Source organism: Paenibacillus sp. J22P143 (genome assembly GCF_059692035.1).
The window spans coordinates 115,343-168,366 of record NZ_JCAUAQ010000009.1; the positions used below are offsets into that span (position 1 = coordinate 115,343).

A 53,024-nucleotide genomic window follows, 5' to 3' on the forward strand; every position below is an offset into this window, starting at 1 on the left:
CAGGTATATCGATGGCGACGGCGATTGCCTCTGCCATACATAAAATACCTGTAGACAACAAACTCGCAATGACTGGTGAAATGAGCATACATGGGAAAGTGAAGCCTGTTGGCGGGGTTGTGGCTAAGGTAGAAGCGGCTTTCCAAGCTGGTGCAACCCGAGTGATTATTCCCAAGGAGAATTGGCAAGCGCTGTTTGTAGATTTACCAGGTGTTGAAGTTGTCGCGGCAGATACGATTGAGGAAGTGCTTGCAGCAGCACTAGGCATTGAGCTTCATGATAATGTGATACCATTACCTTTCTCTATGGAAAGAACCATTCCGGCTACTACTTTACCCATTCTACATGCGAATTCACAGCATACAATTGACTCTTAAAGGGAGACTTTTTGTTAGCTAACATTTCACGTTAGCTCTCAATTGGTGTTTTGTTTAGAGTTTTGTTAAAATGTAAAGGGCAACGCAGGGAGAAAATCCCACATAGATAAAATAAACGGCTACGACGTCCTCTACGGACGATCGCGTTTATCAAAAAATATAGCCAATGTAATATGTGAAACAAATGCTTTCTACTATTTCAAGGAGACACTTTGAACGCTAGTTCAAGTATCCCTATTATTTGGAGGTGCAGAGGATGGGGCCTGGAAAAATGAAGGTGCGCAGATTGCCGTTATTGCCTCTTAGGGGACTGCTGGTCTATCCGAGCATGGTTCTACACCTGGATGTAGGGCGAGAAAAATCGGTGAAAGCACTCGAGCGGGCAATGGTGGATGACAGCATGATTCTCCTCTGCTCTCAATCAGAGATCAATATAGAAGAACCAACGAAAGAGGATATTTATCGCATCGGAACCATTGCTAAAGTGCGGCAAATGCTCAAGTTACCGAATGGTACGATTCGCGTTCTAGTAGAAGGCGTATTACGTGCAGAAATCGTTGAATATTTGACGAATGACGAGTATTACGAAGTTACGGTAAAGGAATTACCGGAGCAAGAAATTTCGGATCCCGAGATCGATGCTTTGATGAGAAGCGTACTAAGTCAATTCGAGCATTATATCAATTTATCCAAAAAAGTAACGCCAGAAACGCTAGCCGCGGTATCTGATATCGATGAGCCTGGTCGCTTGGCTGATGTGATTTGTAGTCATTTATCGCTTAAAATCAAAGATAAACAAGATATTCTTGAGACCGTTGATGTACGAGAACGGCTCGAGAAAATGCTGAATATTTTGAACAATGAGCGAGAAGTACTAGAACTCGAACGCAAGATTAGTCAGCGTGTGAAGAAGCAAATGGAGAAAACGCAGAAGGAATATTATCTCCGTGAGCAGATGAAGGCGATTCAGAAGGAACTTGGGGATAAAGAAGGCCGTGCTGGGGAGGTTGATGAATTACGTAATCAGCTGACCGAAGCAGAGCTTCCAGATAAAGTGCGCGAGAAGGTTGAGAAAGAGATTGATCGACTGGAGAAAATGCCTGCAACCTCCGCAGAGGGGGGCATTATCCGCAATTACATCGATTGGTTGTTGGGGCTGCCTTGGCACAAGCAGACGGATGACGATTTGGACCTAGATAAAGCAGAAGAAATTCTAAATGAGGACCATTTTGGTCTCGAGAAGCCGAAAGAACGGGTGCTGGAGTACTTAGCTGTTCAGAAGCTAGTTAAGAAGCTTAAGGGCCCAATCTTATGTCTAGTAGGTCCTCCTGGGGTAGGTAAAACCTCGATTGCACGTTCCATAGCTAGATCTATGGGAAGACAATTCATACGTATCTCGCTTGGCGGCGTTAGAGATGAAGCTGAAATTCGCGGTCATCGTCGTACTTACGTCGGCGCTATGCCTGGTAGAATCATTCAAGGAATGAAGAATGCAGGTGCGAATAATCCCGTGTTCTTGTTAGACGAAATTGACAAGATGGCGATGGATTTCCGCGGAGATCCTGCCTCAGCCTTGCTTGAAGTTCTGGATCCCGAACAAAATAGCACTTTTAGTGATCATTTCATTGAAGTACCTTTTGATTTATCCAATGTGATGTTTGTGACCACGGCAAATGCTGTGCATAATATTCCTCGTCCTCTGTTAGATCGGATGGAGGTTCTATATATTCCAGGTTATACGGAGATTGAGAAGCTCCAAATTGCCAAGAAATATTTACTTCCTAAACAGAAACGTGACCATGGTCTTGAAGAAGAGCAGCTCATCGTTGATGAGGCCGCATTGATGAAGATCGTGCGCGAATATACGCGAGAAGCAGGCGTGCGTAATCTAGAACAGCAAGTTGCAGGTATGAATCGTAAAGCAGCTAAAAAGATCGTATCTGACCCTGAAACGCCTGTTCATGTAACAGAAGAAAACTTGACCGACTATTTAGGTCCCGTCAAGTATAAATATAATGTTGCTGAAGAGAAGGATCAGATTGGTGCAGTTACTGGTCTTGCTTGGACAGAAGTAGGTGGAGATACACTTGTCATCGAGGTATCTGTCTTGCCTGGCACTGGCAAGTTAACCTTAACGGGTAAGCTAGGGGATGTCATGAAGGAATCCGCTCAAGCGGCTTTCAGCTATACACGTTCGCGAGCAGATGTCCTTGGCATAGCTTCTGATTTCCACGAGAAAAATGATGTTCATATTCACATTCCTGAAGGAGCAATTCCGAAGGATGGTCCCTCAGCCGGTATTACGATGGCAACGGCGTTAATTTCCGCTTTGACCAACATTCCAGTCTCTCGCTTAGTCGCGATGACGGGAGAGATAACGCTCCGCGGCCGTGTCCTTCCAATCGGGGGCTTGAAGGAAAAGGCATTAGCCGCGCATCGTGCTGGTATTCGTACGATCCTTCTTCCTCAGGACAATGAGAAAGACATTATCGAAATTCCAGAAAGTGTCCGCACGGAGATGACCTTCATCCCCGTCAGCCATATGGATCAGGTGCTGGAACATGCGCTTATTAAAAATAAGCCGACGGCTAACGTCGGATCGACTTAGAAAGTAGTTGAACATTCATGAAAGTCAATCAAGCTGAGTTTATCATCAGTGCGGTTGGACCTAGCCAATATCCAGAGGATGCCTTGCCAGAGATAGCGCTGGCAGGGCGTTCTAATGTCGGGAAATCGTCACTCATTAACTGTTTGATTTCTCGTAAAAACTTAGCTAGAACCAGTTCACAACCGGGCAAAACGCAAACTCTTAACTATTATAAAATTAATCAGGACTTATATTTCGTTGATCTTCCCGGATATGGCTACGCAAAGGTATCCAAAACCAAGCGTGAGCAGTGGGGCAAATTCATTGAAAGCTATTTATTGAATCGTGAGCCTCTGCGCCTTGTGATGCAGTTAGTCGATCTTCGACATCCGCCATCCAAAGATGATCAAGCGATGTACGAATGGCTTCGCCATATGGATGTACCTGTTCTTGTCGTTGCAACAAAAGCGGACAAGATCCCCAAAAGCAGATGGCCAAAACACTTGAAAATTGTGCGTGAAACATTAGGGATGGATAAAGGGGTTCAGCCACTTATGTTCTCATCTGAGCTAGGACTTGGCAAAGATGAACTGTGGGGAATTCTAGAGCAAGCGATAGCTTACGGCGCGCCGGTACCTGAAACCAACGAAGAACTTACAACTGCTGTAACCGATCCTGAACCGTCCTAATCATAGGGCGGTTTTTCTGCGTAAATGAGCGAATAGCTTTCAAAGATAGAGGAAATCAAAAAGAAGCATACAGGAAAGTGAGGTAATCTGGGGGAAATTTGATGGCATTCCAGATTATCAAGCTTTTTTCAGAATATTTGGCTGATTATCATGAATTGCGGGCAGGAATATTCGCGGGTCATGTAGTATAATAATAAACAAGGTAATAGTTAATGGCTTGAAAACAAAGAATCGAGGGATTTTTATGGCACAAAGGTTAGCGACTGAATATGTCAAAACCTGCCTCCAGTTAACAGAAGCCGATATGTTGAAGTTTTTTCAAATGTTTGTGGATCATCAAGTGACCCTGCAAGTCAAAGTTTTGGAAAACGGGAATCAAGAGGTTGTTTTTCAAGATGGAGAAGGTCAAGAAATCGTCCTTTCATTTGAAAAGAAATCGGGCCTATATGAATGCACAGGATCCTGCAGATTAAGTAATACCTTATTAGCTAACATTATGCGTAAAGCAGTATCGGAATTCAAAGGCAGTGCAAAAGTCAACCGAATTTATCGCAGCTACACCATGGTTTATTATTATGAGCGCGGAACGGTTGTGAAGATCGAGGAAATCAAAGGTCAATTGGTAACGATTATTTATGAACATAAAGATACCATTGGACTCTTGCAAGTGATGTTCCAGAAGAGAGAAGTTGAACAAGAAATTGAAATGATCCATGATCAAATCAATCATCTTCTTGATATGCGCAACATGCTGCAGACAAAGAATGAACACGAAGAAATTGACATTCGCCTCAATGAGCTTACACATCGTTTGTTCGTTTTGGAGGCATAATCACTCATACATGAAATAATTTTGGAGACCCATTTTTGGGTCTCTTTTTGTTTTGACGCACACGCAATGGCTTAACGACATAATTTAGATATGGCGTCCGTGTGACAGATGACGTTGCAGCAAAAAAAAGTATTGCATTTATCGTCGATAGATGTTATTTTTATTCTCGTTGAAACAATATAGGAACCAGGATTCACTCAGGACATTGAATGTTGCGAGAGATTATACCCTCGGGAAGTGAATGACGTAGGTCCTAGCGGATGAAATTTTTTTCACACATTTTATTCCTAGGAAGGGGGAACCGAAAGATGGAAACAGAATACTCAACTTTCGGAAGACACGTTGCTGTTGATACTTGGGGGGTAGATTTTGAACTTCTGAACAATGCAGAATGGCTGCAAGCTCAGATGGTTGAAGCTGCCGAAGTATGTGGCGCAACTGTTTTATCTGTACAATCCAAGCAATTCGAACCACAAGGAGCAACAGTACTTGTTATGTTGTCCGAGAGTCATCTCTCCATTCATACTTATCCTGAGAGAGGTTTTGCCGCACTTGATTGTTATACATGTGGCGAGACAGTCGACCCTCAATTAGCAATCGACTTTATGGTATCCGTACTAAAACCGGAAACGTTCTATGCGAAGAAACTTGTTCGCGGAATGGGTGAATTACAAGTAGAAACTCCTGAAATAAAGCAAGCAGAGCTTGTTAAATAAAATTCTGCACCTTACCATAACGATAACCACGGAGAAATCCGTGGTTATTTGTTTGTTCAGATACCCATACAATGATATTGGTGATACATGTCCAATTCATTTGGAGTGGGGGAAGAGAGCTTGAAGCAAAAATTAATAAGAAAAATGATTGTGTATGGTGTTGTATTCTTTCTGATCATTTGGCCTATTTATCAACTTAGCCAAATGTTAGGTCATCATAAGGAAGATCATGATGCCACACATTTATTATTCCAAGTATCCTTATTTCAAATGGAAATTTTGAATAGCAGCTTAGAAGAAGCATCTCAGAGTAAAAATACGAATGAGCTGAATCCGGTGAAGCAAGCGCTGTATTCAGCAGAATACACGCATGAGCGTCTGATTTTAGCGGCAGGAGGAAGTGAGGAGTTGACTTCCCTAAGCTTCATGACGCAATTAAGCCAATACATACAGAGGTTGCAGCTTGGGGGAGCCAGAGCCTTGAAGGCTGACGAGACCCAAACGCTGAAGGAAACCCAGAAGCAATTTGGCAACATGTATGAGGCCTATGAGAAAATGATGGCGTCTAACGGAGATATTATTTCATCTCAGAATGCGGAGTTATCGAAACTAGATCGCGATCTGACGACCTTTTTAAGAAAAAAAGGGCTTCAATAGGGTATTCTGGCTGGCTTTAGGTATAGAGAAACACAGAGCTGTTAAAACTAACGAACAGAACCAAAGCATTCATAATTTATTCAAAAATTTTGTCGGATTGTATGTTTTGCTGTGCTATAATGGTTCATAAATAGAAGGAAAGGCAGGTGGTAACGGTGCATATTATCGCAGTTGGCTTGAATTATCGGACAGCCCCGGTGGAAATTCGTGAGAAGTTTGCGTTTACAGATCAAGATTTACCGATGGCAATCGCTGAATTGAAAGAGACGAAGAGTATTTTAGAATGTGTCATTGTTGCCACCTGCAATCGCACCGAAATTTATGCCGTCGTGGATCGGCCTCAGCTGTGCAGTCATTACTTGACTCATTTTATTGAGCGTTGGTTTCAAGTGACGAAGGATCAGTTCCAGAAGCATTTATATACGTATGAAAATGAAAAAGCTATTGAGCATTTGTTCCGTGTAACAACCGGGCTTGACTCGATGGTCATTGGTGAAACTCAGATCCTTGGCCAAGTGCGGGATGCTTTTTTAGCGTCCCAACAATTGAAAGCTACAGGATCTTATTTCAACACATTGTTTAAACAGGCGATTACACTTGCTAAGAAAGCACACTCAGAGACGGGCATCAGCAATAATCCAGTCTCGATTAGCTATGCAGCCGTAGAACTCGGAAAGCGGATTTTCGGAAGTTATGTGAACAAGACCATCATGATTATTGGTGCTGGTAAGATGAGTGAGTTAACCGTGAAGCATTTGTATGCGAATGGCGCGAACAAAGTTATCGTTGTGAATCGCACGTTGGAAAGGGCCTTGGACTTGGCATGTAAATTCAACGGTGTGGCTTGTACACTAGAGGAAATGCCTAAGTATTTACCTGAGGTGGACATCATCATCAGCTCGACGGGTGCGCCAGGGTATGTTCTGACTAAGAACGATATTCAGTCCTATGTGCAAAAAAGAAAATCACGTCCGCTCTTCATGATGGATATCGCCGTACCGCGCGATCTTGATCCGGGGATTAGCGGATTGCCTAATGTTTTCCTCTACGATATTGATGATTTGGAACATATCGTCGATAAGCATTTGCAGGAGAGAAAGAAAGAAGCGACTAAGATTGAGATCATGATCATTTCAGAAATCGGCATCTTTGAACAATGGACGAAGACACTTGGCGTTAGCCCACTGATTAGTGCTCTGCAAACGAAAGCGAATCAGATTCACGAAGAAACCATGGAAAACATGCTGAATAAGCTGACTGATCTAGAGGATCGTGAAATTAAGATCATTCGCAAATTAACGAAAAGCATTGTGAATCAAGTGTTGCGTGATCCGATCCTACGGATCAAAGAAATGGCGGGAGAGCGTCATGGCGATGATGCCCTTGAAATTTTTACGAAGCTTTTCGCATTAGAAGATACGCTTAAACAACAAGAACAGGCAGATCAAATAGCACAAGAGCTAGAGTCTGGCTTTAACAAAGTGGAAAGTAAACAATCGTTGGATGAGAAGTTGTCCGTTCGTGGTTTACAAAACGCGGATATTCTAGCCCCATCTTGATAAAAAGGCGCTAACCGCCTAGGAGAGGTGCCATGGTAACACGTAGCTGGTTGTTTGATGCGATGATTTATATGTATGCCCTGAGCCTACTGTTTTACTTTTCGGATTTCGCGAATGCGAGCCGAAGCGCGAAACGGATGGGGACGGGGCTGCTTTTGTTTGTATGGGTTTTGCAAACCGCTTACTTGGCTATCAGTATGTATGGTCATTTGACGGAGTGGGCTTTCGGTAGATCGGATGTTCTGTTCATGTTTTCGTGGCTAATTGTAACGATTTCGTTGATTATTAACCGCTTTTTCCGAATTGAATTGTTTGTGTTCTTTGTGAATGTACTCGGCTTTGCAATTCTCGCACTCAATATATTTGGAAACCCAAATGTCATGCCGATCAAATCTGATTGGGACATCAATGATGAGCTATTATTCATTCATATTTCATTAGCGATTGGCAGCTATGCTGCATTTTCGATTGCCGCTATCTTTTCAGGTATGTACGTTTTTTTACATAAAAGGCTAAAGACCAAAAATTTCTCTCAAGCTGTTATGAGACTCCCGTCCCTTGAGAAAATCGAGCATTATACATATTTGTCGGTCATTATCGGGGGGCCTCTACTTCTAATGGCCTTAAGTCTTGGCGTGGTTTGGGTTGTTCTTGAAGGCAATCGAAATCTACTTTATGATGCCAAAGTAATTAATTCCTTCTTTGTATTAGCAGCCTACGCGTTTTATTTATTTCAACATAAATCCATGCGGATTTCGGGCAATAAGCTAGCGATGTGGAACTTAGCGGCCTTCTGTATTGTTGTGTTGAATTTCGTTGTTTCGAACCTTGTTTCTGATTTTCATGGTTGGATATGGAGCTAAAGAGTTGGCAGTATCCGTATCCGATTATGATGAATTTAGCTGGACGCCGGTGCCTCGTTGTTGGCGGGGGGCCGATTGCGGAACGGAAGTTACGCTCGTTGCTTCAGGCAGGTGCAGAAGTGACGCTAGTCAGTCCAGAATTCACGACTGGCATCCTGGAGATGGAGCATCACGCTGAAGTGATCCTTAAGAGACAGCCCTATGACTCAGCTATATGGAAGGCTCAAGGCGAGGCACGCTATGCGTTGGTCATCGCGGCAACGAATGCAGCTCAAGTAAATAGGCAGATTGCACAGGATGCAAATGGTTATGATACGCTCGTCAATATTGTCGATAGACCCGAGATGAGCTCGTTTATTTTACCTTCCGTTGTTCGACGGGGTAAGCTGGTGATTACAGTCTCGACAGGGGGCGCTAGTCCATCAGCAGCACGGAAAATTGCCAAAGAGATCAACAAGACTTATGGCGATGAGTATGAAATCTATTTGGATTTTCTCAGCGAAACTCGCTTGTTGATTCAGAACCATGTGAAGGATAAAGAAGATAGGCAGGGCCTATTCAAAGAAATGCTGGCATGGGATCTCATACCTCTGATCCGTGAGGGTACGTTTGAAGACTGGAAACAGAAGTTTAACATCGCATTACAGAGCGCCGCTTGGATGCAAACGCAAGAGCAGGTAGAGAATGAACTGCCTTCTTGGTCTTTCATCAATGAGATTGGGCAGCACGTTTAGGAGGCGGAGACGAATGAAAACGATTATTGTTGGGACAAGACAGAGTGCCTTGGCACTGACTCAAACGGGACAAGCCGTGGAACTTTTGAAGCAACTTGCGAAAGAGCATGGCATTGAATGTCAATTTGAAATTAAGAAAATTGTAACGAAAGGCGATCGTATTCTGGACGTCACGTTATCCAAAGTCGGAGGCAAGGGCCTGTTCGTTAAGGAAATCGAACAGGCGTTGACAGACGGCGAGATTGATATCGCCGTGCATAGCATGAAGGACATGCCCTTCGAGCTACCCGAAGGTCTCGTTGTAGGCGCGATTCCCAAGCGCGAGGATGCGCGCGATGCGCTGATCACGCGCGGCTACAGTTCGCTGGACGAGTTGCCGCAGGGTGCGCTCGTCGGCACAAGCTCGCTGCGCCGTGCTAGCCAGCTGCAGCATCACCGCCCGGACCTCCGGATCGAGTCGATCCGGGGCAACATTGATTCGAGGCTGCGCAAGCTCGAAGAAGAGAACTTCGATGCGATTATGCTTGCCGCCGCCGGTCTCCACCGGATCGGCTGGCAAGATCGCATCAGCGCGTACTTGCCGCCCGAGCTATGCCTCCCTGCCGTAGGGCAGGGAGCGCTGTGCATCGAGTGCCGCGGCAACGACAAGTTCGTGCTGGACTTGCTGGGCAAGTTCCAGCATGAGCCAACGGCGCTCGCGGTGCGAGCGGAGCGGGCTTTCCTCGGCAGACTCAACGGAGGCTGCCAGGTGCCGCTCGGGGCATACGCGAGCCTGAACGATACGAACAGCGGGGACGCCTCGCTGCTGACCCTCACAGGCATGGTAGGAACGCCGGATGGCGTGACCATGCTCAAGGAAACAGCTTCCGGTAACGATCCGGAAGCATTAGGTGAACTTGTCGCTTCGTTGCTCATCGCACAAGGAGCTGAAAAGATTCTAGCCGAGGTGAGGGAGTGATGGCTGTGAACAAAGGAAGAGTTTTTCTTGTTGGAGCGGGTCCTGGAGATCCTAAGCTCATCTCGGTTCGTGGCATGGAAGCGATCCAGAAAGCCGACGTTATCGTCTATGATCGTCTCGCCAATCCACGCTTATTGAAGCATCGTAGACCAGAAGCAGAACTCATCTTTGTTGGTAAGCTCCCAGATAAACATGTACTAAAACAAGAAGAAATTAATCAATTACTCGTAGATTTGGCTTTACAAGGGAAAATCGTAACAAGACTTAAAGGCGGAGATCCTAGTGTGTTCGGACGTGTTGGGGAAGAAGCTGAGCTTCTAGTTGATAACGGCATTACCTACGATATTATCCCGGGAATCACTTCGTCGATCGCTGTTCCAGCTTATGCGGGAATTCCTGTGACCCATCGCGACTTCACTTCGTCTGTTGCGATTGTTACGGGTCATGAATACCCGAATAAAACGTACTCATCCCTGAACTGGGAGCACCTAGCCAAAGCGATTGGCACGATGGTATTCCTCATGGGTGTTGCCAATCTAGAGCAAATATGCCGTGAATTGATTCGATGCGGTAAGCCGCCAGAAATGCCGGTTGCGCTAGTCAGATGGGGAACTTGGGCTGATCAAGCGACCATTACGGGAACACTTGCAGATATAACAGAAAAAGTGCGGGAAGCGAACTTCAAATCCCCAGCTGTTATTATTGTTGGTGAGGTTGTAAAGCTCCGTGAAAAGCTCGCTTGGATGGAGAAGAAACCGCTGTTTGGCAAGCGAGTGCTCGTTACGAGAGCTCGAAGTCAAGCAAGTGAACTAGTGGATCTGATCGATGATCTCGGTGGAGAGCCCGTTGAGTTCCCGGTGATTCGCTTGCAACCGCCGAGTCGCCCCGAAGCACAACTTGCACTAGACCAAGCACTAGATCATCTGCAGGAATTTGACTGGATTCTATTTACGAGTGCGAATGGCGTTGAATTCTTCTTCCGCAGATTGCGTGAGAAAGGCATCGATGTTCGTAGAATGGGGAACGCGCGTATTGCCGCTGTAGGTCCTAAGACAGCAGAAGCACTTGCAGAGCGAGGCATTATTGCCGACGTACTTCCAGCTAAATTTACGGGTGAAGGCATCTTAGATGCCATTCAAGGGGATTTGAACGCTGGTCAGAAGGTGTTGTTACCAACGGCCGATCTTGCACGCGATTACTTGCCTTCTAAACTGAAGGAGCTAGGGCTCGAAGTTACGGAAGTGGATGTGTACGAGAATGTGCTGACCACCGATGACGGAGACGAGATCATTCACCTTTTACAAAATAAAAGCATTCATATCATCACTTTTACAAGCTCATCTACCGTTACGAATTTACTCGAAGCTTTGAAGCAACTCGGTATGGAAGATCCATTATCGTTGCTGCAAGGCGTGGAGATCGCAGTTATTGGTCCCAAAACGGCAGAAACTGTTGTTGGGGCAGGTCTGTCGATGACATATATGGCTGAAGAAGCAACAGTCGCTTCTTTGGTACAAAGCATGATTCAAGGAGGCGGAAATCCATCATGAGTTTTCCAATCGTTCGTAACCGCCGCTTGCGCGGAAATGCAGCCATTCGTAATCTTGTACGTGAAAATCAAGTGACGGTTAACGATGTTGTTCAACCGATATTCGTTACTCACGGCACTAATGTAAAGTCAGAAATTGCCTCGATGCCTGGTGTGTATCATTTCTCGCTAGACCGCTTGAAAGAGGAGATTGATGAAATCACGCAGTTAGGCATTCAAGCGATTCTCTTGTTCGGTGTACCCGATTTTAAAGATGCTACAGGAACTTCCGCATTTATGGATGACGGTATCGTGCAGCAAGCTACACGTTTTATTAAAGAGCTTAACCCGAACTTGCTAATTATCGCAGATACGTGCTTATGTCAATTTACCGATACGGGTCATTGCGGCGTCATTCATCACCACCCGCTTACAGGGCAAGCGGATGTAGCGAACGATCCTTCTTTGGAACTTCTCGTTCGTACAGCCGTTTCACAAGCCAAAGCAGGTGCTGATATTATTGCTCCTTCCAATATGATGGATGGCTACGTGCAAGCGATTCGCTCTGGACTTGATGAGGCTGGATACGAGAATACGCCGATCATGGCCTATTCCGTCAAATATGCATCAGCCTACTACGGTCCTTTCCGTGATGCTGCGCATTCCACACCGCAGTTCGGCGATCGTAAAACGTATCAAATGGATCCGGCTAACAGCCGTGAAGCCCTTCGTGAAGCAGCAAGCGACGTCGTCGAGGGAGCTGATTTCCTCATGGTGAAGCCAGCGCTCGCTTACATGGATATTATCCGCATGCTGAAGGATAACTTTGACTTGCCTGTTGTCGCTTACAATGTGAGCGCAGAATACGCTATGGTGAAGGCTGCGGCGCAGCAAGGTTGGGTGAATGAAGAAGCGATTGTGATGGAGACAATGACGAGCTTCAAACGTGCGGGAGCCGATATTATCCTAACGTATTTTGCCAAAGATATCGCAAGATACCTACAAAAATAAGCTGGAACGAGAACCATTTGTCCTCTGTGATCTAATACAGAGTTCGGTGGTTCTTTTTGTCATACTTTTGTCGCAATAGGTAAGCTTACCTTGGTTGTGAGAGGGGTATAATTAGGGCATAATGGATGAGAATAGATGGAAACAAGAGGAAGGTGCCTCATGAGTTATAACGATAATTTTATTAAAGCATGCCGGAAAGAACAGGTAGACACGCTGCCCGTGTGGTATATGCGTCAAGCAGGTCGCTACGACCCAGACTACCGTAAGATTAAGGAAAAGTACTCCTTGCTCGAAATTTGTCAGCAACCAGAGCTTGCAGCTGAAGTGACGATGATGCCGATCAAAAAGCTTGGCGTAGATGCCGCGATTTTGTACTCGGATATCATGAATCCCGTGGCTTCGCTTGGTGTTGATTTTGATATTGTCAAAGATATCGGTCCTGTTATACATACGCCGGTTCGTACGGCTCAAGATGTGGAACGTCTTCGTCCTATAGATGTGGAGAAAGACTTGTCCCACATTCTACAAACGATTCGTATTTTAGACAAGGAATTGGAAGTTCCGTTGATTTCGTTCGCGGGTGCTCCTTTTACAATTGCCAGCTATTTGATTGAAGGAAGACCTTCGAAGAGCTATATTCGTACGAAGCAAATGATGTATTCGGAGCCAGCAGTCTGGTTCGCGCTTATGGATAAGCTCGGGGATATGGTGATCACGTATCTACGTGCACACATCGCCAATGGGGCGAAAGCCGTTCAAGTATTCGATAGCTGGGTGGGAGCACTCTCTCCGGCCGATTTCGACGTCTATGTGCGGCCTACGATGATGAGAATTTTCAAAGAACTGTCCGACTTGAAAGAACCGAAAATTTATTTCCCAGGCGTTAGCTCGGGTGAATTGCTTCCCTATCTGACGACGATTCAAGCGGATGTCATTGGTCTGGATTGGCGGGTACCAATTTCCGTTGGTCGCGAAAGATTGCAGAACCGCTATGCGGTGCAAGGGAACCTGGATCCTTATATTTTGACAGCGCCGATGAGCGTGATCGAAGCGCAAGCGAAAGCGATCATGGATGATGGGATGAAGCAGCCAGGGTTTATTTTCAACCTAGGACATGGTCTATTCCCAGAGGCATCGCTGGATAAATTGAAAGAATTAACAACCTTCGTTCATACGTATTCTCATTCGGTTTTAACCCAGCAAGCAGGAAAGAGTGGTGTTTAATATGAGCCAAAAGCGCATTGGTGTCTTAGTCATGTCGTACGGTACGCCGGAAAGCTTGGATCAAGTTGAAGCGTATTACACACATATTAGACGGGGCCATCCTCCTACACCTGAACAGTTGCATGAATTAACGACGCGCTATGAAGCCATTGTTGGCGGCTTCTTCCCGCTGCGTGAAAATACGAATAAGCAAGTTAAAGGGCTTGAGGCTACTTTGCGTGCTGAGCACCCTGAGCTTGAATTCGTCTGCTACCAAGGTCTTAAGCACGCTCAGCCTTATGTAGAAGACGGTGTTGAGCAGATGGTTAAGGATGGCATCACAGAGGCTGTAGGGATCGTTCTAGCGCCTCACTACTCGACGATGAGTGTCGGTGGCTATGTGAAGAGAGCCAAGGATAAAGCAGACTCGCTAGGTCTTAACATGACTTTCGTTCTGGATTATCATCTGCATGCGAAGCTGTTGGATGCCTTGCAAACTCGTGTAGAGAATGCTTTGGGGAAATTTGCGGAAGCGAATCGTGATAACGTGCGAGTTATCTTTACCGCACACAGCTTGCCAGAGAAAATTCTGGAGATGAAGGATCCGTACCCGGATCAATTGCTGGCTACGTCCAAAGCACTTGCTGAACGCGTGGGTCTTACGAATTGGCAGTTTGGTTGGCAGAGTGCGGGACAGACGGCTATGCCTTGGTTAGGCCCGGACATTCTGGACGTCATTCGTACGATTAAGCAAGAAGAAGGCGTGGATCAGATTCTACTATGTCCAATCGGTTTCGTTTCCGATCATTTAGAGGTTCTTTATGATATAGATATCGAAGCGCAAGCGTTGGCGAAAGAGCTAGGCGTACATTTGGAACGGACAGAGTCGCTCAATACCGATCCCCTTTACATGGAAACCTTAAGTGATGTTGTCTACAAGAAATGGCAAGAGACAGCGAGTTCAAGATGAGTACTGGGGTGCCTCATTATATGATTATTGGCGGAGGTATTACTGGGCTAAGCGCTGCTTTTTATTTGAAAAAACGGATGACGGAGACGGATGGCAGTGCCCCCTTCCGCATTTCTGTCGTGGAGAAATCACCTTCGTTTGGCGGGAAAATTCATACGGTTGTGCGTGATGGTTTTGTCATCGAAAAGGGGCCAGATTCTTTCCTTGCCCGCAAACGCCCGATTATTGATTTGGCGTATGATCTTGGCATGGAAAACGAGCTGACGGGTACGAATCCGAAAGCCAAGAAAACCTTCATTGTTCGCGGGAGAAAGCTGCACCGCATGCCTCCTGGTTTGGTCCTAGGGATTCCGACACAAATGACACCTTTTATGAAGACAGGCCTTATTTCACCAGTGGGCAAGCTGCGAGCTGCTTTGGATCTGATCTTGCCGAAGCGAGATATCGCTGAAGATGAGTCGCTTGGACATTTTCTTGAGCGTCGACTCGGTAAGGAAGTGCTCGAGCGCATTGTTGAGCCGCTGCTTGCAGGGATTTACGCGGGAGATACATATAAGCTGAGCTTGAAAGCCACATTCCCACAGTTTCGCGCTATGGAACAGAAGAATCGCAGCTTAATTCTGGGGATGATGGCGAGCCGCAAGAATGTGACCGAGGAAAGCGCGCATTTGCCTGCGGCTGTTCGCAATTCGGTGTTTGTGACGTTTAAGCGAGGGCTTGGGTCGTTAGTGACAGGATTAGTTGACGCTTTGAGTACGGTGGATTTACGTGCGGGTGTTGGTATTGTCTCCGTGCGTAAAATAGGGGACGGACAAACAGAGGTTACATTTGATGACGGTCATCGTGAGATCGCCCACGGGATCATTGTGACGACGCCTACGTATCAAGCAGCTAAGCTGCTTGCGGAGCTTCCGGCAGCAAGCAAGCTTGCGAAGATTGACTATATATCAGTAGCCAATGTGATCATGACTTTCGAACGTAAAGATATCCCGTTTGAACTGGATGCCTCCGGTTTCCTTGTACCTAAGCATGAAGGATATACCATTACGGCCTGTACCTTAACCTCAGCCAAGTGGCTGCATACTGCGCCTGAAGGCAAGGTACTGCTGCGCTGTTACATAGGTCGTTCTGGCGAGCAAGATTGGCCGGCATGGTCCGATGAACAATTAATAAGTAAAGCACGACATGATATTAAGGATTTACTTGGAATTACGGCTGAACCAGGATTCGCTGAAGTGACGAGGTTGATGCATTCGATGCCGCAATACCCTGTAGGTCATTTAGAGGAGATTGCTCATTTCAAAAAAGAACTTACTGCAGCAATGCCGCGAGTTCTCGTCACAGGTGCAGGATTTCATGGCGTAGGACTGCCCGATTGTATAAGGCAAGGAAAAGAGGCTGCGGATCAGCTAGCGGAGCTCGCCTTTGCACAGAAGTTACAGGATGTAATAGTAAGCTGATTACCGCAGCTTAGTCAGATCCAGCGTGAATTCAGAAGAAGATATCTTCAGAATTTGCTTCTCTTCTAGATCACGAATGACCTGCATGAGCGTTGATTTCTGAACACCAGCTAGCTGTGAAATTTCATCATAGCTCAGTACAAGCTTAATGATAATCGAGGTTCCTTTTCGTAATCCGTGTGAATTGGCCATCTTGATCAAGCTCTTGATGACGCGTGTTCTAGCATCTAAGAAGGTCAAATCATGGACTTGTTGATTCGTATCGCGCAGACGATTGCTAAGTTCTTGCATGATACCTAAGCTAATGTCAAAATGAGTACGGAGCAAGTCAAGGAAGCTCTGGCCCGTTATCGTTAGCAGTATGCATTCTTCTAAGGTTTGAGCAGAAGCAGAACGAGGCTTGCCATCAATGAGGGAAAGCTCGCCGAAGCTCTCGCTGGATTTGCAGATCGACAGTATTTTCTCCTCACCTGCGTTGCTTGTCGTGTAGATCTTAACGGAGCCGCTAATCACCATGTAGAAAACAGAACCTATTTCTTTCTCTGAAAATAGGATGGTTCCCGGTTTATAAGTACGTCTTGTACATATTTGAACAACGGCGTTCAATTGATGCTCGTTTAATTGGGCGAATAAAGGGACTTTTTTGATAAGCTCTAGCATAGGTTGTACCGCCTTTGTAGGTAGTTATTGGTTAAGGTATGACTCATTTTATCACAAGATCACGTTATTGGGGGCTAAATAATGGGAAATTCGAGCAGAATCGACAAACGATCAGCGGCTGCTTTTCAAGAATCAAGAATGCTGATTCCTGGCGGTGTGAACAGTCCAGTTCGCGCCTTTAAATCGGTTGGCTTAACACCTTTATTCATGGAGAGTGGATCTGGCTCTCGGGTAACGGATATTGATGGGAATACCTTTATTGACTATGTAGGTTCATGGGGCCCACTTATCGTGGGTCATGCACATCCGACTGTTTTGGAAGCGATTCAGGCTACAGCTATCAAAGGGACAAGTTTTGGAGCTCCGACGCTGTTGGAAACAGAGATGGCGAAGCTTGTTATTGAGCGTGTACCATCCATCGATATGGTTCGGATGGTCAATTCGGGTACAGAAGCGACAATGAGTGCATTGCGATTGGCTCGTGGATTTACGAAGCGCGACAAAATTATGAAATTCGAAGGAAGCTATCACGGGCATGCAGACGCCTTGCTGATCAAGGCTGGATCGGGCGTTGCGACGCTTGGATTACCGGACAGTCCTGGTGTTCCGAGCAGTGTGGCTGCGAATACGATAACGGTTCCTTATAATGATTTGGAATCCGTGAAGCTGGCTTTTGAAAAGTTTGGTGAAGAAATCGCCGCGCTTATCGTAGAACCTATTGCAGGGAATATGGGGGTTGTTCCTCCCGCGGCAGGCTTCTTGCAAGGTCTTCGTGACATTACGAAGCAATACGGCTCTTTGCTAATTTTCGATGAGGTTATGACTGGTTTCCGTGTACATAAGAACTGTGCACAGGGTTTATACGGTGTAACGCCTGATTTAACATGTCTAGGGAAAGTTATCGGCGGTGGACTTCCTGTGGGTGCTTATGGCGGTCGCTTGGACATCATGGAACAGATTGCTCCAGCGGGTCCTATTTATCAAGCAGGTACGTTATCTGGTAACCCGCTTGCTATGGCGGCGGGCTTTGCAACATTGTCCTTGCTAGGTGAGCCGAATGTCTATGAGGAGCTGGAACGCAAGTCGGCAAGATTGGAAGCGGGCTTCGCCGCGAATGCTGCTGAGTTCGGTATTGCTAGCACGATCAATCGCGTAGGTTCGATGGTTTGTCCATTTTTCACGGAGACGGCTGTGACGAACTACGACACGGCCAAAACATCCGATCTAGGCCGATTTAATGCTTATTTCGGTCACTTGTTAGATTTAGGTGTTTCTGTTGCACCTTCACAGTTTGAAGGGATGTTTGTTTCGACCGTTCATTCCAATGAGGATATTGAAACGACGATTGACGCGCATCGCGAAGCGTTGAAACGTCTATAAGAATGAGAAAAGGGCTGCCCTCCGTAGAATATCTACGTGAGAGCAGCCCTAATTATTTTAATTTGGTTTAACTGTTGGAGCTGGAGAAACCGTAGGTACTGATGTCCCTGTTCCTGTTCCTGTTCCATTGGTTGTTGGCTTCGGTGTGGCACTCGGTACTGATGACGACGGTGTTGTTGACGGCTTCGTGCTCTCCGTTGTGTTACCATTACCTGACGTTGGTGTAGGTGTGGGTGTTGGTGTAGGGCTTGTCGAATTCGTTGGTGACCCAGTTGACGGTTTGTCGGTCGAATTCGGTTTCGAAGAATCCGTACTCGATGGTGATGAAGATCCGCCAGCTTTGCCTGCTTCGGTCGTATTTTCTGGCTTTGCAGATGGTGTAGGCGTTGCTTTCGGTGCTGGCGTAGGTAATTTCCCTGCTGCTTTTAGTTCTGCTTGTTCTTTCAAGAATTCAGGGTGAGTAGAAGCACCGCCTGCATCAATCGAAGTCAAACCAGCCCACACGTTCTTCACTTCGACTTTCTCAGGATGATCGAACACTAAGAAAGCTGAAGGTAATCGACGCTCACCATAACGGCTAGATGGTTTGGTAATGAGTGCATTATTATAAACCATCTCGGAAGATGCTCCGCCATCAAGGAATCCAGCGTTGATGACATCGTCTTCTAAGAATAGATCCTGAACTTCTTTCAGCGTAGCGCCAACACTTGAAGTTTGACGGCCATCAATGACGATAAAGATAACCGTACCATCTGCTTTTTGGCCAACCGCGGTACGCGGTGCGCGTCCCCATCCGCCATCACCGCTTGTAATAAGCGGTTTACCGTTCGCGATGACACGCGGGTAGAAGGAAACGGCTTCGGATACGCCGAGTTTCAGTAATTCGTTAATCGTATACTTACCGATAATGAGTGTTCCTTCCTTCGTGAAACCGACGATTTGTTGCGGGTTGCTTCCTTCTTGGTCGGTATAAAGAATTTCACCACCGGACATAATAGCACCGATTGGGGCAAATCCGTTTCCAAGGCCGTCAGGATCATTGAATCCTCCGCCATTCACGCCGGCAACGGCTCCCGTTCTCTGAACCATGGCTGTAATTCGTTCTCCCTCACCTTGTTTAGCGGGAACGACAACACGAATGGAACGTGGGTCATATACATACATCCGTTTACCCTTCCATAGGGTGCCTGAAATGTCTTCTACCTTAACTAGGCTCTCGATAGGGCGATTTGTATTAAATTGTACAGCCTCAAGATCTTGTTTTTCGATGGAGTTGACTTCGGTTAAATTCTGCATTTCAAGAACCATTTGATCTCGTCGTCCAGCACCTACAAAGATCCATGCCCAGTCACGATGCTGTGTGGTAATGACTGTTTTAGCCAAATACTCACGGATGTACGTTCCTGGCGGGGTTAGAAATAAAAAGCTAGAACTTAAGAATGTACATACTGCTATAACAAGTAAAGTCCGCTTCAGCCAACTATAATTTCGAAAATGATTTGCAATTGAACTACCCAATGTAAACCTCTCCTGCTCTATTAATAAATTGATAGAAAATGTCGAAAAAAATCAATACAAGACTAATAGTATCATATTTTTGCATGCAAATGGTAATGGTAATTGTTAAAATAAAGTGTACATAATCCCTCTTAAATTAAGGAGTCCGTTCTTTTATGAAACGTTATTACTTTTTTGATTTTCCGATCGACCTCATGGCGATTGTTTTTGTATTTCTACTTGTTCTGCTAGCAATCTTCCTATCTTTTCGCAAAGGCAGAGAATCATGATCAATTGGTCACGTAATGGTGAATGGTTGGTGCTGCCCCTTCCAAATGAACATTGGAAACCGCTTAAGCCGGGTGCTGTCGAAGAAATATCGGCGTTCTTGCCTGTACCTCGTAAATTTTTTCTGCGCTTAGCTTCACAGGGGCTAATTCGTGTAGAAGGTGATACGATTCGGCTAAAGGTGTTTCCTCAGGAAAAGGCGGCGTTTAATCCTGAGTCCTATAATTTAGACGTTCTATTCGAGGATGAGTTCACTTTAGTCGTTAACAAACCAGCTGGAAAGTCTGTCCATCCGGCAGAAGTCGGCCAAGGTGGCACGCTTGCTAACGCAGTAGCTTACTATTATGAAGAGACTGGACAAGCCTGTGGAATTCGCCATATTCATCGCTTAGATCAAGATACGACAGGCGTTATTCTTTATGCCAAAAATGAGTGGGCGCAGGTCCTATTGGATGAAGCCATGCGAGAGAAGCAAATTGATCGACGCTATGTAGCGCTGGCTCAAGGTATTTTTAAAGAGAAGGAAGGATGGATCGATGAACCGATCGGCAAGGATCGCCATCAGTCAGGTAAGCGAAGAGTGGCACCCAATGGGGATCAGGCGCTTACACACTATCGTGTTCTTCAACAAATGAAAGCGGGAGCACTCGTGGAAGTAGAGTTGGAGACGGGCAGAACGCATCAGATCCGGGTCCATCTGAGTCATTTAGGGCATCCATTAGTAGGAGATACCTTATATGGAGGTTCTTCACGTTTGTTTCATCGACAAGCCCTTCATGGTGAACGACTTCTATTTAAACATCCAATTACGCAAGATGAGGTTGTTGTTCATGCGCCTTATCCATTAGATTTCAAGGAATTACTGGAACAGCTGTCGGAGAAATAATAAAAATGTAGTCATGCCTGGCCTCCTCCACCCATATACTTTTAGAGACAATCAAGTATATCACCCAACAATTCGGAGCAGATTGACGTTTCGAATTTACGGAAGGGAGGAAACATTTCGGTGTCTGAACAACAACCAGGGTTACGATTTGATATTTATGAACGTGTTCATTTGCAGGAGAATTTGGCGGCGATACAAGAGTTGAATGAAGTAGAATTGCTTCCGCATATTCAAGTACTAACGCTGGATGATCAAGCGATCTTAAAGGGGAATTTACTACTTACGGGTAACTACTTTAGTGAAGAAGGCGGCAGCCCTCGCACACTTGAGCATTTGATTCCTGTCGAAATCACGCTGCCGTTGAATCGCATTCATCGTGTAGAGGATATTCAGGTGGAAATCGAGAACTTTGATATCGACCTCTTATCGGCTCGCAGCTTGAATGTAACGGGGGTTCTTTCCCTGCAAGGTGTAGAAATGGTTTCTGCGCCGCAAGAAAGCTGGCGGGAGGAAGAAGAGGTTACTTTTGTACATCAGGTTGAGTATCCACGCTCCGAGCCTGTCATTCCGTATGCACAGGCACCAGTACAGTTTGAACCAGCAGTTCAAGAGCCTCAGGTGCAACAGGTGATCCAACCACCGCCGGCACCAGTTCTTCCTACGCCGCTTCCTACACCATCTCCAACCCTGATTGCAGCTGTACCTGAACCAGCGGTTATCGCGGCTCAACCAGTCTCTCATGGCGATGACTCGTTCGGTATAGAAGTGGAACAGATCGAGCTGAAGGTAACCCCGCATGCCGATAGCACCGTTGTTACCGAGGAGAAAAAGGAGCTTAAAGTTGCCTTTGGCAAGAAGGCAGCGGACGCCGTGGAGGTTAGCCCGTATGGTATCAAATCGTTATTATCAAAGGCAGGCTCGTATCTTTCCGACAAGCGGATTGCGGAAGCAGAGGCGAAAGCGGCTCTTGAGGCGGAATCGCGGATAGATGCGGTAGAGTGGAGACGATTATTTCTCCAGAGCAGATCGGAGTCGCAAGAGTTCAAGAAGCTCAAGTTATGTATCGTTCAGAAGGAAGACACCTTAGAATCCATTGCTAAGCGCTATCAACTGACAATTCGTGAGCTTCAACTGATGAATCGTCTAGGCGATCAAGATATTGTAGTGGGTCAAGTTATTTATTTGCCCAAATAAATACCGATACATAGGCAAGAGCCTCTGGCTGCTATCGCGGCTGGGGGCTCTTTATGTTTTGGGGCAAGGAACTGTTCCATTTATGGGAATTGTTTAGTACGATGGAACTTAAATAATGGAATATTTTATATTTTTAATGATTATATAGAAATGGGGAGGAGTTTTGTGAAAATATTATATGTTTTAACTAATATTGCGTTTGGTGTATTGGCGATAATCCCATTAATGTATATATTGGGTATTTATTGGGAAGGAAAATTTATTTTCGGGAACATAATTCCATTATTTGTATTTTTAATAGTATGGTATTTGATAAATTTAATTTTGATAAATAAAATAACTCGGAATACAGCTATCTATTTTATATATAGTTTTTTGATTGTATTATCTGTAGGCTCGGTACTGTGTTTAATTATTTATACTTTAAGTTTTCTTACTTTCTCTCCTTAAGAAAGCCATTTATTCAAGAATTGATTTTATTAGTTTAAGAACTTAGAAAGGGGATGTTATCGTCATAAAAATAAATTGGTTAATTGTCACAGGAAGAATATTAATTATTATTTCAATTGTTCCTATTTATTTAGTGTTTCAAGAACTCCTATTTGAGGTTTTTATTAATTCTAAATATGAAATTAAGAGTTTGAGCACGATCAAATATAATGAAGATTTTGAACTGAATGGTAAACAGATCCGTATAGCTGATGACTATATGGGACTAATTCAAGAAAAAAAACCAACCAAGTATGAAGACGTGAGAAAAGAAGGTATTATTCAAATTAGTATCAATAATCATAATTATACTTTCAATTCATTAGCAATGATTCGCCCATATCAGAGTGATGAAAATCGCTATTGGTCTTGGTTAAATATCGTTCGAGTTACACATAAGAGCAGCGGGCTTGATGAATTTGCGATCATCCAGCGAATTTCAAAAAATACGGCAGGTCTATATCAATTACATGATTATAGGTCCTACAAATGGAGAATCTTGCATATCTATTCGGATGGAAAATTGCAAGAAGAAGTGTTTACATATAACACGAGAACATTTCCACTGTTAAGAACGAAATTAATAATGGCAGGATATGTTTCAAGTGTACCGATCGGTTATCTTTTTAATATAATGGAATATGTGTGGAGTTTCTATTTTCCAATATTATCTCCAATAGCAAGTGGAATAATTGGTTTTATTTTACTTAAAATTGGTGCGAAACGAAAAGAAATTTATTACTGATATCGTTTGATAATTATTTCATATTAGTGAGTATTTGGAACAGTAATTTGACATTTACTAAAAAATAAACATGTACAATAGGTTTAAATTATTGACTATATGTCGATAATTCGATATCATATAGTGTAAATCATTTTCAAATCAACATATGGAATTGCAAGGATAGGGAGTAGTAGTCGGAACGCCCTTCAGAGAGTGGAACTGCAGCGCTGAGAGGTTCCTCAGGATACATCCGATCGAAGTCGCCCTGGAGCAGTAAATGTGAGTGCAATTGTCGAGATTTCATCTCGCATGCAGTAGCATTTTCCGGTCGCAGCCGTTATCTGTTTTAAGTGTCATGTTATTTGCCATTGGGGCAAGTCGCATGAAATGAAGGTGGTACCACGGAAGCTATACCTTTCGTCCTTTTTTGGGCGAAAGGTTTTTTTGTGTTTATAACAACTAGCCAGATATGGAGGTACTCTCATGACCGAAACCAAATTACAAACAGAAATGCCTACCACGTATGACCCGAAAGAAGCGGAGCGTAAATGGTACGACTACTGGATCAAGAATGAATTTTTCAAAGCAGGCAACCGTCCTGACGCGGAAACTTACACGATCGTGATACCGCCTCCGAACGTAACGGGTATGCTACACATCGGGCATGCACTTGATTTTACATTGCAAGATATTCTGATTCGTACGAAGCGTATGCAAGGCTTTGACACCCTGTGGCTGCCTGGTTCTGACCATGCGGGTATTGCAACACAAACGCGTGTAGAGCAGAAGCTTCGCGAACAAGGACAAACACGTTATGATCTAGGACGCGAAAAGTTCTTGGAGAAGGTCTGGGAGTGGAAAGAATTATATGCGGATACCATTCGCGAGCAATGGGCCAAAATGGGCTTCTCACTCGATTATTCGCGTGAACGATTCACACTGGATGAAGGACTATCGCAAGCGGTTCGTGAAGTTTTCGTAAGCTTGTATGAAAAAGGCCTGATTTATCGCGGCAACTATATTATTAACTGGGATCCGGCAGCACGCACGGCTCTTTCGGATATTGAAGTGGAGTACAAAGAAGTACAAGGTGCGCTTTATCATTTGAAATATGAGACGACTGACGGATCAGGTTCGATCGTAGTTGCTACGACGCGTCCTGAAACGATGCTAGGCGATACGGCGGTTGCTGTTCATCCGAAGGATGAGCGTTACAAGCACCTCATCGGAAAGAGCTTGCTGCTGCCGATTGTAAACCGTGAGATTCCGATTATTGCCGACGATTATGTTGAAAAAGAGTTTGGCAGCGGCGCGGTCAAAATCACGCCGGCGCATGATCCGAACGATTTTGAAGTAGGAAAACGTCACAACCTGCCGCAAATTCTTGTTATGGACGAAACCGGAACGATGAACGCGAATGCGGGCCCATATCAGGGGCAAGATCGTTTCGATTGCCGTAAGCAAATCGTTGCTGATTTGAAAGATCAAGGTGTTCTGATCAAAATCGAAGAGCACGTTCACCAAGTTGGACATAGCGAGCGTAGCGGTGCTGTGATTGAGCCTTACTTGTCCACGCAATGGTTCGTCAAAATGCAGCCGCTTGCTGATCAAGCGATTAAAGCGCAACAATCAGGCACTGGTGTTAATTTTGTACCAGATCGCTTTGAGAAAACATATTTGAATTGGATTGAAAATGTACGTGACTGGTGTATTTCCCGTCAGCTATGGTGGGGACACCGAATCCCAGCATGGCATTGTGCGGATTGCAGTCAAATCACTGTTACCCGTGAAGATGCTTCAGCTTGTTCGCATTGCCAAAGTACGAATCTTAAACAAGATAATGATGTACTTGATACATGGTTCAGCTCAGCGCTATGGCCTTTCTCCACATTAGGGTGGCCGAATGATTCCGAGGATATGAAGCGTTTCTATCCTACAAGTGTACTCGTTACTGGCTACGATATCATTTATTTCTGGGTAGCTCGGATGATTTTCCAAGGACTTGAATTTACGGGACAAATTCCGTTCAAAGATGTGCTCATGCACGGTCTTGTTCGCGATTCCGAAGGCCGCAAAATGTCCAAATCGCTCGGTAACGGGGTTGATCCGTTGGAAGTTATCGAGAAATACGGTGCAGATGCCATGCGCTATATGATTTCGACAAGCAGCACACCTGGGCAAGACTTACGCTTCCGTTGGGAGCGGGTTGAGCAAGCTCGTAATTTTGCCAATAAGATTTGGAACGCATCCCGATTCGCTCTGATGAATTTGGAAGGCGTAAACGCTGCTGATATTGATTTGACAGGTTCGCTGGGAACGGCTGATCGTTGGATTTTACATCGTTTGAATGAAACCGTTCGTGACGTGACTCGTCTAATTGATAGCTATGAGTTCGGCGAAACAGGCCGTCTTCTCTACAATTTCATTTGGGATGATCTTTGCGATTGGTATATTGAGTTCAGTAAATTGAGCTTGTATGGTACCGATGCAGCGGCCAAAAAGCAGACACAATCGGTTCTAGCTTATGTACTAGATCAAACACAGCGTTTGATTCATCCGTTCATGCCGTTCATTTCGGAGGAGATCTGGCAGCATTTGCCGCATGTGGGAGATACGATTACACTGGCGGCTTGGCCGACAGAGAACGCAGCCTTCGAAGCGCCTGATGCGATTCGTGAGATGGAGCTTTTGATGGAAGCGATTCGTTCCGTTCGTAATATCCGAGCAGAAGTGAATGTGCCGATGAGTAAGAAAGTGGAGCTCCTTATTAAACCGGCTAGTGCAGAGACACAGGACATTCTCCGCAAAAATGAGGAATACCTGAAGCGCTTCTGCAACACGTCCATGCTTGAAATCGACCTTACAATGGCGGCACCGGACAAAGCGATGACGGCAATTATCACAGGAGCTGAGCTGTACCTACCGTTAGCAGGCCTGATCGATATTACGCAAGAGCTTGCACGTTTGGACAAAGAACTGCAATCCTTACATGGTGAGGTTGAGCGTATTGAGAAGAAGCTGGGCAATGAAGGCTTTGTGGCTAAAGCACCTGCTAAAGTTATCGAAGAAGAGAAAGCCAAGCTTGCCGATTATGCGGATAAACGGGATAAAGTTATCGCTCGATTAGCGGAGTTAAAGGCATAAGGATTGCAAATTATACGATCGCCTAGGTTCGTCTACAAGGTGATTCATATAGTAAAAGAGGATGAGAACAATGGATGAAATCAAGAATACTGTCGGTGAATTTCAAACCGCACAGGAAGCCATTGATTGGATCGTAGGACGGATGGAGAAGCTCGGTATGAAGCCGGGCCTCCAACGTATGCAGCTATTGATGGAAAAGCTGGGACACCCTGAACGCAGGCTGAAGTTCATTCATGTGGCCGGTACGAATGGAAAGGGCTCAACATGCGCTTATCTAGCTTCTGTGCTTCAGGCGTGCGGCTATGATGTAGGCACGTTTACGTCGCCGTATTTGGTGAGGTACACCAACCGTATCCAAGTGAATGGTGCTGACATTGCGGATGACGTATTGCTGCGTTTAGTGAATGATATGAAGCCGATTGTCGATGAGATTGCAGCAACTGAGGTTGGCCCGCCAACGATGTTTGAAATTTCGACTGCACTGGCGATTCTTTACTTTGGTAAAGTGGCGTATCCCGATTATGTGGTATGGGAAACAGGACTCGGGGGAAGGCTGGATAGCACGAATATCGTGAATCCAATCGTTACCGTGATTACGAATGTCGGCCATGATCACATGGATATCCTGGGTGATACGCTCGAGCTCGTAGCAGCTGAAAAAGCAGGTATTATTAAAGCAGGAGTTCCTGTCATAACTGCAGTTGAGCCTGCGGCAATTTGGAGCGTTATCGAACAAACGGCGAAGGCGAAGAAAGCCACGCTTTACTCACTTGGCGATCAATTCACGTTGACTGAAGTGAACAGCGAACTAGATCGTCAAAGCTTCCAGTTTAACGGACCTTTTCGACCTATTCCGGATCTGTCCATCACGTTGAACGGTGAGCATCAATTGAAGAATGCGGCCGTAGCGGTCATGACACTTGAGGTGATCCGTCAATATTACGCCACGATTGTGGAGGACATTGATTTGCAGAAAGGGCTTGAGGGAACCAAATGGGCAGGTAGGCTGGAAATGGTTTCACAAGAGCCGCGGATCCTTCTCGATGGGGCTCATAACCCAGAAGGGGCTGCCACACTGGCTGCTGCACTTCAAAACGTCTATAGCTATAAGAAGCTTCATATGATGATTGGAATGCTAGCGACGAAGAATCATACAGGCTACTTAAGGCATATACTACCATTGGTGGATACGCTCATTATTACGGAAGCCAATTTTCATAAAAAAGGGGATGCTTCCCTGCTCGCTGAAATCGCAAGTGGTCTTCTTCGAGAGATGAATCGTGAGGTTGACATTGTTGTAGAACGCGATTGGAAGCAAGCTTTAACCTTATTAACAAATAGAACTGAGCAGGATGATCTGGCGGTCGTATCCGGCACGCTGTATTTAATCTCTGATGTTCGTTCTTGGATAACCTATCAAACCGATTCTGAAAAAGGATGGTGAGAACAGCGTGAGTCAAGCAGAACACGTACATTTTATAGGAATCGGCGGATACGGCATGAGTGCCATTGCCAAAGTCATGCTCGAGATGGGATACCGTATTTCGGGATCAGACCTAGCACAGCAAGAGCTTACAGATAAACTGAAAGCTAAAGGTGCCAGGGTGTTTATTGGCCATGAGGCGAATAACGTATCAGGAGCCGATTTGGTTGTATATTCAACGGCGTTATCCAAAGACAATGTGGAAATGCAAGCTGCAGAGCAATTGAACATTCCCATTATTCATCGTTCGCAAATGTTGGGAAGGCTGATGAACGAACGCAAAGGGATTGCCGTTGCAGGTGCCCACGGTAAGACAACAACTTCCTCCATGATTGCTTTGGTGATGGAGATTTGCGGCATAGATCCAACGTATATTATCGGTGGAGAAATCATGAATGTAGGCAGCAATGCCAAAGCTGGCAAAGGTGAGTACGTTGTTGCGGAAGCGGATGAGAGCGATGGAACGTTCCTGCAATATCACCCAACCCTCGCGTTAGTCAACAATATCGAAGCCGACCATTTGGAAAATTATAATGGCGATTTCGAAAATTTGAAAAAAGCATACAAACAATTTTTAAGCCAAGTAAGACCTGGTGGAAAAGCGATTGTCTGTCAGGATGATGAATTCCTGCGGGAAATGATTCCGGAAATTCAAAGCCAAGTGATTACGTATGGTATTGAGACGGAAGCGGATTATATTGCACGTGACATTTCACTTGGTGACCGCAAGGTTACCTTTACGGTAGAGTTCAAGGGCACTTCCTTAGGGAAAGTTAGTTTATCTGTACCAGGTAAACATAATGTTTACAACGCGCTTGCGACATTGATAACTTGCTTGGAGGCAGGTTTATCTTTCGAGAAAATAGCGGAAGCGATTCAAGAGTTTCGAGGGGCAAAGCGTAGATTTCAAGTGCTTGGTGAAGTTGAAAACATCTTGGTTATCGATGACTATGCGCATCACCCTACGGAAATTCAAGCAACGATTTCCGCAGCGAAAGCAACGAGAAAGCGCATCATCGCTGTGTTTCAGCCGCAACGGTATACGCGAACTTATTACTTGTTTGAGCAGTTTAGCCGTTCCTTCCTTGAAGCGGATGAAGTGATCATTACCGATATTTATTCACCGGCAGGTGAACAACGAATTGAAGGTGTTGACTCTGTAAAGCTAGTCGAGCTGATACGCAGCAACAGCAACCCGAATGTTCAGCATATTGCCACCCGTGAAGAGGTACTAACCTATTTGGTTGACCGCGTTCAGCCTGGTGACCTCGTCCTTACGATGGGCGCAGGTGACATCTGGAAGGCAGCCGATGGATTAGCTAAATCGCTGCGCAAGAAATACGAATCACATACGTAGAGAAAAGATCGCTGGAGCCAATGGGCTGGAGGCGGTCTTTTTTTCTAGAAACAATCATATTAAGGTTCTCTCTCTCATACTCTAGTAACAGAAGATTGGGACAAGATGATACGGCATTGTGCCTGTTTCCAACATACATGGGATGAGGAGTGTGGGAAGAGAATGAAAAAAGCTAGAATCACTTATCGATTCGACCCCAAGGAAGGGGCAGAATCAAATCGCAGAGCAGCACGGGTCCATGATCAAGAGGAGAACGTAATCCCACTCTATCAAGAAGAGTATAAAGTTATAGACGCGAAGCTAGACCGTAATTCGAAAGAAGTGACGCCGTATGAGCAAGCTGAAAGAGAGCAAGTGGAGTCCTTATTTGAATCACATTCGCTGAATACGTTTACCACTGATTTTGGAAACTGGCATAGTCAGATTGAATCAGAGGGTGAGCGTGTAGAACGCATTATTCGTGAAACGCAGATATCCCGAGAGCAGCAGAATTCCCCACAACCATCTCCAGTCCGAAAGGAAGTGGAGCCTGTGGATACTCGGGATGAATGGTCCAACTGGACACCCAAAGAGCCTTACAGAGATCCATACAGGGAGCCTGGGACGGGAGCTCGATATGCGAAATCGTCTGGTACCCCTTGGATTCGAATTGCAACATCGGTGGCTGGTGCAGTAGTAACGGGCATCGCGTTCGGTTTCTTCGTGCTCTCCATGTTCTCTTCGGATCGAGATCCGAGTGTTGCGACTGCGACCTCGAATCCTACTAAAATAACGGTGCCGTCCCCGAATACACAGGCTGCTGCAGCAACCTCCAAAACACAAACTGGCGTAGGGGATGTTGCGCTACCTGCGACATCGGTAGCTGTCACACCTGTGCAAATCCCTGCGAAATCGTATACCTTCTTGCAAAATGGCGTGTTTAGCTCCTTACAGGGAGCTCAGGCCGTACAGGATTCGCTTAGTAAGAAGGGGCTTGCATCAGCGATCGACAACTCCGACAAGCTTACTGTGTTTGTTGGCTTTGCTAAGACGAAGGACGAAGCGATTGCCCTGAGACAAGGTGTACAGGCAACGGATAAAACCATAGAGGTCTTTATGAAAAGTGTGGATTTCCCAGCGGTATCCGGGATTCGTTGGTCTGGCGCAAGGCCAGCGTCCGTGGCGAATTACATTGCTGATGGCGATAAGCTCGTGAATACGATAAGTGGATTAACACTTATCCATTTAGCAGAGACGAAGCCAACCGCGCTCACGGATGCATCCTTACAGACGATTCGTACTTCACATCAGGCACTCATTACACTAGGAACAGGACTTGCCGACGGAGCGGGTGAAGATGTAAAGCAGTCGCTGCTTAAGATGACAACAGCGATCAATCGTGCTGTCCAATCCATGGAAGAGTACAAAAAAGCGCCATCTCAAGCCCTGATGTGGCAAGCACAATCCTCTTTGATGCAGTACATTATTGCTCAGAAGGAGCTTCTCAAATTGATTAGTGTTGCTTAAATGAAAAGCCGTGTACCTGAACTCTTTATCGGAGTTGAGATACACGGCTTTCCTGTTACTTGGTGATGTATCGATCGAGCAGAGAGGCGATTTCTGCCCTTGTCATCGTTTGATCTGGCTTGAAGGTAGTGTCCGATATGCCATTGATGAAGCCTTTTTCTTTCAGCGTGTTAATGGCGGAAGCACTCCAAAGAGATTTGGGTACATCATCGAATGCTGATTGATCCGTTGATTGTTTGGTTGGCGAAGTCATTTGCAGAAGCTGATTGAATAAATAAGCAACTTCCCCGCGTGTAATGGCCTGATTAGGACGAATGGTTCCGTCCGCGTAGCCTTGAAGAAGGTTTAACTTCCCTGCTTTGGCAAAAACGGCATTGGCCCAATGTGAAGCAGGTAAATCAGAGTAGCTTTTAGCAGCAGGTCCAGTCCCGCATCCATAAACATTGGAAGTTACACTTCCGTTAGTGCTGCAGACAGAAGGCAGTTTGCTGAATGAGAATACACGATCCATCAGGGTGAGGAACTCTGCTCTAGTTAGCGCTCGGTCTGGTTCGTAATTGTTGGCAATGCCTTCGACAATGCCTTTATTCTTCATGCGTAGAACGGCAGATCTAGACCAATGTACAAGCACATCGGTAAAAAGAGGCGGTTCATAGCTAGTAATTCCATTGGCGATTCCGATCGCCATTTTGGAACGCATGGCATCGCTAGCTAGCAATGCTGCATCGCTTTTATTCGTGAGAAAGGCTGTTTCTACAAGAATGCTTGGTATTGTTCCCATTCGGGCCACATAAACTGCGCTTGGGGTTAGTCCTAAGTCTTTGGTTCCTGATTGAGCAAGTAAAGCGTCCTGAACACGCTGAGCTAGATCTTTACTGTAAGGCGTTAATTGGGTCATTGCGCTGCTCGCTGGATAATCTTCTTGCGGGTATGCGTTGTCATAGTAGAGCACCATGGTCCCATTGGCATTGCTACTCGAATGCGCATTGGCGTGAATGGATACGAATAAGTCAGCTTGCTGTTCGTTCGTGAATTCAACCCGCTGAGCGAGTGACAAGAAAGTGTCATTGGTGCGTGTTAAAATGACCTCATAACCTCGATCAAGCAAGGCTTGTCGTACCTTTAGGGTGATGTCCAAGTTGACATCGGTTTCACGGAGACCGTGGGCGCCTATTGCGCCAGGATCACTTCCGCCGTGCCCGGGATCAAGCACAACCTTGAAAGCGAATGCATGATAAGGAAACGCAATTGTGAGTAGTAATGTGAAAAAAATAAGTCTTTTAAGTAGAGTCATAGTTGAATTTACCTCCGGTAACTATAATACTAGGATTGCTCTATGCTGTAAGCAGGTAAGAATCACCATTGATTCATTGGGCGGCGCAGCCGACTATTTTGCATGGAAAAAAGAGGTGTTTCCTCGTATAATAGGCTTGTACATACATAGAGAGGATGACAGGTATGAAAAAAAACACGTTTACATTGATCATTTTTCTAATCGTCGGATTAATTACTGGGATTATTATCGGCCAGCTGCTGGCGCCCGTTCCTGCTCTCGCCTTTCTAACCAAATCAGTTGAAATTACATGGGAGCCTAAAGCAGATTTGCAAGTTGTGAAATATGAATTTGACCTTTTGGTGAAGCTAAACCTATGTAGTATTATAGGATTAGTAGGAGCCTATCTTCTATATCGGAAACTCTAGTGAGCAGTTGAACATGTAAATTGATTGATTATAATTTAGGAGTTGTTAATTTTGCGTACACCAGACCATGTAAGACTTATTCTTGCTTCTTCGTCGCCGCGGAGGCAGGAGCTTATTCAATCGTTCGGACTACCTTATATGATTCGGGTGAGTGACGCGGATGAGTCCGTCGAACAAAAAATAACGCCATCTGAGCTCGTTGAGTTGCTTTCTTTGCGTAAAGCTTCCACAGTCAGAGAAATGCTGGAAGAGCAAGATAAACGCGGCATTATCATAGGATCGGATACGGTTGTTGTGCATAACGATGAAGTTCTTGGCAAACCAGTTGATGAACAAGATGCCTTCCGCATGCTGAAAGGATTACAAGGGAATATACATCAGGTATATAGTGGTGTTGCCTGCGTGGATGCTGCTACAGGTCAACAAGTTGTCTCGCATAGCATGACCAACGTACGAATGAAGCCGATGTCTGACGAACAAATTTTGCGCTATATTGCAACGGGGGAACCCAAGGATAAAGCTGGCGCTTACGCGATTCAAGGGATTGGGGCAACGATCATCAGCGGAATAGAGGGGGATTATTTCACGGTTGTAGGGCTCCCGCTTTCCTTGTTAAGTGATCTACTTCTGACGTTCGATATTCAAGTGTTGTAACACGATTTTCAAGCTTATCTATTCTAGTCACAAATAGGGGGATTGGATTGACTGACTAATCTGTAAAGGTTACAATGACAGTAAGCGACATGACTTCGCATTTTTCTGGGAGGTACGGCCATGAACAGCGAATTTACAATTGCCGTCCACAGTCTGGTTCTGTTAGCTCACTTGCCTGATCATATGGCAACTAGCGAAGAAATTGCAGTTAATGTGTCTACCCATTCTGCACGAATTCGTAAAGTCATGGGTTTTCTGCGAAAAGCAGGCTATGTGTCAACGAAGGAAGGCATCGGTGGCGGTTTTATTTTAAGTTGTAAGCCTGAGGAAGTCACACTCGGGGAGATTTACCGATTAACATGCCAAGGTTCATTGAAGCCAAGTTGGTGCTCTGGTGATGAGTCTAAGCCTTGTATGATTTCATCCAAAATGGATCGATTGATGGGTAAGGTTTTCACCGATGCTGAAAAGCAGATGGAAAATTACTTTGATGGTCATACAATCGGCAGCATGCTTGAACAAATAAGGACATTTGAATGTCCGCAATCGAATACTGAATCTCCATCCTAGAAGCCCTCGGATCTTACAATCCGGGGGTTTTATGTTGTTTTTAGGGGTCAATACCTGCATGCATGGGATAGCAATAAGTAACACAACCTACATTACGGAAGAGGGGAAAACATGGAAAGCTCAAGCTTAATGCTGCGAGAAGTTCCGATCGAAGAAAGACCGCGGGAGCGAATGCTCCAATTGGGGGCGGGGGCGTTAAGCCATGCTGAGCTGCTTGCCATCCTATTAAGGACTGGGACCGTAGCGGAATCAGCTATTCATTTGGCGAGCCGGATTCTAAGTGAAAGTGGTGGACTTCGCAGTCTTGTTGATATGAGCAAGGACCAGCTCACACAAATTAAGGGCATTGGAGATGCGAAGGCTCTTCAAATTATGGCAGGAATTGAACTAGGTCGCAGGCTGGCCAAAAGCTCGTACGAGGAGCGGGTTACGATTCGCTCCCCCAAAGATATTGCAAATTTAATGAGCGAGGATTTACGGTATTTACAAAAGGAGCATTTCGTCTGTTTGTTTCTGAATACCAAAAATCATGTCCTTGCGCAAGAAACCTTATCGATGGGCAGCTTGAACGCTTCCATTGTTCACCCTAGAGAAGTGTTCCGAGCAGCTATTAAACGAAGTAGTGCTTCGATCATCTGTGTACATAACCATCCAAGTGGAGACCCAACCCCAAGTCCGGAAGATATTAGTCTGACGGGGCGATTAGTAGAAGCTGGAGCCATAATTGGTATTGAAGTGTTAGATCATGTTATCATTGGAGATCAGAGATTTATAAGTTTGAAGGAACAAGGCTTTATGTAATATAATAGAAAACGCAACAGGAAAGGAGCCGTTTGTATGTTTGGTGGTTTTACGAAAGATCTTGGCATTGATTTGGGTACCGCGAATACGTTGGTGTATGTGAAAGGCAGAGGAATTATCGTTAGGGAGCCTTCGGTGGTTGCCCTTCGTACTGATACGAAAACAATTGAAGCAGTGGGTGAATCGGCCAAGAAGATGATTGGGCGTACCCCAGGGAATATCCGTGCAGTTCGTCCGATGAAAGATGGCGTCATTGCCGATTTCGACACAACAGCAACCATGATTCGTTACTTTATTCGACAAGCGCAGAAGCAACGTTGGTTGTTCCCTCGTCATCCGAATGTCATGGTATGTGTACCGTCGGGGATTACAGCTGTGGAAAAGCGTGCTGTTGAAGATGCAACGAAGCAAGCAGGAGCAAGAGAAGCCTATACGATCGAGGAGCCGTTCGCTGCAGCGATTGGTGCAGATCTTCCTGTATGGGAGCCGACAGGGAGCATGGTCGTTGATATTGGCGGAGGGACGACGGAAGTTGCGGTCATCTCGCTTGGCGGTATTGTAACCAGCCGCTCCATTCGTATCGCTGGCGATGAAATGGATGAAGCTATTATTCAATACATTAAACGTACGTACAATCTCATGATCGGGGAACGTACAGCAGAAACGTTGAAGATCGAGATCGGTTCGGCTCTAAATACAGATAAGGCGGAATCGCTTGAAATTCGTGGTCGTGACCTTGTTAGCGGTTTACCGAAAACAATCAGTGTAACATCGGTTGAGATTACAGAATCGTTGTCTGACACGGTAAGTGCCATCGTGGATGCCGTGAAGGTCACACTTGAGAAATGTCCACCAGAGCTATCTGCGGATATTATGGATCGCGGTATTGTGTTGACAGGTGGAGGCGGATTACTGCGTAATCTGGATAAGCTTCTAGCAAGAGAAACGGGGATGCCCGTTATGGTCGCTGAAAATCCGTTGGATTGTGTTGCAATTGGAACGGGGCGAGCATTAGAAAATATTCACTTATTTAAAAACAAATCAGGAACGGGTTCGAGGTATAAGGGTTAATTTTCGTTAGAAGGTGCTAATTTGTTTAAATTGATGGGAAATAAACGACTCATTTTTCTTATGTCCGGATTAGTCTGTTTCTTTATTTTAATGGGACTAACACTTGGAAATCGAGGGCCAATGACATGGCCTGAGAAATTTGTCAAAGACTCCGTTTCATGGACGCAAGGACTCTTATACAAGCCCGCTGCGCAGGTAGCGGGTTTCTTCGAAGATATCAGGCACTTGCGAGTCATTTATGAAGAAAACAAAACATTGAAGCTGACACTCACACAGTATGCGCGAGATACACAGCGATTGAATGATCTTGAATCGCAAAATAAGCGTCTGTTGGATGAGCTTGGCTTTACAGAACGTCAACGCCAAGCTAACAATTACACATATCGTATTGCAGAGGTCGTCACCATTGATCCAGACCCGTACAATAGCACCGTAACGATTAATTTGGGTGATAAGGATGGGATTAAGGAGAACATGGCGGTCATGACGGTCGATGGCTTAGTAGGTAGAGTGAGTAAAGTATTTGGGTTTCACTCCAATGTACAACTTTTAACGGAGACCAATGATACGGATAACAACTCGAAAGCAATTGCCGTTACAGTCAAAGGTTATGATTCTCAGCCATTTGGGATGATCGAATCGTATGATCCTAAAGTAGGTGAGTTGGTGATGAATAAAGTCGAACATGCGGACGACATGAAGGTTGGCGATACGATTATTACATCTGGCTTGGGGCAGGTTTTTCCAAAGGGGATAGAAGTAGGTACGATCTCATCCATTGGGCCTGGGGAATTCGGCATAACCTACAAGGTCATGGTGAAGCCAAAAGCCTCCTTTAATCGGATCCGTGAAGTGTTCGTCGTTGAAGTTCCGGAAGTGAAATGAGGTGAGCCGACAAGTGAATAGACAGGTTTTATGGCTCATCCTGTTTGGATTGTTTATCCTTCAAGGCAGTTTAGTGGTTTGGCTGTTGCCAGCCTCATGGCAATCGATCGTCTTTGTAACACCGCATTTAACCTTGGTATTCATCATGTTTATTGGACTTTTTCATCATCGTCATGCGGCTTTATTGTATGGACTTCTGTTTGGATTACTACATGATTTCACCTACTACGGTGCTATGCTTGGCGTATATTCCTTTAGCATGGGGCTCGTTGGTTACTTGGCAGGACTAGCGCAGCGTAAGCAACCTAATTTAATTTTTTACAACTTGCTTATCACGAGCTTAGGCTTGCTCATATTTGAGTTTCTCAACTACGGGATCAACCGCTTATTCAAACTAATTGCCATAGATTTAAATTTTGCTCTCACCCATTACATGCTCCCAAGTGTTCTATTTAATTTACTTGTGGCCTTGATTTGCTATGTTCCCATTCGTAAACTGCTTGAAGGAAAACGACTCGCAGCTTCAGGGAAGGAAGATTAATTTTCCAGGCTATAAGCAGGAAAAACTAGAACAAGGGCCGAAATGTATAGGTTGGGAGGTCGTCATGCCATTATGTCTGTAGCGAAGCACCATGTGATGATAAAAGGGGTCAAAGATGGCCTAGTTTTTTTACTAAATGACGCATGCGATTGGCAAGAGCTGTTGCAAGAGCTGCAACACAAGCTCGAGAAAACGCATCAACAAATATTAACGGGTCCTATAATACATGTGAATGTCAAATTGGGCAGCCGTGAGGCCACGGATGAGCAGAAGGAAGAGATTCGTTCTGTCATTAAGCAGAAGGGGAACCTCTTGATTCAATCGATCGAAAGTGAACCACCTAAGATTGAAGCACCTGTGGAGCCTAAGGTTACCATGACCACGCTACGAGGGATGATCCGTTCGGGACAAACTCTTCATAACGAAGGGGATTTACTATATTTAGGTGATGTTAATCCAGGTGGAAATATAACCGCCACAGGAAACATTTACATCATGGGATCACTTCGCGGTATGGCTCACGCGGGTACAGAAGGGGATGAGAAGGCAATCATTGCTGCTTCTCATATGCGTCCTACACAATTACGAATTGCCGGAGTGATCAGTCGTTCTCCAGATGAGTGGGGGATCGAGGAGGCATTCATGGAATTTGCCTATGTGAAGGATGGTAAAATGGAAATCGATAAGCTGCATCAGCTTCATAGGATTTGGCCGGATGCTCCTGTTAAATAACTATTTTAAACAAAAAAACTGTGTCTGGGGTGAGGAATATGGGAGAGGCTATCGTTGTTACCTCAGGTAAAGGCGGCGTTGGTAAAACGACGACTTCCGCAAATCTGGGGACCGCACTCGCGCTTCTTGGGAAGAAAGTATGTATGGTAGATACCGATATTGGATTACGTAATCTAGATGTGGTTATGGGTTTAGAAAATCGGATTATTTACGATCTTGTTGACGTTGCGGAAGGGCGTTGCCGATTGCCACAGGCGTTAATTAAAGATAAGCGATTTGACGAGTTGTATTTATTGCCGGCCGCTCAGACGAAAGATAAACATGCGGTCACTCCTGAACAGGTGCGGACGATTATATTAGAGCTCAAAAATGATTTCGAATACGTCATTATTGACTGTCCGGCAGGAATTGAGCAGGGTTTCAAAAACGCGGTTGCGGGCGCAGACAAAGCAATTGTCGTGACGACACCGGAAAATGCTGCGGTGCGAGATGCGGATCGTATTATTGGTTTGTTGGAGAATGAGAAAATATCTTCACCGAAGCTTGTGATTAATCGCATACGTCCTCAGATGGTGAAGAAGGGCGAGATGCTGGATATCGATGAAATCTGTTCGGTACTTGCCATTGATCTGTTGGGGATTGTGCCGGATGATGAGCATGTCATTAAGGCTGCTAATTTAGGTGAGCCAACCGTGATGAACCCATCGTCACGCGCAGCTATCGCGTATCGGAATATTGCCCGGCGTATCGTTGGGGATACGGTGCCACTCATGCAGCTTGAGGATAAAACCGGCTGGGTAAAACGTATGAAAAAGTTTATTGGAATAGGATGATTGTTCTGTGTTTGCCAAGCTGAAAAACATTGATATTCCAATTGTTGTCATTCTGATTGCCTTTATGGTTATAAGTACGATGTTGGTCTACAGTGCTTCTGTGGATCATCCGAAGATTAACATCGGCATTACGAAAATTTTGGTCTTATACGCGGTAGGGTTAGTCGCTTTCCTAGCCTGTAGTTTGTTCGATTACCGTGTTCTTATTCGAATTGCCCCATACCTGTATGGGATTGGGATTGTCTCTTTGATTGCTGTTTATTTTTTCGGTATAAGAATCAATAGTGCACGCGGCTGGTTTGAGATTCCAGGCACTGGTGGTATGACTTTTCAGCCAGCGGAGCTCGTCAAGCTGATCCTGATTATTTCCATTACAGCACTCCTTGCCAGACGTGGAGGTGACTATCTCCTAGTTAAAAATGATATTATTCCTGTTGGGCTAGCCGTCCTAGTCCCTTTCGTGCTTGTTCTTATTCAGCCCGATCTAGGGAATGCGATTATATTTATCATCATTTTGCTCGGGATGCTGTGGATTGGGAATATCAAATATTCGCAAGTTTTGATAAGTATCCTAGTCGTGGCAGGCGTAGGATTCCTCATGTTGACGCTATATAAACATTTCCATGCCAGCTTGTTAGACATGCTTAAAGGCTACGGTTTCAGCCACTGGATGGATCGAATTGATACATTCCTCTATCCGCAGGATGTCTCCGATGATGATAGTTATCAGGTTCGTAACGCGGTAAGGGCTATTGGCTCGGGCGGCCTAGAAGGAGAGGGTTTTTTGCATGGGACTTCCGTGCATAGTAACTTCATCCCCTTCGCTTATTCCGATTCGATCTTCGTCGTCGTAGGAGAAGAGTTTGGCTTTCGTGGGTCTGCTGTTCTTTTGCTTATTTATTTCATGCTAATCTACCGGATGATTCTGATCTCTATCCAAAGTTCTCAGCTGGGTGGAGCGTATATCGTCGTTGGTGTTGTGTCCATGTTCGTATTTCAAATTTTCGAAAATGTCGGTATGATGATCGGTATTATGCCGTTGACAGGTATTACACTTCCTTTCGTTAGTTATGGGGGGACGTCGCTCCTCATCAATATGCTTTCGCTTGGTCTCGTCATGAGTGTGAAGCTGCATCAGGAGCGTGCCCCCGAATTGTTTTAAATGATAGAATCACTGGAAAGTCCGTGACCCTACTTGGGACGCGGGCTTTTTTTTTGTGCAAAAAAACATCAGTTTGCACATAATAGAAATGAAAGTTGTGCGTATTTTTAAAATAAAATCAATTGACAATAAAGCGTTTTCAAAATATAGTTATTTTACAAATACATCTTTGAAATGCTTTTAAAACCTAAGGGCAATGCTTTCTGGACGGTGTCTCCGTCTGGAACAACCCCGTTATCTCCTGTGTGAGATGGCGGGGTTTTGCGTTGAAATGGATAGGTCTCCTTCTTCCATTTGCGCAAACGATTGCACAATTAAACGAGGAGGAATTGCAATCATGAAGGTATCATCATCCAAAAGGGGCTTGTCTTACACAGCTCTTGTTACAGCACTGCTGCTGATGTTGCAGTTGATGGTCAGTTTATTTCCGCCAATAGCCAAGGCAGCGGGGATACCTATTGAAACAGGGATTGAACAACCAGGTGGAAACACACAATGGTATTTGGCCGGCAGCTTTCAAGGCTGGAACAATCAGAATCCTGACACAAAGATGAAGCATGTTGTTGGCGATTACTATGAGTTTTCACGTGATTTAGAGGCTGGTCATCATGAATTTAAGTTTGTTAAAAATGGGACATGGGATGGCTTTAGCGATAATGGCAACAATTTTGCCTTCGATCTGGCTAACGCCACCAAGGTGAAGTTCTATATCAACGAAGCACTGAACAAGGCGAAAATTTCAATTCCGGGTGTTCATGGCTTGGAGCAATATGTACCACTTAAGGCTGATAACCAGTGGCCTAGATTAGTGGGTTCTATTCAGAAATTGTTTGGAGAGCCGGAATGGGCGCCTCAACAAGCGGCGCAGTTCTTCGTAGACTACAATCTGGATGGTACGGTCTATAAGTTGCAGCGCACGGTTCCACCGGGAAGCTATGAAGCGAAGGTCGCATTTTCAGATGACTGGAATGGCAATGACTACGGTGGTGTGGATGGGAACCTTAAACTTGTAACATTAGATGAGGCGAACGTGACCTTTTCCATAGACTATTCTGCAGACAATAAGTTGCTATCCCATGATTACATGGCAAAGGACAGCGTGTTTGATGGGCAAATTAAGAAGGACGGCTTAACTTTTGACAGCCGATCCATCACGTATAAGAAGCCCTTTGGGGCGATCAAAGCGGGCGAAGAGGACGTGACGCTTCGAATCTCAGCGAACAAAGGCGATGTGCAATTTGCCAAGGCTGAGCTGACAGCGCCAGACGGTCTTTCGAATGCTTTTATGATGAAGAAGGCGACGACGGTTGAAGATAAGGATTATTTCGAGGTTCTTGTTCCGAAAAGTACGTTTGCGGGGAAAATTGGTATATGGGGTTACAAATTTATTCTAGTTGATGGGACCACCAAGATCGAATATGGCGATGATGGTTCTAGTGGTGCAACAGGCAGCACGAGCGAAGAGGGAGCTTTACCTTATAATTTGACCGTCTATGATCCGAATTACCAAACACCAGATTGGATGAAAAATGCGGTTGTTTATCAAATTTTCCCAGATCGTTTCTTCGATGGGAATTCAGCGAACAATCGAGCCAAGCTGGAAGATGGCGCAAGGGGTGCAGTGGAAAGCCAATATGCAACCTCGAAGAACGGGCAAAAGCTGCAATATTTTGACGGCGGTGTAGCTGGTGACCCTGCTAGCAATCAGATTTGGGGAACATGGAGCGATATCCCGGAAAATCCAGATCGGAAGTCACCCGTAAATGCTCCTTATTATCCAGAGGCCAAGACAGATGGGGCATGGACGAATGAATTTTATGGCGGGGATATTCAAGGCATTCAGCAAAAGCTTGGCTATCTAAAAGCGCTAGGCATTACAGCTGTTTATTTAAATCCTGTCTCCTGGGCAGCCTCCAATCATAAATATGATGCGACGGATTATAAGCATTTGGATCCGATGTTCGGAGTTCCGGTCTATAATACCCCTAATGATCCTACTTCTGGATTAGATTATACGAAGACACGCGAAGCATCTGATGAAGCGTTTCTAACCTTCACGAAAGCCGCGAAGGCTGTGGGGATCAAGGTCATTAATGATGGGGTATTCAACCACGTAGGTGATGATTCGATTTATTTTGACCGTTATGAGAAATATCCTGAGATTGGCGCTTATGAGTATTGGTCGAAGGTTTATGATCGAATGAATGTGAATCATGAATCTAAAAAACAGGCAGAAGAAGCGGTTAAGCAAGCTTTCATAGCGCAAATCAATCCGATGACAGGTCAACATTATCAATATCCAGCGGACTTCAAATATATGACCTGGTTCACCGTTTTGAATGAAAAAGAGAAAGACAGAGATGGGCCCAATCTTCATTACAAGTATGATGCTTGGTGGGGGTACGATTCCCTGCCTGTGATGGATGCGAAGGACCCGCAGTTGGTGGCCACAGAATTATTGCCTGCCGACACGATGTCACTTGCGGGTCAGCATGAGTGGAACAATATCGATTATCGCGATATGGTGATTGGTCATGATGTATCGGGACTGAGTCCTGAAGAAGCGCAACAAGAGATGCAAGCTGCGAACTCGCAGCGATGGCTTTGGATGGGGGCAAACGGTTGGCGTTTGGATGTGGCTCCTGATGTGTCCAGCGGTACATGGCAGAAGTTCCGTGAAGCTGTGAAGTCGACCAAAGGTCTGCCAGACGGCAATGGAGATCTGATCGAAGATCCGGTCCTTTTAGGCGAAGAGTGGGGAGTTGCGACAAGGTTCTTGCTTGGTGATCAGTTTGATTCTGTGATGAACTACAGGTTCCGTAGAGCGATTCAAAGCTTCATGAATGCTGGAAACAGCAGTGCGCTCAATGAGCAGTTGGAGTCCGTGCGAGAGGATTATCCGAAAGAAGCTTGGCTAGCGATGCTCAATCTTGTGGACTCCCATGATACAACGCGGTCTGCGACGATCTATGATCATCCGGAATGGGAAGAAGAGCATCTGCAGATTGCTCCTGAAGCCAGCTCGCGAGCGTTGAAGCTGCAAGAGCTTACAGCGATATTCCAAATGGGTTATCCTGGTGCGCCGACGATTTATTATGGAGATGAAGTTGGCTTAACAGGTACGAAGGACCCGGATTCGCGTAGAACATTCCCTTGGGAGCGCGTGACGAAACAAGAAAACGGAACTTATACAGGGAATGGGCAATATGCCGGCATTTTAAATGTGTACCAAAAAGCGGCTGCAATTCGCAATGAGAATGCTGTTTTCCGTACAGGGGATATCAAAGTTGCTTATGCGCAGGATGATGTCATTGTGTATGCTCGCAAAAATGAAGTGAAAGGTGCTTTGCTCGTCATTAATCGCAACGCAGATGCCAAAACAGTACGTGCTGATGTTGCTGGCTTCCTGCCTGAGGGGTTAACTCTAGTCGATCACCTGTATGGTCAAATACAAGGGACTGTAGTGAATGGACAGATTGAACTAACCATCCCGAGTCAAACGGGACTCATGATGGTGTCTACTGTAGACTTGCAGCTCGTTCCTCAAGTTACGAACAGTTCAGCTGTTGGAGGGGATCATCAAGTTGATTTAACCTGGGATGTTGTTGCGGGGGTAGATGGCTATCATGTGTATCGTGCGGCGATCGAGGGTGGTCAAGTCGTGTTAGTTGGGACGACGGCTACGACTTCGTTCGAAGATGCAGCCGTTGTTAACGGGACGAAATACTATTATGCCGTTACAGCGATTAAAGGGAGCGGAGAGAGCTTCTTAAGCGATATGGTTTCAGCGACTCCTGCCTTCCCAATAAGCTATTTAGGCACACCTTCCTCGGTCACGGATGTCGTCTACTTGCAAGTAGGCCATAAGGTAGGGAAGATTACTGTGGAGATTGGCGTAAATGGGGTAACGAATAATCCGGCTTATGATGGGAAGGAAGCAGCGAATATCATGGCAAGCTTAGTTTATTATAAGCAAGGCTCAGATCCTGCTTTTGCACAAGAATCTAAGCTTCGTTATGACTCGGATTCTTCCAGACGTAAGGTATATGGGGCTACATTTGAACCAACCGAGCCTGGTTATTATGAATATTTCGTGAAAGCCTCTATGGATAACGGAGATCGTTATTCGCAATCTCCAATAGTAACAGTAGAGGTAAATCCAAATAAGGATGATCAAACACCTCCAACTGCTCCAACGCTGTCCAATATAACTGTGGAGTCCAACCGTGTACAACTTAACTGGACGTTGGCGGATGAATCGGTTTCGGGCTATGAGGTTTATAAAAAAACAGTTACCGAGGCTACCTATCATAAAATTGCTACTGTACCTCACTCGCAAATGACCTATGTCGACTATGCTGTGAGCAATGATACGGCCTATACGTATTTGGTTGCAGCCTTTGATGCAGGTTATAATCGTGCTTTTTCAGGGAAACAGGCTGTAATGCCAAAATTGGTGATGGTGGACGTTCTGTTGAGGCTGCGTCTTCCCGACTATACGCCATCCACGGATGATATTTTCATCGCTGGCGATTTCAATGGTTGGAATGCAAGAGGGAACCAATTGCAGGTGCCGAGCGGGGCAACGGACCGCCGTATCGTCGAGTACAGCTTCAAGATGATGGCTGGCAAGGCGATTCAGTATAAATATACACGTGGAGATTGGAAGAAAGAAGCCTTTACAAGTCATACACGTCAAATCAACGATACGGTCGATTACGGCAATTGGGCGTATAGCTCCGAAAATACGAACATGCAGCTGACCATCAAGAACCAAGCCGATAACAAAATGGTGGTTGAAGATCACGTACTTCGATGGGTTGATATGCCGATGTCCATCTCGATGCCGCGTATTTCATTTGGTGATGATATCGTGTACGCCACGGCAGATAACAAGATGAATCTTAAAGCTGTTGTGCCTTATGGCGTTAACTTTACCATTAACGGCATACCTATACCTGCGGGATGTATGGATGCATATGGAAATGTCGAGCTGAACGACATACCTTTAATAACGGGCTTAAATACATTTGTGCTTCATATCGAACCAAGTGAGGAAACATTGAGTCAATCTTGGTATGAGGACAAAGGGAGGAAGGGGCAGGCGACAAAAACGATACAGATTTCTGTAACTAGGACTAGCGAGGATTCAATACCGCCAGAAATACCGACAGATTCATCGTTGTTACCTCCCGTATTGCCGGTAGCGGATCTGGATCAGCTTGTTACCTCCAAGGATTTCAAGAAACAAGACGATGGCAGTTTCGGGGTGAACTTGGATGCTGAGCACAATGGGATCAGAATTTCTATCGATGTTGTTAATGATTTAGGAAGTGCGCCAATTACGCTTAATAAGGCTGATATGTCTGTAACAATGCCTTCTGAGGTATTGGAAGCCGTTCAAGGTCTTGTTCCTGCGGAATCACTGAAGGATGCTCAGATCCACTTGAATGCAACGCCAGTCCGCAAGGAAGACAATGAGAAGCTGTTATCACAAGATGGAATAAGTCTCGCTAGTGTCGCGTATGAATTTACACTTTCTATCGTTACCAAAGAGAACAAGGTGTACACATTACGTAAATTTGATAAACCTATCACATTGACATTCAAGCTCTTGCCTGGCGTAGATCCTAAGCTTACAGCTGCTTATTATGTAAGTGATGATGGCACACTCGAATTCATAGGTGGAACGATTCAAGGTGACACACTTACGGTCAATGTGAATCATTTTAGTCAATATGCAGCTCTTCAAGTGACTAAAATCTATACGGATGTCGCGGCAGATCACTGGGCTTTCTCTGTTATTAAGGAGCTAAGTGCCAAACATATTGTAGAGGGCATGACAGACTCGTTATTTCAACCTGAAAACCAAGTGTCAAGAGCGCAATTCGCCGCGATGCTTATAAGAGCACTAGGCAAGGAGGCAGCAGGTACGCAGCCTTTCGTGGATATTCAAGAAGGTGCTTGGTATGCGGCATCCGTTGCAACTGCTTATAACCTTGGCATTATTACCGGACGTGATGAGCTCCACTTTGCTCCAGATGCACCGATTACGCGCGAAGAAATGGCGGCAATGATTGTGCGTGCATACGAAGTGAAGCATGGAGGCACCAAGCTTGCTTTGCCGAGCACAGTTACAAACTTTAACGATGACAACCTAATAAGTAATTGGGCGAAAAGTATCGTTCAAACTGCTGTCCATTTGGAACTCGTGCATGGCAGAGATAATTTTACGTTTGCTCCACAGGGCAATACGACTCGTGCGGAAAGTGCACAGGTGATCTACAATTTGCTTCAACACTAGGTTTTCTAACAAAGCTGCCGTGAGGTGGCTTGTTTTTTCTGCGTCGTAACAGTCACATAATCTTGTCCATCTGCTCATAGGCTGTAGTAATGAAAGTCTATAAGGAGGGGGATTCTATGGTTATAAAAGATAAAGTAAAGCAGCGCCGACTAGAACGTCTTCGCCATTTGCGAGAATCGTCGGAACTATCAATCGGGCATGGTGGGTCACTTTCCTCTCAGTCGGCCGAATACATGTTGCCATCACACCAGAAAGATGAAGTGCCGCTATCTGCTGATCCTGACTGGAGAAGGCGGATGGAGGATCCTGAGTTTGCATGGAGACAGAAACTCATGATGGATACAGCGAACGATGATACGGAAAGAGGCTTCTTAACGCCGCCGTCTCCTCGCAAAATCGCCTTCAAGCTGCTTATTAGCGGCGTGATATTTGCGAGTGTTTATGGGATGTTCCAGCTAGACAAGCCATGGGCAATCAAAGGGAAGCTGTATGTTACAACAGCACTTACGCAGTCATATGATTTTACGGCATTTTCCGCTTGGTATACCGATAAGTTTGGAGGGTCACCCTCTTTCATTCCTAGCTTTAATCGCACAGGTAATGAAGCTGTTATTGTAAGTACCTCGAAGCGCACGTTGTTCGCGCCAGTGAAGGGTACGGTGATGATCAGATACGATGGGACGATCCATAAAGGAGTCAATTTGAACACAGCTGATTTTGCTCCCGTGTATGCGATGGACACGGGACAGGTCATTTTCTCAGGTAATGCTGCGGATACGGGGTTAACGATCATGATTCGCCATCCAGGTGGACTGGAGTCTTTATATGGAGGACTTAGTGACGTGAGTGTAGCCGCAGGCGATTGGATGAAGGTTGGGGAGCCCATAGGAAAGGCATCTGCCAAAGATCCAGCGAAAGGGACCATGTACTTTTCTGTCATGAAAGAGGGCGTGATGATCAACCCATCGGATGTGATCACCTTTGATTAAATGGGCGGGGACGAAGTATCGATTTCATCCATTATTTACGTTAATCATGATTGGCTGTGCCTTTACTGGGTATTTTCTAGAGGCGATCACTTTATTCGGCATTGTTCTCATCCATGAGCTGGGGCATTTAACCGCAGCGAAAGGGTTCGGTTGGCGGGTTCAGGAAGTCCAGCTTCTTCCCTTCGGTGGTGTGTTGATTGTTGATGAGCTAGGAACTACGTCCACGCGCGAGGAATTGATCGTCGCGTTAGCAGGCCCCCTCCAACATGTATGGATGATCTTATTGGCGCTGCTGATGAAGTCATTCGATATCGGAAGTGGCAGCTGGTGGGACTACTTCATTGAAGCGAACCTCATGATCGGTTTATTCAATTTGATCCCCGTGATGCCGCTCGATGGCGGGAAAGTGATGCAAGGCTTGTTGGGTTATATCATGTCGTACCATAACACGATTGTCTACACGGTTTGGATCAGTATGATCATAAGCTTCTCGATCATTATTATGGCGATTATACAGCTCGTACAAGGACAGCTGCCGATCAATATTCTGGTTATTGGCTTGTTTCTTCTTGTTTCAAATTGGTATGCTTACCGGCAAATACCTTACCATTTCCTTCGCTTCCTAATGGGGCGCGGATTCCGGGTGGGGCAGCTGCTGAGCCGCGGTACAAGAGCGCAGCCGATTGTTATCACAAAGCAGCTAACGATGGCGGAGACGTTGAAGCTTTTTATGCGAGAAAAATATCATTTAATCTATGTAGTGAACGATGTGGGGCGCATTCAAGCCGTGCTGCCCGAGCAGCAAATTGTCGTCGGTTATTTAGATGGAAAAAAACCGGGGAGTGCAGTTTCCGATCTTTTCATGTAAAATAACTGGTGAGGTGAACGTGTATGAAGCAACTGATAATTCACTGCGCACCTGAACTTACACAAGCGGCATTGCTAGAGGATGGTCGTCTTGTGGAGTATGATACGCAGTATCCGCTTGAATCTCAACGGGCAGGCAGCATCTATATGGGCCGCATCGTTAACGTACTTCCTGGCATGCAAGCGGCATTCGTCGATATCGGACTTGAGAAGAATGCCTTTCTTTATATAGACGATCTCCTCCCTGTTCATTTGGACAAGCAACCTAAGATCAAGCCTTCCATTACAGAGATTGCTGAAGTTGGGCAAAGGCTAATGGTTCAAGTAAGCAAAGATCCGCAGGGCACCAAAGGGGCAAGAGTGACTACGCACGTTTCCATTCCGGGCCGTTGGATTGTTTATATGCCAGATGCTGATTACATTGCGATATCACGTAAAATTGATCTGGAAGCCGAGAGGCAGCGTCTGAAGCAGCTTGCAGAGGGTAACCTTTTGCCAGGTGAAGGTGTTATTATTCGCACAGGTGCGGTAGGGCAAAGTGAAGAAGCTATTCGAGATGATTTACAAAATTTACGTGATGTATGGAGTACCATTCTAGCGAAGCGAGAAGAGTCGGCTGTTCCTGCGCAGCTCTACCAGGACCTTGATCTCTTACCTAAGCTGGTTAGAGATGTGATATCCGACGAAGTTCAAGAAGTATGGATGAGCAATAATAAGGTCTTTGAAGAAATGAGAACCTTACTGCGCAAACAACAGCCAAGCTGGCGAGGCCGTATTGCTTTTTATGATCGTAAAACACCAATGTTCGATCATTTCGGTGTTACGGAAGAGTTGAATCAGAGCTTTCGTCGTAAAATTTGGCTGCCTAGCGGTGGGTATCTAATCATTGATCAAACAGAAGCGCTGACGGTGATTGATGTGAACACGGGACGTTACACGGGTTCGATTGATTTAGAGCAAACCGTGACGGATATTAATCGGGAAGCAGCTGTTGAAATTCCCAGGCTTTTGCGGCTTCGTAACTTAAGAGGCATCATTATCGTCGATTTTATTGATATGCATGCGGAAGATAATCGTGCGAAGGTCATGGCGAATATGGCGGAAGCTGTGCGCAAGGATCGCTCCAAGACAACGATAGTAGGATGGACCAAGCTAGGATTGCTGGAAATGACCCGCAAACGCAAATAAAAGGTTTGCATATGAATTAATTACTGTGATATAATACTCGGAGTGTGTTGTTTAGGCATGCTGTAACCGCACGAAACAGGTCGAAGTACGCGATTGGATTCCGTCCATTTCCGTCACCTGCACAAGGCGAGTCTGAGACATGAGGAGGTAATGAAAATGTACGCAATTATTGAAACAGGTGGTAAACAGTACAAAGTTCAAGAGGGCGATGTTCTTTACATCGAAAAATTGAACGCTGCTGAGGGTGAGGTTGTTTCTTTTGATCGTGTGTTCTTGGTTTCCAAAGAGGATGGCCTAGTAGTAGGTGCTCCATTGGTTGCAGGTGCTTCAGTTTCCGCGAAAGTGGAAAAACACGGCAAAGGCGCAAAAGTCATCGTTTATAAGTACAAACCGAAAAAGAACTATCACAAAAAGCAAGGTCATCGTCAACCGTACACAAGAGTAGTAGTTGAGAAAATCCAAGCGTAAGAGACAAGCCTATGATCTACGTGACCATAGAACGTCTTGCACCGGATTCGCCTCAAATCCTTTCTTTTGTAGTGGAAGGCCATGCTGAATATGACGTACCTGGCAAAGACTTGGTCTGCGCCGCGGTATCAGCGGTAACGTTCGGTACTGTTAACTCGATTGAATCAATTACGGGGATAATTCCAATTCACGAGATGGAGCGAGGCTTACTGGATGTTACAATTCCAGAAAGTGCGCGGTCTGTACCGGAGACATGGGGTAATATCCAGTTGATTCTGGAATCGATGGTCGTTATGTTACAAACGATTGAACTCACTTACGGTGACTATATAACGATTGAAACAATCTATCACAAAGGAGGATAACACCATGTTGTTGAAATTGGATCTCCAGTTTTTCGCTTCCAAAAAAGGGGTAGGTTCCACAAAGAACGGACGTGACTCGCACTCTAAGCGCCTTGGCGCTAAACGTGCAGACGGTCAAACTGTTACTGCTGGAAGCATTCTTTACCGTCAACGCGGTACGAAAATTCACCCAGGAACGAACGTGGGCATCGGTTCGGATGATACACTTTTCGCTTTGGTACAAGGCGTAGTGAAATTCGAGCGTTTAGGCCGCGATCGCAAGAAAGTGAGCGTATACCCAGTTGATGTAGCTCCAGTAGCTGCAGCTCTAGAAGCGTAATTAGAATCCCTGGTGAGCGACAGTTCATCCAGGGATTTTTTCTCAAGATGCATGGAAAAACCTCTAACCGTGATCACTCATTTCGGATGGTCGAGGGCAGAGGTTTTCTCGTTTGTTTGGTGAAGTTTACCAGTCAGCATGATATACTGGATGAACGGTTATTAAGCGGAGAACGGGGCGGGCGGATAATGAAGCAATTAGGCAGCGCGCAGGTCTATTTATTAACACTTGTGCTCATAGGATTGACTGGCATGTTGGTTACAGATCCCTGGATCATCAGAGTAGCATTAATACTAATCATTCTCATAAGCGGGTACACAGCTTGGAGATTAGAAGCAAGTAGAATGGAAGAGAAGTGGCGTTCGAAGCTGAAACAGCAAGAACAAGACGCACATCATCAGTTGATTGCCGTCGTAAATCGCTATCGGCATGATTGGATGAATGATACCCAAATTTTATTTGGTTATATCCAGATGAAGAAGTTTGATAATTTACGGCCTCTTATGGAAAAAATAAAAATGACTATGCAGCAGGAAAGCAATCTCTCCAGGCTGGGGATCCCATCTTTCATTGCTTACTTGCTTCAATTCCGTGTTCAGTCGAAGGCATTAGAGCTGAATGTGGAAGTCGAACAAGAAATTAATCTTGGACAACTCCCCCTCCAGAACGGACTGATTGAACGATTGGTTCGGCAAATGGTGGCATGCGTCCAAGAGCACACGGCCTTTGATGATGGGGAAAGTGGCACACTTAGCTTGGAATTTGATGTTCAAGAAGATAGCTTACTGCTTGATTTTGTATATCAAGGCCCCTATAATCGGGAGCAACTTGAGCAATCGGTTTTAAAATGTTTTTCATCGGAAGTATCCCAGTATTCGCTTGAGAATGATGAGTGGCAAGAGGGAGAGGCAGGTATCACCCTACGATTGCCGTTTCATATATAAAGTTGAGGTGTAGAAATGTTTGTTGATAAGGCAAAGATTTTTGTAAAAGGCGGCGACGGTGGTGACGGGTTAGTTGCTTTCCGTCGTGAGAAGTATGTACCAGAGGGTGGTCCTGCTGGTGGTGACGGAGGCAATGGCGGCGATGTTGTTTTTCGTGTAGATGAAGGCTTGCGTACATTGATGGATTTCCGTTATCAGAAGCACTTCAAAGCAGAGCGCGGCGAGAAAGGTCGCAACAAATCGATGCATGGCGCCAATTCGGAGGATATGATTGTTCGTATTCCCCCTGGAACGACCATTATTGATGATGATACACAAGAAGTGATTGCTGACTTAACTCGTCATGGGCAAGAAGTCGTCGTTGCTAAGGGTGGCCGAGGCGGAAGAGGGAATACTCGCTTCGCAACTGCACGTGTAACGGCTCCTGAGATTGCGGAGAACGGTGAAGAAGGCGTAGAGCGTTGGGTTATCCTTGAAATGAAGGTCATGGCTGATGTAGGTCTTGTCGGTTTCCCAAGCGTTGGTAAATCCACGCTGCTGTCTGTAGTATCGGCTGCGAAGCCGAAGATTGCAGCCTATCATTTTACAACATTAACCCCGAACCTCGGAGTAGTTGATGTTGGCGATGGCCGCAGCTTCGTTATGGCGGATTTGCCGGGCTTGATCGAAGGCGCACATGAAGGCGTGGGGCTCGGGCATGAGTTCTTGCGTCACGTTGAACGGACGCGAGTTATCGTGCATGTCGTGGACATGTCAGCCGCGGACGGACGTGATCCTTATGAGGATTTCATCAAAATCAATGAAGAAATCAAGCTGTATAATGCGAAGCTAGAGCAACGCCCACAAATCGTTGTTGCCAACAAAATGGATATGCCGGAGTCCGAAGATAACTTGGCTTTGTTCAAGGAGCAATTAGCTGCTGACGGCAAGGAATTGGCGATCTATCCGATTTCAGCTTTGACACGCGGTGGTGTTCAAGAGTTGCTGTATAAGATTTCGGATATCGTAGAAAGTATCCCAAATGCCCCAGAGGTTGAGGGTGTGGCTGGGACGGATGAGCGTAAGGTATATCGCTTTGAGAAACGCGAAGAGAATGATTTCACGATTCGTCGTGACAATGATGTATTCGTTATTGAGAGTCCATCGATTGAGAAATTGATCAAGCGGACGAATTTCACTACCCAAGATGGTATCGCGCGTTTTGCTCGTATTTTGCGTAACATGGGCATTGATGACGAGTTGCGTAAACGTGGCGCTGTCCATGGACAGACGATCCAAATCGGTGATTTTGATTTCGAGTTCGACGAGAACAATCTATAATAGAAGGCACTTATCCAAACGGGGCTGTTGACAAAATGGGTTGAGGATATTGTCCTCAACCCATTTTGTTGTTTTTATAGACTTTTTGTTAATTGTAAGGCCAACTATTCCATCTATACCGTGGCCTTAATCATTCGTTTGATGTTTAGTGCCAATGCCGAAAAGAGGCAGTGTTCCGTAGCGTTACGGATGCCCCGTTTATAGGTTCTGCTTAGATTGTGAGATTGTTTCATGATTCCGAATGTGCCTTCGCACCAAATACTCCGAAGACGTATGGAGTTTCGATATTCTTCGCTCTTAGCCCGATCTTTGTTGCGTTCTGCGGCTTCATGGAAAAGTGTTCGACGAATGACACGATATTTCTGCGATTTACTAAAACATTGTTCGCGCAAAGGGCATGCTTTGCAATCTTTGGTCTTTGCCGCATACACACTTCGATAAGGTTTTTTAATTCCATCACCTTCGACATACGTAAATTTCAATGTCTTTCCTTCAGGACACAAATACGTGTCTAATTCTTCATCATATTGAAAAGGTTTACCTTGAACGGCCTCG

The 53,024-nt window shown here is 45.4% G+C and carries 46 protein-coding genes and 1 other annotated feature (1 of these 47 cut by a window edge); of the genes, 42 read left to right on the plus strand and 4 right to left on the minus strand.

Going from position 1 to position 53,024, the window contains the following annotated elements; genetic code table 11:
- The 15 genes from lonB to hemG form a co-directional block, all read left to right on the plus strand.
- Positions 1-377 carry the 3' end of an ATP-dependent protease LonB gene (gene lonB, locus AC58PQ_RS15470; protein ID WP_497242935.1) on the plus strand. It extends 1,342 nt beyond the left edge of the window, so only the last 377 of its 1,719 coding nucleotides appear in the window; the start codon falls outside the window, past its left edge; its stop codon occupies positions 375-377.
- A 256-nt stretch (positions 378-633) separates the two neighbouring features.
- Complete coding sequence (lon, locus tag AC58PQ_RS15475; protein ID WP_497242937.1) at positions 634-2,985, plus strand: endopeptidase La; 2,352 nt, start codon at positions 634-636, stop codon at positions 2,983-2,985.
- A 17-nt stretch (positions 2,986-3,002) separates the two neighbouring features.
- Positions 3,003-3,653: a ribosome biogenesis GTP-binding protein YihA/YsxC gene (yihA, locus tag AC58PQ_RS15480; protein WP_497242939.1), complete on the plus strand. Its 651-nt coding sequence runs from the start codon at positions 3,003-3,005 to the stop codon at positions 3,651-3,653.
- A 244-nt stretch (positions 3,654-3,897) separates the two neighbouring features.
- Complete coding sequence (locus AC58PQ_RS15485; RefSeq protein WP_497242941.1) at positions 3,898-4,485, plus strand: non-ribosomal peptide synthetase module; 588 nt, start codon at positions 3,898-3,900, stop codon at positions 4,483-4,485.
- A gap of 308 nt (positions 4,486-4,793) precedes the next feature.
- Positions 4,794-5,201, plus strand: coding sequence for an adenosylmethionine decarboxylase (gene speD / locus AC58PQ_RS15490; protein WP_056610310.1), 408 nt, complete (start codon positions 4,794-4,796; stop codon positions 5,199-5,201).
- A 120-nt stretch (positions 5,202-5,321) separates the two neighbouring features.
- Positions 5,322-5,858 (plus strand): hypothetical protein, encoded by a 537-nt coding sequence (locus tag AC58PQ_RS15495; RefSeq protein ID WP_497242943.1) that lies wholly within the window; start codon positions 5,322-5,324, stop codon positions 5,856-5,858.
- 155 nt (positions 5,859-6,013) lie between these two features.
- Positions 6,014-7,417, plus strand: coding sequence for a glutamyl-tRNA reductase (gene hemA / locus AC58PQ_RS15500; protein WP_497243016.1), 1,404 nt, complete (start codon positions 6,014-6,016; stop codon positions 7,415-7,417).
- Positions 7,418-7,449: 32 nt separating this feature from the next.
- The gene (locus AC58PQ_RS15505) at positions 7,450-8,280 is read left to right on the plus strand and encodes a cytochrome C assembly family protein (RefSeq protein WP_497242945.1); all 831 of its coding nucleotides are present in this window, start codon (positions 7,450-7,452) and stop codon (positions 8,278-8,280) included.
- Complete coding sequence (locus AC58PQ_RS15510; RefSeq protein WP_497243018.1) at positions 8,271-9,014, plus strand: precorrin-2 dehydrogenase/sirohydrochlorin ferrochelatase family protein; 744 nt, start codon at positions 8,271-8,273, stop codon at positions 9,012-9,014. The genes AC58PQ_RS15505 and AC58PQ_RS15510 overlap by 10 nt, the downstream gene beginning before the upstream one ends.
- A 13-nt stretch (positions 9,015-9,027) precedes the next feature.
- On the plus strand, positions 9,028-9,972 hold the full coding sequence (gene hemC, locus AC58PQ_RS15515) for a hydroxymethylbilane synthase (protein WP_497242947.1): 945 nt from the start codon (positions 9,028-9,030) through the stop codon (positions 9,970-9,972).
- Positions 9,972-11,522, plus strand: coding sequence for a uroporphyrinogen-III C-methyltransferase (cobA, locus tag AC58PQ_RS15520; protein WP_497242949.1), 1,551 nt, complete (start codon positions 9,972-9,974; stop codon positions 11,520-11,522). The genes hemC and cobA overlap by 1 nt, the downstream gene beginning before the upstream one ends.
- Complete coding sequence (gene hemB, locus AC58PQ_RS15525; RefSeq protein WP_497242951.1) at positions 11,519-12,511, plus strand: porphobilinogen synthase; 993 nt, start codon at positions 11,519-11,521, stop codon at positions 12,509-12,511. Before cobA ends, hemB begins: the two co-directional genes overlap by 4 nt.
- 159 nt (positions 12,512-12,670) lie before the next feature.
- Positions 12,671-13,735: a uroporphyrinogen decarboxylase gene (gene hemE / locus AC58PQ_RS15530; protein ID WP_497242953.1), complete on the plus strand. Its 1,065-nt coding sequence runs from the start codon at positions 12,671-12,673 to the stop codon at positions 13,733-13,735.
- Position 13,736: 1 nt separating this feature from the next.
- Positions 13,737-14,684 carry a ferrochelatase gene (gene hemH / locus AC58PQ_RS15535; protein WP_497242955.1) on the plus strand — a complete coding sequence of 316 codons (948 nt, stop codon included), beginning with the start codon at positions 13,737-13,739 and terminating at the stop codon, positions 14,682-14,684.
- On the plus strand, positions 14,681-16,144 hold the full coding sequence (hemG, locus tag AC58PQ_RS15540) for a protoporphyrinogen oxidase (RefSeq protein ID WP_497242957.1): 1,464 nt from the start codon (positions 14,681-14,683) through the stop codon (positions 16,142-16,144). Before hemH ends, hemG begins: the two co-directional genes overlap by 4 nt.
- On the opposite strand, the gene AC58PQ_RS15545 is transcribed toward hemG, so the two are convergent.
- Positions 16,145-16,804 carry a Crp/Fnr family transcriptional regulator gene (locus AC58PQ_RS15545; RefSeq protein ID WP_497242959.1) on the minus strand — a complete coding sequence of 220 codons (660 nt, stop codon included), beginning with the start codon at positions 16,802-16,804 and terminating at the stop codon, positions 16,145-16,147. It lies immediately after the preceding gene.
- Positions 16,805-16,885: 81 nt separating this feature from the next.
- Between AC58PQ_RS15545 and hemL the strand changes: the two genes are divergently transcribed.
- Entirely contained in the window at positions 16,886-18,184 is a 1,299-nt protein-coding gene (hemL, locus tag AC58PQ_RS15550) for a glutamate-1-semialdehyde 2,1-aminomutase (RefSeq protein ID WP_497242961.1), read from the plus strand.
- Between the two features lie 57 nt (positions 18,185-18,241).
- Here hemL and AC58PQ_RS15555 read toward each other — a convergent pair whose 3' ends face one another.
- Entirely contained in the window at positions 18,242-19,702 is a 1,461-nt protein-coding gene (locus tag AC58PQ_RS15555) for a phosphodiester glycosidase family protein (RefSeq protein WP_497242963.1), read from the minus strand.
- A 265-nt stretch (positions 19,703-19,967) separates the two neighbouring features.
- On the opposite strand from AC58PQ_RS15555, the gene AC58PQ_RS15560 reads away from it, so the two are divergent.
- The 7 genes from AC58PQ_RS15560 to AC58PQ_RS15590 all read left to right on the plus strand — a co-directional run bounded on the left by AC58PQ_RS15560 (position 19,968) and on the right by AC58PQ_RS15590 (position 30,755).
- Entirely contained in the window at positions 19,968-20,855 is an 888-nt protein-coding gene (locus tag AC58PQ_RS15560; RefSeq protein ID WP_497242965.1) for an RluA family pseudouridine synthase, read from the plus strand.
- Between the two features lie 120 nt (positions 20,856-20,975).
- On the plus strand, positions 20,976-22,049 hold the full coding sequence (locus AC58PQ_RS15565; protein WP_497242967.1) for a LysM peptidoglycan-binding domain-containing protein: 1,074 nt from the start codon (positions 20,976-20,978) through the stop codon (positions 22,047-22,049).
- A gap of 640 nt (positions 22,050-22,689) precedes the next feature.
- Entirely contained in the window at positions 22,690-23,283 is a 594-nt protein-coding gene (locus tag AC58PQ_RS15570) for a hypothetical protein (RefSeq protein WP_497242969.1), read from the plus strand.
- Between the two features lie 150 nt (positions 23,284-23,433).
- Positions 23,434-23,693: a binding site (T-box leader), on the plus strand.
- 55 nt (positions 23,694-23,748) lie between these two features.
- Positions 23,749-26,409 (plus strand): valine--tRNA ligase, encoded by a 2,661-nt coding sequence (locus AC58PQ_RS15575; protein WP_497242971.1) that lies wholly within the window; start codon positions 23,749-23,751, stop codon positions 26,407-26,409.
- A 70-nt stretch (positions 26,410-26,479) separates the two neighbouring features.
- Entirely contained in the window at positions 26,480-27,853 is a 1,374-nt protein-coding gene (locus AC58PQ_RS15580) for a bifunctional folylpolyglutamate synthase/dihydrofolate synthase (protein ID WP_497242973.1), read from the plus strand.
- A 55-nt stretch (positions 27,854-27,908) separates the two neighbouring features.
- Positions 27,909-29,249 (plus strand): UDP-N-acetylmuramate--L-alanine ligase, encoded by a 1,341-nt coding sequence (gene murC / locus AC58PQ_RS15585; protein ID WP_497243020.1) that lies wholly within the window; start codon positions 27,909-27,911, stop codon positions 29,247-29,249.
- A gap of 162 nt (positions 29,250-29,411) precedes the next feature.
- The gene (locus AC58PQ_RS15590) at positions 29,412-30,755 is read left to right on the plus strand and encodes an SPOR domain-containing protein (RefSeq protein ID WP_497242974.1); all 1,344 of its coding nucleotides are present in this window, start codon (positions 29,412-29,414) and stop codon (positions 30,753-30,755) included.
- A gap of 55 nt (positions 30,756-30,810) precedes the next feature.
- Here AC58PQ_RS15590 and AC58PQ_RS15595 read toward each other — a convergent pair whose 3' ends face one another.
- Positions 30,811-32,049, minus strand: a complete 1,239-nt coding sequence (locus AC58PQ_RS15595; RefSeq protein WP_497242976.1) for an N-acetylmuramoyl-L-alanine amidase — start codon at positions 32,047-32,049, stop codon at positions 30,811-30,813.
- 164 nt (positions 32,050-32,213) lie between these two features.
- On the opposite strand from AC58PQ_RS15595, the gene AC58PQ_RS15600 reads away from it, so the two are divergent.
- From AC58PQ_RS15600 to obgE, 19 genes are all read left to right on the plus strand, one after another.
- Positions 32,214-32,456 carry a DUF4321 domain-containing protein gene (locus tag AC58PQ_RS15600; protein WP_497242978.1) on the plus strand — a complete coding sequence of 81 codons (243 nt, stop codon included), beginning with the start codon at positions 32,214-32,216 and terminating at the stop codon, positions 32,454-32,456.
- 51 nt (positions 32,457-32,507) lie between these two features.
- Complete coding sequence (locus AC58PQ_RS15605) at positions 32,508-33,110, plus strand: Maf family protein (protein WP_497242980.1); 603 nt, start codon at positions 32,508-32,510, stop codon at positions 33,108-33,110.
- Between the two features lie 120 nt (positions 33,111-33,230).
- On the plus strand, positions 33,231-33,680 hold the full coding sequence (locus tag AC58PQ_RS15610) for an RrF2 family transcriptional regulator (RefSeq protein ID WP_497242982.1): 450 nt from the start codon (positions 33,231-33,233) through the stop codon (positions 33,678-33,680).
- Between the two features lie 111 nt (positions 33,681-33,791).
- The gene (gene radC, locus AC58PQ_RS15615) at positions 33,792-34,481 is read left to right on the plus strand and encodes a RadC family protein (RefSeq protein WP_497242984.1); all 690 of its coding nucleotides are present in this window, start codon (positions 33,792-33,794) and stop codon (positions 34,479-34,481) included.
- 36 nt (positions 34,482-34,517) lie between these two features.
- Positions 34,518-35,552, plus strand: coding sequence for a rod shape-determining protein (locus tag AC58PQ_RS15620; RefSeq protein WP_497242986.1), 1,035 nt, complete (start codon positions 34,518-34,520; stop codon positions 35,550-35,552).
- Positions 35,553-35,573: 21 nt separating this feature from the next.
- Positions 35,574-36,437, plus strand: a complete 864-nt coding sequence (mreC, locus tag AC58PQ_RS15625; RefSeq protein ID WP_497242988.1) for a rod shape-determining protein MreC — start codon at positions 35,574-35,576, stop codon at positions 36,435-36,437.
- 13 nt (positions 36,438-36,450) lie between these two features.
- Positions 36,451-36,978 carry a rod shape-determining protein MreD gene (mreD, locus tag AC58PQ_RS15630; RefSeq protein WP_497242990.1) on the plus strand — a complete coding sequence of 176 codons (528 nt, stop codon included), beginning with the start codon at positions 36,451-36,453 and terminating at the stop codon, positions 36,976-36,978.
- A gap of 72 nt (positions 36,979-37,050) precedes the next feature.
- On the plus strand, positions 37,051-37,710 hold the full coding sequence (minC, locus tag AC58PQ_RS15635; protein WP_497242992.1) for a septum site-determining protein MinC: 660 nt from the start codon (positions 37,051-37,053) through the stop codon (positions 37,708-37,710).
- Positions 37,711-37,748: 38 nt separating this feature from the next.
- Positions 37,749-38,543, plus strand: a complete 795-nt coding sequence (minD, locus tag AC58PQ_RS15640) for a septum site-determining protein MinD (protein WP_056610363.1) — start codon at positions 37,749-37,751, stop codon at positions 38,541-38,543.
- A gap of 7 nt (positions 38,544-38,550) precedes the next feature.
- Positions 38,551-39,705 carry an FtsW/RodA/SpoVE family cell cycle protein gene (locus AC58PQ_RS15645; RefSeq protein WP_497242994.1) on the plus strand — a complete coding sequence of 385 codons (1,155 nt, stop codon included), beginning with the start codon at positions 38,551-38,553 and terminating at the stop codon, positions 39,703-39,705.
- Positions 39,706-40,042: 337 nt separating this feature from the next.
- Positions 40,043-46,009, plus strand: coding sequence for an alpha-amylase family glycosyl hydrolase (locus tag AC58PQ_RS15650; RefSeq protein WP_497242996.1), 5,967 nt, complete (start codon positions 40,043-40,045; stop codon positions 46,007-46,009).
- Positions 46,010-46,125: 116 nt separating this feature from the next.
- Positions 46,126-46,998 carry a peptidoglycan DD-metalloendopeptidase family protein gene (locus tag AC58PQ_RS15655; protein WP_497242998.1) on the plus strand — a complete coding sequence of 291 codons (873 nt, stop codon included), beginning with the start codon at positions 46,126-46,128 and terminating at the stop codon, positions 46,996-46,998.
- Positions 46,991-47,866 (plus strand): M50 family metallopeptidase, encoded by an 876-nt coding sequence (locus tag AC58PQ_RS15660; protein ID WP_497243000.1) that lies wholly within the window; start codon positions 46,991-46,993, stop codon positions 47,864-47,866. Before AC58PQ_RS15655 ends, AC58PQ_RS15660 begins: the two co-directional genes overlap by 8 nt.
- A gap of 23 nt (positions 47,867-47,889) precedes the next feature.
- Positions 47,890-49,053: an Rne/Rng family ribonuclease gene (locus AC58PQ_RS15665; RefSeq protein WP_497243002.1), complete on the plus strand. Its 1,164-nt coding sequence runs from the start codon at positions 47,890-47,892 to the stop codon at positions 49,051-49,053.
- 156 nt (positions 49,054-49,209) lie between these two features.
- Positions 49,210-49,521, plus strand: coding sequence for a 50S ribosomal protein L21 (gene rplU, locus AC58PQ_RS15670; protein ID WP_028555793.1), 312 nt, complete (start codon positions 49,210-49,212; stop codon positions 49,519-49,521).
- Positions 49,522-49,532: 11 nt separating this feature from the next.
- Positions 49,533-49,886: a ribosomal-processing cysteine protease Prp gene (locus AC58PQ_RS15675; protein ID WP_497243004.1), complete on the plus strand. Its 354-nt coding sequence runs from the start codon at positions 49,533-49,535 to the stop codon at positions 49,884-49,886.
- Between the two features lie 7 nt (positions 49,887-49,893).
- Positions 49,894-50,205, plus strand: a complete 312-nt coding sequence (gene rpmA, locus AC58PQ_RS15680) for a 50S ribosomal protein L27 (RefSeq protein ID WP_171686887.1) — start codon at positions 49,894-49,896, stop codon at positions 50,203-50,205.
- Between the two features lie 47 nt (positions 50,206-50,252).
- Complete coding sequence (locus AC58PQ_RS15685; protein WP_497243006.1) at positions 50,253-51,149, plus strand: Spo0B domain-containing protein; 897 nt, start codon at positions 50,253-50,255, stop codon at positions 51,147-51,149.
- 15 nt (positions 51,150-51,164) lie between these two features.
- Positions 51,165-52,469, plus strand: a complete 1,305-nt coding sequence (gene obgE, locus AC58PQ_RS15690; protein WP_497243008.1) for a GTPase ObgE — start codon at positions 51,165-51,167, stop codon at positions 52,467-52,469.
- 113 nt (positions 52,470-52,582) lie between these two features.
- Here obgE and AC58PQ_RS15695 read toward each other — a convergent pair.
- A partial coding sequence (locus AC58PQ_RS15695; RefSeq protein ID WP_497243010.1) for a transposase occupies positions 52,583-53,024 on the minus strand: 442 nt, incomplete at its 5' end.

What these genes read in the sequence shown, in the direction of transcription:
- hemB (WP_497242951.1), top strand. Translation starts at nt 11,519, where the DNA reads ATGAGTTTTCCAATCGTTCGTAACCGCCGCTTGCGCGGAAATGCAGCC.
- rplU (WP_028555793.1), top strand. Translation starts at nt 49,210, where the DNA reads ATGTACGCAATTATTGAAACAGGTGGTAAACAGTACAAAGTTCAAGAG.
- AC58PQ_RS15545 (WP_497242959.1), bottom strand. Translation starts at nt 16,804, where the DNA reads ATGCTAGAGCTTATCAAAAAAGTCCCTTTATTCGCCCAATTAAACGAG.
- AC58PQ_RS15610 (WP_497242982.1), top strand. Translation starts at nt 33,231, where the DNA reads ATGAACAGCGAATTTACAATTGCCGTCCACAGTCTGGTTCTGTTAGCT.
- minC (WP_497242992.1), top strand. Translation starts at nt 37,051, where the DNA reads ATGTCTGTAGCGAAGCACCATGTGATGATAAAAGGGGTCAAAGATGGC.
- AC58PQ_RS15510 (WP_497243018.1), top strand. Translation starts at nt 8,271, where the DNA reads ATGGAGCTAAAGAGTTGGCAGTATCCGTATCCGATTATGATGAATTTA.
- AC58PQ_RS15485 (WP_497242941.1), top strand. Translation starts at nt 3,898, where the DNA reads ATGGCACAAAGGTTAGCGACTGAATATGTCAAAACCTGCCTCCAGTTA.
- AC58PQ_RS15665 (WP_497243002.1), top strand. Translation starts at nt 47,890, where the DNA reads ATGAAGCAACTGATAATTCACTGCGCACCTGAACTTACACAAGCGGCA.
- AC58PQ_RS15560 (WP_497242965.1), top strand. Translation starts at nt 19,968, where the DNA reads ATGATCAATTGGTCACGTAATGGTGAATGGTTGGTGCTGCCCCTTCCA.
- AC58PQ_RS15620 (WP_497242986.1), top strand. Translation starts at nt 34,518, where the DNA reads ATGTTTGGTGGTTTTACGAAAGATCTTGGCATTGATTTGGGTACCGCG.
- hemC (WP_497242947.1), top strand. Translation starts at nt 9,028, where the DNA reads ATGAAAACGATTATTGTTGGGACAAGACAGAGTGCCTTGGCACTGACT.
- hemH (WP_497242955.1), top strand. Translation starts at nt 13,737, where the DNA reads ATGAGCCAAAAGCGCATTGGTGTCTTAGTCATGTCGTACGGTACGCCG.
- AC58PQ_RS15685 (WP_497243006.1), top strand. Translation starts at nt 50,253, where the DNA reads ATGCATGGAAAAACCTCTAACCGTGATCACTCATTTCGGATGGTCGAG.
- AC58PQ_RS15675 (WP_497243004.1), top strand. Translation starts at nt 49,533, where the DNA reads ATGATCTACGTGACCATAGAACGTCTTGCACCGGATTCGCCTCAAATC.
- cobA (WP_497242949.1), top strand. Translation starts at nt 9,972, where the DNA reads ATGGCTGTGAACAAAGGAAGAGTTTTTCTTGTTGGAGCGGGTCCTGGA.
- AC58PQ_RS15575 (WP_497242971.1), top strand. Translation starts at nt 23,749, where the DNA reads ATGACCGAAACCAAATTACAAACAGAAATGCCTACCACGTATGACCCG.
- hemG (WP_497242957.1), top strand. Translation starts at nt 14,681, where the DNA reads ATGAGTACTGGGGTGCCTCATTATATGATTATTGGCGGAGGTATTACT.
- AC58PQ_RS15590 (WP_497242974.1), top strand. Translation starts at nt 29,412, where the DNA reads ATGAAAAAAGCTAGAATCACTTATCGATTCGACCCCAAGGAAGGGGCA.
- AC58PQ_RS15655 (WP_497242998.1), top strand. Translation starts at nt 46,126, where the DNA reads ATGGTTATAAAAGATAAAGTAAAGCAGCGCCGACTAGAACGTCTTCGC.
- AC58PQ_RS15595 (WP_497242976.1), bottom strand. Translation starts at nt 32,049, where the DNA reads ATGACTCTACTTAAAAGACTTATTTTTTTCACATTACTACTCACAATT.
- radC (WP_497242984.1), top strand. Translation starts at nt 33,792, where the DNA reads ATGGAAAGCTCAAGCTTAATGCTGCGAGAAGTTCCGATCGAAGAAAGA.
- murC (WP_497243020.1), top strand. Translation starts at nt 27,909, where the DNA reads ATGAGTGCCATTGCCAAAGTCATGCTCGAGATGGGATACCGTATTTCG.
- yihA (WP_497242939.1), top strand. Translation starts at nt 3,003, where the DNA reads ATGAAAGTCAATCAAGCTGAGTTTATCATCAGTGCGGTTGGACCTAGC.
- AC58PQ_RS15650 (WP_497242996.1), top strand. Translation starts at nt 40,043, where the DNA reads ATGAAGGTATCATCATCCAAAAGGGGCTTGTCTTACACAGCTCTTGTT.
- hemE (WP_497242953.1), top strand. Translation starts at nt 12,671, where the DNA reads ATGAGTTATAACGATAATTTTATTAAAGCATGCCGGAAAGAACAGGTA.
- lon (WP_497242937.1), top strand. Translation starts at nt 634, where the DNA reads ATGGGGCCTGGAAAAATGAAGGTGCGCAGATTGCCGTTATTGCCTCTT.
- obgE (WP_497243008.1), top strand. Translation starts at nt 51,165, where the DNA reads ATGTTTGTTGATAAGGCAAAGATTTTTGTAAAAGGCGGCGACGGTGGT.
- AC58PQ_RS15505 (WP_497242945.1), top strand. Translation starts at nt 7,450, where the DNA reads ATGGTAACACGTAGCTGGTTGTTTGATGCGATGATTTATATGTATGCC.
- hemL (WP_497242961.1), top strand. Translation starts at nt 16,886, where the DNA reads ATGGGAAATTCGAGCAGAATCGACAAACGATCAGCGGCTGCTTTTCAA.
- AC58PQ_RS15600 (WP_497242978.1), top strand. Translation starts at nt 32,214, where the DNA reads ATGAAAAAAAACACGTTTACATTGATCATTTTTCTAATCGTCGGATTA.
- speD (WP_056610310.1), top strand. Translation starts at nt 4,794, where the DNA reads ATGGAAACAGAATACTCAACTTTCGGAAGACACGTTGCTGTTGATACT.
- AC58PQ_RS15580 (WP_497242973.1), top strand. Translation starts at nt 26,480, where the DNA reads ATGGATGAAATCAAGAATACTGTCGGTGAATTTCAAACCGCACAGGAA.
- minD (WP_056610363.1), top strand. Translation starts at nt 37,749, where the DNA reads ATGGGAGAGGCTATCGTTGTTACCTCAGGTAAAGGCGGCGTTGGTAAA.